The sequence below is a fragment of the Kineococcus xinjiangensis genome, assembly GCF_002934625.1.
GTDB classification, from domain to species: domain Bacteria; phylum Actinomycetota; class Actinomycetes; order Actinomycetales; family Kineococcaceae; genus Kineococcus_A; species Kineococcus_A xinjiangensis.
This window is the reverse complement of record NZ_PTJD01000015.1, coordinates 1-55,671: the sequence shown is the minus strand read 5'-3', so window position 1 is coordinate 55,671 and position 55,671 is coordinate 1. Positions and strand designations below refer to the sequence as shown.

Sequence of the window (55,671 nt, the reverse complement as noted above, 5' to 3'; positions counted from 1 at the left end):
ACCTTCGACCTGCTGCGCAGCAACGACCTCATCTGGAACTACGTGGTCAACAACTGGCTGATGGGGGAGGAGCCGAAGGCCTTCGACCTCCTGGCCTGGAACGCCGACTCCACCCGGATGCCGGCGGGCATGCACTCCTTCTACCTGCGCTCCTGCTACCTGGAGAACCAGCTCGCCCGGGGCGTGATGGAGCTGGACGGGAAGGAGCTGGACCTGGGGGCGGTGACGGAGGACCTGTACTTCGTCGCCGCGGAGCAGGACCACATCGCGCCGTGGAAGTCCGTCTACAAGGGCGCCCTGCTGCCCAAGGGCGACGTGCGGTTCGTGCTGACGAACTCCGGCCACATCGCCGGGGTCGTGAACCCGCCGAACCCCAAGTCCCGGCACTGGGTCCTCGACGGCGCGGAGCTGCCCCGCGACCCTGACGTGTGGCGGTCGCAGGCGGTGGAGTCCCCCCGCAGCTGGTGGGAGGACTGGACCCCGTGGATCTCCGAGCGGTCGGGAGAGCTGCGGGAGCCGCCGCCCATGGGCAGCGAGCGCTACCCGGCGCTGGAGCCGGCCCCGGGGACCTACGTGCACGAGCGCTGAGGGACGGGCGGGTGCTTCCACCCGCCCGTCGTGGGAACGGGGCGTCCGGGTCCTCCCGGGCGCCCCGTTCCGCTCGGGGGCGCCGCCGAACGGTCAGGCGGGGCGGCCGAGGCCGGTCGTCAGGGGCTCTGCGCGAGGAAGCTGCGGTAGACGCCGAGCAGGGCCTGACGCTGCTCGGGTGTGAGCGCCGGATCGGCGAGGATCGCGTCCTCGGTGCCGGGGACGGGAGCCTGCGCCCGGCCGGGCTCGGCCGGCTGCTCGTCCCGCTCGCCCGCCTGCTCCGGCGCGCCCTGGCCGCCGAACCCGGCGGCCGCGAGGAGCTGGTCGGTGGGGACGCCGAGGGCCTGGGCGATCGACCCCAGCACGCGGACGGAGGGCTGGTGCAACCCCCGCTCGACCTGGCTGAGGTAGGCGTTGGACACCTTCGTCATCGTCGACAGCTCCCGCAGGGAGAGGTCGGCGAGCTGCCGCTGGGCGCGGATGAACGAGCCGAGGGCGGCGCCCTGCGCCTTCCAGGCGCCGTTCACGTCCATGACAGCCAACGATAACCGCGCCCCGCGGTTGGGGGTGCGGGCCCGGGGGCGGTCGCGCGCTCAGGCCGCGGCGACCACCCGGTTGCGGCCCGCGGCCTTGGCTGCGTACAGCGCGTGGTCGGCGACGGCGATCAGGGCGTCGGCGTCCGCGGCGTGCTGCGGGGAGGTGGCGACCCCCGCCGAGAACGTCACCGTGATGACCGCGCCCGGCTCGTCGCGGCGCCGCCTCCCGTCCTCGGGGGAGCGCGGTCCCGGCAGGGACTGGCCCGGCAGCGCGGTGACGGGCACCGCGAGGGCGGCGCAGCGCAGCCGCAGCTCCTCGGCGCGGCGCACCGCCTCGGCGTCGTCGGTGCCGGGGAGCAGGATGACGAACTCCTCCCCGCCGTAGCGGGCGACGGTGTCGCGGGGCCGGCAGCCCCGCTGGAGGGCGGTGGCCACCGCCCGCAGGACCGCGTCGCCACCCCGGTGGCCGTGGGTGTCGTTCACGGACTTGAAGTGGTCGACGTCGATCAGGACGACGCTGACGGGCTCCTCGCCCCCCGCACGTGCCAGGGCCTCCTCGAGGGCCTCCATGAGGTGGCGGCGGTTGTGCAGGCCGGTGAGCGCGTCCCGGGCGGCCTCCTCGGCCAGGCGCGCCTGCAGCGCCTCCGTCAGGGCGAGCTGCTCGACGAGGCGCGCGTTGGCCTCCTGGACGGCCCTGCGCTGCTCGACGAGCTCGCTGATGTCACGGGCGACCACGACCCGCCCGAGCGGCCGGCCGTGGCGGTCGTGCAGCACGCTGATGCGGGAGTCGAGGTGCAGGCCGGGCAGGACCTCCACCTGGCGGTGGAGCGCGCCGTCCTCCAGCGGCTCCACCAGGGCGGGGGAGACCACCTCCGCAGCCGGGCGCCCGACGACCTCCCCGACGACGTCGGGCCGGTGCCGGGACAGCAGCGCGCGAGCGGCGGGGTTGTGGTCGATGACGGTGCCGCCGGAGTCGATGACCAGCACGGCGTCCTGGATGCTGTTGACGACCTCCTCGCGGGCCACCGGCACCAGCTTCAGCAAGCCGTGGCGGAGGAGCGCGCGGGCGTTGACGAGCCCGGTGAGGGTGAAGAGGACCGGGGTGTAGTCGACCGGTCCTCCGCCTTGCGGCAGGACGACGGCCGTGACGTTGCCGAGCAGCGGGATGCAGGCGCCGAGGAGCAGGTGCGTCACCTGGTGGCGGAAGACCCCCTGTGCCCGCCGCCGGGTGGTGACCAGGCGCTGCACGGCCCACCCGAACAGGGCGTAGCAGTAGGCGCTGTGGACCCAGAACAGGGGACCGAGGGTCAGCTGCATGACCGAGTCGGACCCGGAGAAGGTCACGCTGGAGAACATCAGGTGGTGCCAGGGGTTCGTGAGCAGCGCTGCAAGCAGCAGCGTCGGCGCCGCGGCCAGCCGGAGCGCGACCCGGCGTCGCAGCCGCCAGTGGGGATCCGCCACGGCGCGGCTGAGGCACCACAGCGCCGTCGTCGTGAGGTAGATGCCCGCGAAGCCGAACCGGCCGGCGATGCGCTGCACGAGCGGGTCCACCCCGAGGTGGAGGAACGCGTCCGCACCCGACCAGAGGGCGGTCCCCAGCAGCGCCGCGGCGAGGGCGGCGGCCGCCGGGGTGTTGTGCCTGCGCCGCCAGGCGACGACGGCCGTCCCCGCGCACACCAGTGCGGAGATCGTGAAGACCACGGCGATGCCCATCTGCGCCGCTGCCTCCGTCCCTGCGGGTCCGCTCCTCCGCTGGATCATCGGTGCGGGAGGGCCCCGGCTGAAGCCCCGCCCGGGGCGAGGGCAGGAGATGGGATCGCGCTCCGCTTGACGTACCACGCACAGTGCTGCGTACTATTTCAAGCGCAGCACCCGCCGACCCCGCACCCACTTCCGACCGAGGAGATCGAGATGCCCACTCTGCAGGAGCAGTACTTCCAGGCCATGCAGCAGAGCCAGCAGGCCGTCCTCGACGCGTTCAGCACCTGGACGCGCACCGTGCAGGACGCCGCCGGCAGCATCGGCACGAACCCCGTGCAGGTCGACCCGGCCCAGGCCATCGACCAGTACTTCGACTTCGCCGCGAAGGTGCTCGACGTGCAGCGCACCCTGACCCGCGGCATCGTCGAGCGCACCACCAGCCTCACCGAGGACCTCGCCAACCGCGCGGCCGAGGCTGCCGGCGGCGAGGACAGCACGGGCCTCTGAGCCCCCACCCCGTCTCGGAGTCCGCACTGGTAGGGCCGCCGCAGCGCCTGCGCGCTGTGGCGGCCCCCGCGAGGAAACGGCACCACACATGACCCCGTCCAGCAGGTCCACAGCCCGTCGCTCCACAACCGGCTGGGACGCGACCTCCCCTGCGGCCGCCGTGGCCGCGATGTCCGCCTGGCAGCTCTCCTGCGTGCGAGCCACCACGGCGGCCACAGTCCTCTGCCTGCGCTGGTCCGCGGCCTCCATTCGCGCCGGCGCCTCCGTCCTGGGCGCGACGCGTCCGGCGCAGCCGGCCGGGGCCGCTCCTGAGGGGCCGCGGCCGCAGGCAGGACATGCGGGGGTCACGGCTCCCTCCGTCACCGACGTGCAGCCGGTCCTCCCGGTGCAGTCCGGCACTGCGTCGGAGCCGGAGGCCGCCCGGGAACTCGTGGCCCTGGCGGAGCCGGAGCCCGTGGCGGAGGTCGAGCCGGAGCCCGAGCCGGAGCCCGAGCCGGAGCCGGAGCCGGAGCCGGAGCCCGTGGCGGAGGTCGAGCCCGAGCCCGAGGAAGCGCCGGTGGCGCACTGGGACGAGTACAGCCTCCCCAGCATCCGCGCCAGGCTGCGGCACTACCAGTTGCCCCGGCTGCAGGCGCTCCTCGCCTACGAGCAGGCGCACGCCGCCCGCCCGGGGGTCGTGTCGATGCTCGAGAAGCGCATCGCCCTCCTGGAGGGGCGCGCCGACGCCGAGGACGACACCGACGCCGTCGAGGACAGCACTTCCTAGGACAGCGCTCCGGTGGACGAGACCGGGACCGGCGCACAGCACGACCGATCGCGGAGAACGGAGCGAGGGTGAACTACAGCGTTTCCAGAGCAGTCGTCACGGGTGGGGCCAGGGGCCTCGGTGCGGCCGTCGCAGAGCGCCTGGCGCGCGACGGCCTGAGCGTCGCCCTGCTGGACGTCAACGAGGAGGCGGCCCGCGAGACCGCCGCATCGATCGCGCAGTCGACGGGATCCACCGTCGTGGGGCTGCGCTGCGACGTCACCGACCGGGCGCAGGTCACGGAGGCGCTGTCGCACGCCGCGGACGCCCTCGGCGGTCTCGACACCCTCATCGGCAACGCCGGGATCACCCGGGACCGCATGTTCCACAAGCTCTCCGACGACGACTGGGACCAGGTCCTCGCCGTGAACCTCACCGGCGTCTTCGACTGCCTGCGTGCCGCCGCCCCGTGGCTGCGCACCGAGGGGCCCGGCCGCGTCGTCCTCATCTCCTCGATCGTGGCCAAGACGGGCAACCTCGGGCAGATGAACTACATCGCCGCCAAGGCCGGGGTCGTCGGCCTCGTGCGCAGCGCCGCGGTGGAGCTCGCCCGGTTCGGCACGACGGTCAACGGCATCCGGCCCGGTTTCATCGAGACGCCGATGACCGCCGCCATGCCGCAGGAGGCGCGCGACCGGCTGATGACCGACAACCTGCTGGGCCGCGCCGGGCAGCCGGAGGACATCGCCGGAGGCGTCGCGTTCCTCTGCAGCGACGACGCGGCGTTCGTGACGGGCCAGCTCCTGGACATCAACGGAGGCGCGGCCCTCTAGCGGCCGCCCGGGAACGGTGGCCGTGCACGCACGCCGGGAACTGCTCGAGATCGGCCACCACCGGGTGGCCGTGGACGTGACCGAGGGCGAATCGCCCCTGCTGCTGCTCAACGGCGTCGGCGGTGGCCGCGCGATGTGGGAGCCCCTGCGGGAGCAGCTGCCGCCGGGGATCGCCACCATCGCCTACGACGCCCCGGGCTGCGGTGCCAGCCCGCCGGCGAACGCCCCGCTGTCGATCCACGACCAGGCGAGGATCGCCGCCGGGGTCCTCGCCCGGCTCGGGGTCGCCCGCGCCGACGTGCTCGGCTTCTCCTTCGGGGGCATGGTCGCCCAGCAGCTGGCCCGGGACGTCCCCGGGGCGGTGCGGCGCCTCGTGCTCGTGGCGACCGGTGTCGGGGTGGGCTCCGTGCCCGGCAGCGCCCTCGCGTACGCACTGCTCACGCTGCCGCAGATGGCGGACCCGAACTGGATGCGCTCCGCCGCACCGCACCTCTTCGGGGGCCGGCTCGCGCGGCGCCCCGCCGACCTGGAGCGGTACGCCCGCCGCTACGCCCAGCCCGTGCACCCGGCCTCCTACGCCGGCCAGCTCCAGGCGGCCCTCCTGTGGTCCAGCCTGCCGTGGCTGTCCCGGCTCAGGGCCCCTGCGCTCGTCCTCACCGGCGGGGAGGACCCCCTCGTCCCCGTCTGCAACGCAACGCTGCTGGGGGCGCTGCTCCCGCAGGCGCGGGTGCACGTCGTCCGCGGGGCCGGGCACCTGCTGCTGCTGGAGGCCGCGGCGGAGGCGGCGGCGGCCATCGGCGGGTTCCTCGGTCCCGAGCGGGCGGGCAGCGCCCGGCGATAGCCTCGGCCATGGACGCACGGCGACTGGCGTGGCGGGCCTGCTACGAACTGCTGGCGGCCCGGGTGCGCCAGCCCGAGTGGACCTTCATGAACTACGGGTACGCCCCGCCCGAGCCGTCGCCCCTGCGGCTGGAACCGCGCGACGAGCCGGACCGTCTCTGCATCCAGCTCTACGAGCACGTGGTCGCAGGGGACGTGAGCGGCTGCGACGTCCTCGAGGTCGGCTCCGGGCGCGGCGGTGGCGCCTCCTACCTCAGCCGCTACCGGGGGCCCCGCTCTGTCGTCGGGCTCGACTTCTCGGCGCGGGCCGTCGCGTTGTGCGCCCGGCACCGCGCCGGTCCGGGGCTGTCCTTCGTCCACGGTGACGCGCTGGCCCTGCCGTTCCCCGACGGCAGCTTCGACGCCGTGGTGAACGTCGAGTCCTCCCACTGCTACAGCTCCGTGCCCGCCTTCCTCTCCGAGGTCCGCCGCGTGCTTCGTCCCGGCGGGAGCCTCTACTGGGCGGACCTGCGTCCCGCCGGGCGCGTCGCGGCGCTGCGCCGGGAACTGGCGGAGTCGGGTCTCGCGCTGCGCCGGGAGCTCGACGTCTCCGAGGAGGTGCTGCGGGCGATGCGCGCCGACAACGCCCGCAAGCTCGGCCTCATCGACGCCTGGATCCCGCGGCCGTTCCGCTCCGCGATCCGGCCCTTCGCCGGCGTCGAGGGGACGCAGAACTTCGTCGGCCTGCAGACGGGGACGACCCGCTACCTCAGCGCCTGGCTGGTGCGGGAGCCGGCTGCCGGGTGAGGCGGGAGCGGCCGGCCCCGGACGGCACCTGGGATCGGGCCGGCGCGATGCGCATGCTGTCACCGCGAGCGACCAGGACCGGGACGCTGCGCGACCGGAAACGCCGGTGGTGGGGGGTTGACCGGGTGGTAGAGCAAACGTAGGTTCAGAGGTGCCGGCTGCACCCGGAACCGGTCGCTCGGCGAACCCCGGTGCAGCCGCTCACCCGCGCCCGCCGGCGAACTTCCCGTCGCCGCCCGAGGAGAAGAGACCTGTCGATGCCCTCGACGTCCCGTGCCTTCCGCCTGCCCCTGGCCGCCTCCGTGCTGGCCGCGCTGCCCCTGTTCGTCGCGCCCGCTCCGGCGATGGCGGCCAGCCCCTACGAGCGCGGCCCGGCTCCGACGCGCGCTTCCGTCGAGGCCGTGCAGGGGCCCTTCGCCATCGCCCAGACCTCGGTCTCGCGCTACCGCGTCAGCGGGTTCGGCGGGGGGACCATCTACTACCCCACGACCACCTCGGCGGGAACCTTCGGCGCGGTGGCCATCTCCCCGGGGTTCACGGCGACGCAGTCCAGCGTCGCGTGGCTCGGTCCCCGGCTGGCCTCGCAGGGGTTCGTCGTCATCACCATCGACACGAACAGCCGCTACGACCAGCCCTCCTCCCGCGGCGACCAGTTGCGCGCGGCCCTGCGGTACCTCACGCAGTCCAGCAGCGTGCGCGGGCGCATCGACCCCACGCGGCTCGCCGTGATGGGCCACTCCATGGGCGGCGGCGGCGCGCTGGAGGCCGCGAAGGACGACCCCTCCCTGCAGGCCGTCATCCCGCTCACCCCGTGGAACACGGACAAGACGTGGCCCGAGGTCACCACCCCGACGTTCATCGTCGGAGCGGAGCGGGACAGCGTCGCTCCCGTCTCCCAGCACGCCGAGCCGTTCTACGGCAGCCTCACCGCGACCCCGGAGAAGGCCTACCTCGAACTGCGCGGGGCGAGCCACAGCGCACCGACCAGCGTGAACTCGACCAACACCACGGTCGCGAGGCAGAGCATCGCCTGGCTCAAGCGGTTCGTCGACGACGACACCCGCTACGACCAGTTCCTCTGCCCGCCGCCGGCGCCGGACAGCATCGTCCTGGAGTACCGCGCCACCTGCCCGCACTGACCCGGGCAGCGGTCCCGGCCCGGACGGAACGCCGGGCCGGGACCGCTCGCACCTGAACTCACCCCTTGACGCAGACGAGGGGCCGCAGGTGCTCGACCACCTCCACGAGGTCCTCCTGCGCGGCGATGACCGCCGCCAGGTCCTTGTAGGCGCCCGGTGCCTCGTCGAGGACCCCAGCGTCCTTGCGGCTCTCCACCCCGCGGGTCTGCTCCGCGAGGTCGGCGGTGGTGAACCGGCGCTTCGCCTCACCGCGGCTCATCCGCCGCCCGGCCCCGTGCGAGGCGCTCCAGTAGGAGCGGGGGTCGCCCTTGCCGCGCACCACGTAGCTGCCCACCCCCATGGAACCGGGGATCAGGCCCAGCGTGCCGGCACCCGCCCGGATCGCACCCTTGCGGGTGACGAGCAGCCGCTCGCCGTCCACGACCTCCTCCGTCACGTAGTTGTGGTGGATGGAGATGCGCTCGGAGAACACCACCGCCGGGAACGCCCGCCGCAGCACCCCCTCCAGCAGCGCGAGCATCACCTCCCGGGAGAGGGCGGCGTAGTCCTGCGCCCAGTCCAGGTCACGGCGGTAGGCGTCCATCTCCGGGGTCCCGGCGAGGAACACCGCCAAGTCGCGGTCGGGCAGGCCGACGTTGTGGCGCAGCACCTTCGCCGCGGCGATGTGCCGCTCCGCGATCTCCTTGCCGATGTTGCGGGACCCGCTGTGCAGGGTCAGCCACACCTGCCCCGACGTCGACGCGCACACCTCGATGAAGTGGTTGCCGCCGCCGAGGGTGCCGAGCTGGTGGTGGGCCCGGGTCTCGCGGTCCTGCACGCCGGGGTGCAGGTCGCCGAAGCGGCGCCACAGGCCGGTTCCCCGCTGCGCCAGGCGCAGCGGGCGCAGGTCCACGTCGCGCTCGTGCGCGCTGAAGCCCACGGGAACCGCCGCCTCGATCGCCGAGCGCAGCGGGGCGAGGTCGTCGGGGAGGTCCTCCACCGTCAGGCTGGTGCGCACCGCGGCCACCCCGCAGCCGATGTCCACGCCGACGGCGGACGGGCTGAGGGCGTCGCGCATGGCGATGACCGAGCCGACGGTGGCGCCCTTTCCCAGGTGCACGTCCGGCATGACGCGCACGCCGCGCACCCACGGCAGCCGGCTGATGCCGCGGAGCTGGTTCAGCGCCGCGTGCTCCACCTCGTGCTCGTGCGCCCACATGAGGGTCTCCGCCTGCGCGCCGCTCAGCGGGACGGGGAACTCGTTCACGGGGGACTCCTGGTCTCGTGCGGGCGCGCGGCAGCGGTCCTGCGGCGCGGGGAGGGCCGCCCGCGCGAGCGGCGGGCGGCCCTCGACGTTACGGGGCGGGCCGGCCGGTGGCGAGGCGTTTTCCCTGGTGGCTCAGGTGTCCGCGGCGGGGTGCAGCAGGCGGGCGCGAAGCCGGTGCAGCGGCGGCATGAGCCCGTAGACGACGATCGGCACCGCGACGGTGGTGAGCACGAAGGTGCGCGGGAGCGGCCCCAGGGTGCTGAGCCAGTTCCCGAGGACCAGGTTGAGGACGGTGAGGGTGGGGAAGACGGCGAGCCAGATCATCAGGGCCAGCTGGTGCCTGCTCGGCGGGCCGGCGGGGATGGTCCGGGTGGTCCCGGCGGGAGTTCGGATGCTCATGCCGGCCAGGCTGCAACGGCGCGGACCGCACGTCGACGAACGTTGCCGTTTCCGGGAATCGCCGCTGGGATGAGCGCCGTGGACGACACGTCGACGGCCGTCACCGCCGTGCTCCAGCAGGTCGGGGCCCGGCTCAAGCGGCTCCGCGCCGAACGCGGCACCACCCTCGTGGAGCTCGCGGAGGCCACCGGCATCTCCAAGAGCACCCTGTCGCGGCTCGAGACGGGGCAGCGCCGGCCGACGCTGGAACTGCTCCTCGCGCTGTCGCAGGCGTACCAGGTCCCGCTGGACGACCTCGTGGGCGCGCCCGACGTCGGAGACCCGCGCTTGCGGCTGAGGCCCGGTCACCTCAAGGGGCGGATGGTCGTCCCGCTGACCCGGCAGCGCGCCGCCATGCAGGCGTGGAAGATCGTCCTCCCGGCGGGGGAGGCCCGCCCGCACCCGCGGGCGCACGACGGCCGCGGGTGGATCTACGTCCTCTCCGGCCGCATGCGGCTCCTCGTCGGGGACGAGGACTGGGTGCTCGCCCCCGGCGACGTCGCCGACTTCGACGCCCGGGTGCCGCACTGGTTCGGCTCCGCCGGGAACGAGCCCGCGGAGGTCCTCAGCATCTTCGCGCGCCCCGGCGAGCGGATGAACGTGCGCACGGTGCGTCAGAACGCGTAGCGGATGGGCAGCCACGGCGCGTGCCGGGCCACGAGGTCGCGCACCGCCTGCACGGCGCGGCCCTTGTTCGCGCGGTCGTAGCGCACGTTCACCGCGCCGTTCTCCGAGCGTTTGCGCTCCTGCAGGTCCGGGCGCCACAGCACCCGCTCCGCGCGGGGGTGCCAGCCGAGGTTCACCTCGTGCAGGTCCTCGTTGTGGGTCAGCAGGATCACCTCGGCGGCGGCCTGGGCCTTCGCGGCCGGGGAGAGGACGTCGTCGATGTGGGTGAGCAGTTCCGCCCAGTCGTGCAGCCAGCCGCCGCGCAGGACGACGGGGGAGAGGTTCAGGTGCACCTCGTAGCCCGCCGCGACGAAGTCGTCCACGGCCGCGATGCGCTGCGGCACGGGCGTGGTGCGCAGGTCGAGCTGCTTCGCGTCCGCCGGGGGCATCACCGAGAACCGGATGCGGGTGCGGCCGCGGGGGTCGAGGTCGAGCAGGCCGCGGTTGACGTACTTCGTGGCGAACGACGCCTTCGCGCCCGGCTCCTCCCGGAACAGGGCGACCAGGTCGGCGACGTTGTCGCTGACGAGGGCGTCGACGGAGCAGTCGCTGTTCTCGCCGAGGTCGTACACCCACGCCGAGGGGTCGCACTGGTTCGGTTCCGGCTTCGGGCCCTGCCTGCGGATGTGGCGGGCGAGGTAGCCGGTGATGTCGTCGATGTTGGTGAACACGGTGACGGGGTTGGCGTAGCCCTTCCGCCGCGGCACGTAGCAGTAGGCGCACGCCATCGCGCAGCCGTTGGCGGTGGAGGGGGCGATGAAGTCCGCGGAGCGGCCGTTGGGGCGCGCGGCCAGGGACTTCTTCACCCCCAGCACGAGGTCCTCCGTCTTCACCCGGACCCAGCGCTCGACGTTGCCGGCGTTGCCGTGCAGGCCGGGGATGCCCCAGTGCGACTCCACCTCCACGACCTCCGCGCCGGGGAACCGCCCGCGCACCTGCTGCCCACGGGGGCTGGCGAGGGCGGCGGGCTCCGCCCACAGGCGGCGCACGTCGAGGAGGGGCCTGCCGGTCGCGGGAGCTGGCACGGCTCCTTGGTACCAGCCGGGTCCGACACCTGCGTGCCGTCCCGCCGGGCGCCTACCGAGCGCCTATCGAGAGGCGCGGGAAGCGCCCTCCGGCACGGGGGCGGAGCGCAGGTCGATCACCTGGCCGGGCCGGCCCCACAGGAACCCCTGCGCCGCCGGGCAGCCCGCCCGCGCCAGCAGTTCCGCCGTCTCCTGCGTCTCCACGCCCTCGGCCACCACGGGCAGCCCCATCTCCCGCGCCATCGCGATCACGGCGTGCACCACCGCCCGGCTGCGCGGCTCCGTCCCCATCGCCGCCACGAACCGGCGGTCGATCTTCACCTCGTCGATCGGCAGGGAGGTCAGCTGGGTCAGGGAGGAGTACCCGGTGCCGAAGTCGTCGACGGCCAGGCGCACCCCGAGGTCCCGGATGCTGTCCAGGTTGGCCACCAGGGACTCCCGCACCGTCAGCAGCTGCGTCTCCGTCAGCTCCAGCACGACGTGCTCCGCCGGGGTGCCGCTCTCGCGCAGCGCCTCGGTGATCGTGTCGAGGATGCCGTCGTCGCGCAGCTGCGAGGCGCTCACGTTCACGTGCACCGACACCTCCGGGCCGTGCACCGCGGCCAGCTGGGGCCACTGCCGCACCGCGTCCCGCAGCAGCAGCGCGCCGAGCTGCGGCATCAGACCGCAGTTCTCCGCCACCTCCAGCCACTCGCCCGGGAGCAGCAGCCCGCGGGAGGGGTGCTCCCAGCGCACGAGGGCCTCCGCCGCCAGCACCCGCCCCGAGGCGAGGTCCACGATCGGCTGGTAGTGCAGCACGAACTGTCCGGCGGCGACGGCGCGGCGCAGCTCCCCCTCCAGCTCCAGGCCCCGCCTGGCCCGGTCGAACAGGGACTCGGTGAAGAACTCGAACCGCCCCCGCCCCGCCGACTTCGCCTCGTACATGGCCGTGTCCGACTCCCGCAGGAGGTCGGCGGCCGTCGCGCCGGGGCGGGCCAGGGTGATGCCGGCGCTGATGCCGACCTCCACCTCTCGGCCCGCCACGGTCACCGGCCTGCGCACGGCGGCGAGCAGCCGGGCCGCCACGACCGAGACGTGCTCGGCGACGTCGATGTCGGGGCAGCACACGACGAACTCGTCACCGCCGATGCGGGCCACCGTGTCGTTCGGCCGGACCCCGGCCGTGAGCCGGACGGCGACGGTGCTCAGCACCTCGTCGCCCGCGGCGTGGCCGAGGGAGTCGTTGATCCGCTTGAAGTGGTCGAGGTCGAAGAAGATCAGGGCGAGCGTGCGGCCGGTGCGCGGCAGCGAGGCCAGACCCTGCTCCAGCCGCTCGGCGAGCAGGAGCCGGTTGGGCAGGCCGGTGAGCTGGTCGTGCAGCGCCTGGTGGACGAGGCGCGCCTCGAGGGCCTTCCGCTCGGTGATGTCGACGAGCTGGAGGTTGGCCAGCGGCTCCTCCGCGCGCCCGCCCTCGGTGGCGGGCAGGTCCAGCCGCGCGGCGGCCGCCCGGCAGAACCGCTCCTCGCCGTCGAGGGTGCGGTGGCGCAGTTCGCCGTCCCACGCGGTGGCGCGGCCCTCCGCGAGGTCGTCGAGGACCCGCTCGAACGCCGCGCGGTCCGCCGGGTCGAGGACGTCCAGCCAGGACCACCCCTGCAGCACGCGGCCCTCCTCGTCGCCCCACCACCTGCGCAGCGCCGGGTTGGCGTAGTGGACGCGGCCGCGGCGCCCCGGGTCCAGGTGGAGCAGGGCGTTGCCCACGACGGCGCTCTGCAGGGTCCGCTCCAGCGCGTCGCCGCGGCGCTGGGAGTCGCGCAGGGCCGCGTGCCGCTGGCGCACCTCGATGCTCAGCGCCAGCCCGACGAGGCCGGTCACGCCGATGAACGCCTGCACCACGGCCGTGCGCAGCGGCAGCGACTCGAGACCGGCGAACGGGCCCCGCCCGACCATGGTCGCGGCCACGGCGAACGCCGCGGTCAGCGCGCCGTGCGCGGCGGTCCAGGCGGGGCCGAGGCGCCAGCCGACCAGCACGATCGCCGGCAGGACGAGGAAGGCGAAGGCGTACTCCGGGCGCTGGCTGAACACGGCGGCGTGCACGGCGAGGGAGACGGCCAGGACCCCGGCCGCCTCCCGCAGGCGGGGCCCGGGCACCTGCTCCCCCCGGCGCCGCTCCTCCAGCCGGGCCCGCCACGCGAGGACCAGGCCCATCACGACGCCGCTGCTCGTCCCGTAGCGCAGGACCCACAGCACCGCCATCGATGCAGTGCGTGAGGCGTCGTCGAGGAGCGTCACCGCCACGCTCACCGGCGCGCTGGCGGCCGCCCCGGCGAGGGCGGCCACGCCGAGGACGACGAGCCCGCGGGTGTCGCGCAGCGCGTACGGGCTGCGCGGGCTCAGCCGCTGGAGGACGGCTGCCCCCACCACCGCGTTGACCGAGTTGGCCAGCATGAACGCCAGCGCCAGGGCGGGCGGGGCACCGGTGACGAGGTTCACCAGGAAGGCGGCCACGGCCAGCACCGGCAGCTCGACGCGGTAGCGGCGGCTGCGTGGGGCGAGGAGCAGCCACAGGATCCCCACCCCGGCCGCCGGCCACACGAACGCGAAGGGCGGCATCTCCAGGCGCGTGGCCCTGCCCACCAGCGCCGCGAGGACGAACGCGGCGGCCCAGGCGGCGGTGCGGGCCCTCGGGCCTGCCGCGGGAGTGGCCACGCAGTCCCTCCGTCCCCGAGCCCGTGGTCCGGGCCGGCCCGACCGGGTAGTCAGGCGATCACGCCGGGCTACCACAGTAAGCGGATCCGGCCCGGGGTGCGCGCGCACGGACCCCGCACCGCCAGGGGGGTGACCCCCGCCACGTTCCCTCAGGCCGGGCCCTCCCGATGCCGATGGGCAACGGTCAGACCGTCCGTCCGGCCCCTGGGGGAACGCTGTGCGAGCACCCGTCCCGCCGGACGACGCTGCGCGCGTCGCCGCACTGCAGCGCCTCGGGATCCTGGACCGGCCACCGGCCCCCGACCTCGAGGGCCTGACCCGGCTCGCCACCTACGTCACCGGCGCCCCCGTCGGGGTCGTCAACCTCATCGACACGGACCGGCAGTGGCAGGCCGCCGCCACGGGCATGGCCTGCGGCCAGTTCCCCCGCGACGACTCGATGTGCGCCCACGTCGTCGCCGCCGGTGTGCCCGTGCACGTCGCCGACGCCTCCCTCGACCCCCGCTTCGCCGACGGCCCGTTCGTCACCGGGGTCGTCGCCGACGTGCGGATGTACGCCAGCCTCCCGCTGCGCGACACCGACGGCTACGCCGTCGGAACCCTCTGCGTCGTGGACCCGGTCGCCCGCACCCTCGAGGCCGGGCAGTTCGCCGCCCTGCGCGACATCGCCGCGCAGGCCGAGGCGCTGCTGGAGCTGCGGCGCCAGCACGTCGAGCTCGTCGGGGTCCTCGCCGAGGTCGACCACTACGCCACCCACGACGCCCTCACCGGGCTCGTCAACCGCCGCCTGCTCGTGGACCGCCTGGAGCAGGCGCTCAACCGGGCCCAGCGCAGCGGCCGGCCGCCGACCGTGTTCTTCTGCGACCTCGACGGGTTCAAGGCCGTCAACGACGCCTTCGGCCACGACGCGGGGGACGAGGTGCTCGTGGCCGTGAGCCGCCGGCTGCGCTCCCTCGTCCGCCCCACCGACACCGTGGCCCGCCTCGGCGGCGACGAGTTCGTCGTCGTCTGCGAGGACCTCCCCGACGACATGGTCTTCGACGTCGCCGACCGCCTGCGCAGGACCGGGCCCGCCGACCTCGGCGCGCCGGCCGGCTGCCCGCCGCTGGGGATCAGCGTCGGCACGGTCACCGCAGCGCTGCCCTCCACGGCCGGTGACGTCCTGCGCCTGGCGGACCGCCTCATGTACGCCGACAAGGCCAGCCGCCGCTCCCGCTGAGCCGCTCCGGGGGCCCGCCGTCGATGCGGGCCCGTCGTGGTGGGTCCCGCGGTCGCCTCAGCCGGTCGGCTCCGCCGGCTCGCGGAGTTCCGCGACGAACACCGTCCGGCCGTTCCCCGCGGGACGGGCCTCCAGCAGCAGCTCCACGGCCACGGTGCTGCCGTCGCGGCGCAGGGCGGCCACGGGCACCGGAGTGCCGATGATCCGCGAGCGGCCCGTCGTCTGGTACCGCATGAAACCGGCGATGTGCGCCTCCCGCAGCTGCGGCGGGATGACCGCGATGAGGCGCTCGCCCGTGAGCTCCTCCGCCTGCCACCCCAGCAGCTCGGCCGCCGTCGGGCTCACCGCGATGATGCGGTTGGCGTCGTCGGCGGCGAGCACCGCGGCACGGGCGAAGCGGACCGCGCTGGCGTCCCACTCCGGCGTCGACCACTCCGCGCTGCCCTGATCGGCCTCCACGACCCTCGACCACGGCACCGGGCGCAGGCCCGCAGCCTGTCGCAGCACCTCGTCGCAGCACCAGTTCCGCAGCCGGAGGATCTCCGGCGGAGTGGGCGGTGCCAGCATCCGGCCCTGCGCCGCCAGCCGCACCGCCTCGTCGAGCACGGAGCGCAGCACGGCGAAGCCGGCAACCGCCCCGGAGGGCACGGACACGCCGACGTCGAGGGAGACCACCCCGGAGTCGCGCTGGGCGAAGACCTCCAGCGTGCCGTCGGCGAGCAGCGACATCGCCTCGCTCGCCACCCCCACCTCGTCCAGCTGTCCCGCGTCCGGGGAGCCGTCCTCCCGGAAGCAGCTCAGCAGCCGCTCGCGCAGCACCGCCTCCGCGTGCTGCTGCCACGCGCAGTAGAGGGCGACCGGCAACCGGTGCAGCCGGATGGCCATCCCCTCGGGGGCGGCCTCCGAGGGGGCAGGTGCCGGCCCGGGCGCCGGGTGGAACTCCTCCCGGCGTCCGCCGAGGGCGAACCACACGACCTTGCCGCTGTCCTGCAGGAGCGCACCGCAGTCGTCGGCCACCAGCTCCAGCAGGTCCAGCCCCCGCCCGGTGGTGGCCGTGGCGTCGTAGTCGCGGCGCGTGGGCAGGTGCGGGCTGCGGTCGGAGACCTCCACCAGCACCGCCCCGCTCCGCACGGTGATCGTCAAGCCGATGTCGGAGCGGGCGTGGATCACGGCGTTGGTGATGAGCTCGCTCACGAGCAGGGTGGCGGACTCCACCAGGTCGTCGTCGATCCCCGCCTCGGTCAGCGCCTCCGCGACGGCGCGGCGCGCGCGGGCGGCGCTGGCCGGCTCGGGGGCCAGCGCGAGGGCCCGGTGCACCAGCACCTGTCCTCCGGGCGCGGGAGCTTCACCGGGCATCGCACCGCCCCCCGCCGGCGATCTGACCGCGGGTGACGAGCACTCTCGAAGAGTAGTCGGCCCGGTCCCGCGCAGTCGCCCCCAGCGGGCCGGCGACGGGCAGGACCGCGGAAGGGCACCGTGGAACACTGGCGCGGTGCCCGACGACACCGACCTGGCCGAGGTCCGCCTGCTGCGGATCCCGCTCCGCCTGCGGGCCCGCTCGGCCCAGCACGGTGAGGAGCTGATGCGCGAGCTGGCCCTCATCCAGATCGGCGCGCAGCAGCACGCCCGCGAGCACGTCGAGGAGTCCGTGCCGCAGCGCCTGCTCGACCTCGCCGCCGAGGCCCAGACCACCTACGGGGCGTTCAGCGCCGCACCCGACGCCGAGATGGCCGCCGCCCTCGAACGCGGCGAGGAGGACCTGGACGTCACCTACCGGGTCCCCCGGCACGTCGGGCCGTTCGTCCGGCGGATGCGGGGCATCCTGGAGGAGGCCGACGAGTACTGCCGCCAGGGCGAGCACCTGCTCACCCTGGCGGCCCCCGCCGACGTCGCCGCCTACCGGCGGTGGCTGTTCGACCAGTTCGAGCGGCAGATCGCCGGCGAGGACCCGCAGCCGTGGCGGGGAGCGGAGTGAGCAGGGGCGACGGCCGGGTGCGGACCACCGCCGCGCCCCGTCCCGCAGGAGCACCCGGAGGGGCGAGGCCGTGAGCGAACCGCTGTCCCTGGACCCGATGGCGCAGGCCGTCTCCGCGGCCCGGCGCTACGTGCGCGACGCCCTGCGCGAGTTCGGCGCGGAGGAGCTGGAGGAGTCCGCTGAGCTCGGCATCTCCGAGCTCGTGACCAACGCGGTGCTGCACGGGCGCACCCCCATGACCATCGCCCTGCGCCGCACCGACGCGGGACGGATCCGGGTGGAGGTGGCCGACCGGTCCCCGGCGTCACCCCGGCAGCGGCGCTTCGACCTGTCCGCGACGACCGGGCGCGGGCTGCGGCTCGTGGAGTCCCTCTCCCACGACTGGGGCGTCGACGCGGTGCCCCCGGAGCAGGGCGGCGGCAAGTGCGTCTGGTTCGAGCCCCGGGAGTTCCTCACCTCCGACGGCTTCCCCGAGGCGCTGCACGCAGAGGTGGACCTCGACTCGCTGCTGTGATCGGCGGCGAGCCGACGCCGGGCCGCCCGGCCCGCCGCATCGGCTACCGTCAGCCCCCCCAGGGGGGCGACCCCGGCGAGGACGGCGGGGAGGTGGTCGGCGTGAGCGGGTCCTCCAGCGCCGGGACGCTGCCCGAGGACCCCCACCGCCGGCGGCTCCTCGAGCGCAGCACCCGCCAGGCGCAGGCCGCGGCCCGCCGCGCGGTGCTCCTGCTGGACACCGCCTCCGCGCTGTCGCAGGCCGTCACCCTCGAGCAGGTCCAGCGCGTCATCATGCAGCGCACCCCCGTGGTGCTGGGCTGCGACGGCACGATGGTCTGCCTGCTCGCGGAGCACCGCCTCGTCGTCTCCCACGTCAGCGGCTACCCCGCGGAGTTCCTCGAGGCCGTGCGCGACCCCGAGAAGCTCGCGGCCTGCCCCGTCGCCGACGCCGCAGCCACCGGCCGCGTCCACTTCGTGGAGAACCCCGCCCAGCTCCTGCGCCGGTTCCCCGGCGCGGAGTTCGTCCTGCACACGCAGCGCCGGTGCGCCTGGGCGTCCCTGCCGCTCGTCGTCTCCGGCCGGGTCATCGGCGGCTGGTCCGTCGCCTACTCCTCCGAACGCACCTTCGACGACGACGAGCGCCGGCTGATGCGGACCCTCGCCAGCCACTACGCCCAGGCGCTGGAGCGGGCCCGGCTGCACGAGATCGCCCACGGCGCCGCCGTCACCCTGCAGCGCGCCCTGCTGCCGCCGGAGGACTTCGGCCGCCTCGGGCTGCCCGTGGCCACGCACTACGTGCCCGCCGCCCAGGGCTACGAGGTGGGCGGTGACTTCTACAGCGCCCTGCGCCTGCCCAGCGGCAGCATCGCCGTGCTCATCGGCGACGTCGCCGGGCACAACCTCGCCGCGGCCGCCGTCATGGGGCAGGTCCGCAACGCCATGCAGGCCTACGCGCTGGAGGGGCACTCCCCGTCGGGGGTCGTGGAACGCGTCAACCGGCTGATGTGGGCGCTGGGCATCCCGCAGTTCGCGACGTGCGCCTACCTGGAGCTGCAGCCCGGCACGGGCGCCGTCACGGTGGTGCTGGCCGGGCACCCCGCCCCGGTGGTGCGCCCGCCCGGCGGAGAGGCGCACTCCCTCGACATCACCCCCGACCCGCCGCTGGGCGTGGAGGAGGAGCTGCGCTGCACGGAGCACACCCTGCTGCTGGCGCCGGGCACGCTGGTGCTGCTGTTCACCGACGGGCTCGTGGAGGCGCGCGACTCCGACGTCGAGGCGGGGATCCAGCGGCTGCACCGGGTCCTGCAGCGGCTGCCCCCGCTGCCGCAGCGCGTCGTCGAGCAGGTCGTGCCGCAGATGCTCGACGGCTGCGCGCAGGAGGACGACGTCGCGGTCCTGGCCCTGCGCATCCCGGCGCGCGAGGGGGCGGGCACCCGCGTCGCGCGGCGCTTCCCCTGCGACCCGGCCAGCGTCGGGGCGGCCCGGCAGTTCGTCACCGACGTGCTGCAGGCGTGGTCCGCGGACGCCGTCGCCGACGAGGCGGAGATCCTCACCAGCGAGATCGTCACGAACGCGGTCCTGCACACCACGGAAGGGGTGGAGGTCACCGTGGAGCAGCTCCCCGGCGCCCTGCGGGTCGAGGTCGCCGACGCCTCGGTGCGGATGCCGCAGCTGCGGGAGGCGGGGGAGGACGCGATGACCGGGCGCGGCCTCCACATCGTCGACGTGCTGGCGCGGCGCTGGGGCGTGGAGGCCACCGAGAGCGGCAAGCGCGTCTTCTTCGAGCTGGCGGTGGGCTGAGCCGGGGAACCGGCCAGCGCCCGGCCGTCCTAGGCTCGCAGCGTGGCCCGCTACTTCGACGTCCATCCGGTCGACCCGCAGCCGCGCGCCGTCGCGCAGGTCGTGGCGATGCTGCGCGACGACGCGCTGATCGCCTACCCGACGGACTCCGGCTACGCCCTCGGCTGCCGCGTCGGCAGCCCGGACGGCGCGGAGCGGATCCGCACGATCCGCGCCCTCGGGGAGAAGCACCACTTCACCCTCGTGTGCGCGGAGTTCGCCCAGCTCGGGGAGCTCGTGCACCTGGACAACGCGGCGTTCCGCGCGATCAAGTCGGCCACCCCGGGGCCGTACACCTTCATCCTCCCCGCCACGAAGGAGGTGCCGCGGCGGCTGGCGCACCCGAAGAAGAAGACCGTGGGGGTGCGCATCCCCGAGTTCCCGCTGGTGCGGGTGCTGCTGCGGGAGCTCGGGGAGCCGCTGCTGTCCAGCACGCTCCTCCTGCCCGGGCAGGAGGAGCCCATGACGGACGGCTGGACGGTGAAGGAGGAGCTCGACCACGTCGTCGACGCCGTTCTCGACGCGGGCGAGTGCGGAACGCGGCCCACGACGGTCGTGGACTGGTCCGAGGGCTACCCGGAGGTCGTCCGCGTCGGGGCCGGGGACACCGCCCGGTTCGAGTAGCCCCGCGGGCGCCCGCTCAGGACGGCGAGCCCAGGGGCGTGCTGTCCAGCGCGGCGATCAGCTCCGGCAGCGACTCGGCGACGTGCACGGCCCCGGCCTCCTGCAGCTCCTCGGGGGAGAAGCCGCCGGTGCGCACCGCCACCGAGGGCATGTCCGCCCGGCCGGCGGCCAGGGCGTCCCACGTGGAGTCGCCCACCGCGACGCCCGACGTGCCCCCCACCTTCCGCAGGGCGTTCAGCAGGAGGTCCGGCGACGGCTTCGTGGCGTCCGCGTCCGCCGACGTCGTCCACCCCGCGCACAGCTCCCGCGCGTCGAGCAGGTCGAGGAAGCGGTCGACGTGCTGGGGCTTGCCGGAGGAGGCCAGCACCACGGTGAAGCCCCGCTCGCCGAGGGTGCGCAGCAGCTCCCGGGCGCCCTCGAACGGCTCCACCTCGTCGATGAGCCGGTCGAACTCCTCCACCCACGCCTCCTGCGCGTCCTCCCCGTGCCGCTCGGCGAAGTCCTCGCCGACCAGCTCGGGGACGAGCTGGTCGCCCCCCATGCCGATGCTGCGGTGGATGCGCCAGACGGGCACCACGACGTCGAAGCGGCGGAAGGCGCGGAACCACGCCAGGGTGTGCTGGTAGTTGCTGTCCACGAGCGTTCCGTCGACGTCGATGATGGCGGTGTCGGCCACGAGATCCCCTCCGTGCTGGTCGTCCTCCGACCGCCCCTACCCGTTCCGGCGCCGCTGAAGCGTCCGGCCGGGCACCGGCGCGGGAGGCGTGGGCCGCCCGGGTGAGCGAGGTCCGTCCGCACCCGGGCGGGGCCGGTACGGTGGGAGGCGGTGCGCCGGGAAGACTGGTCGGCAGTCGTTCGACCGACCCCAGGAGACGCCGCTGTGAGCACGCACCCCCCCAAGTCCACCCTGTTCGGCCCGGGCTCGTACCCGGAGGCGCGCCGCATCTCCGACGTGCTGCGCAGCGAGACGGTGGGTGGGGCGCTGCTGCTCCTGGCGACCGTGCTGGCCCTCGTCTGGGCGAACTCCTCCGCCAGCGGCAGCTACGAGGCCCTGCGCGACGCCCGCTTCGGCCCGCACGCCCTGCACCTGGACCTCACGCTGGGCCAGTGGGCGGCCGACGGTCTCCTCGCGATCTTCTTCTTCGTCGCGGGGCTGGAGCTGAAGCGGGAGTTCGTCGCCGGTGACCTGCGGGATCCGCGCCGCGCCGCGCTGCCGGTCGCGGCGGCCGTGGGCGGCATGGCCGTCCCGGCGCTGGTCTACGTCCTCATCAACCTGGGCGGGGAGCCGGGCGTGCTGCGCGGCTGGGCGATCCCCACCGCCACGGACATCGCCTTCGCGCTGGCCGTCCTCGCCGTCATCAGCACCCACCTGCCGACGGGGCTGCGCACCTTCCTCCTGACGCTGGCCGTGGTGGACGACCTGCTGGCCATCACGATCATCGCGCTGTTCTACACGCGCGAGCTGGTGCCGGGGATGCTCCTGCTGGCGCTGCTGCCGCTGGGCCTGTTCGCGTTCCTGGTGCAGCGACGGGTGAGCAGCGTCTGGTTCCTGCTGCCGCTGGCGCTGGTCACCTGGTACCTGGTGCACGCCTCCGGGGTGCACGCCACGGTCGCCGGTGTCCTCCTCGGCTTCGCGGTGCCGGTGCTGCGGGGCAGGGAGGCCGGGGGCGAGGAGTCGGGGCCTGGGCTGGCGGAGCACTTCGAGCACGTGTGGCGGCCGGTCTCGGCCGGGGTGGCCGTCCCCGTGTTCGCGTTCTTCGCGGCGGGCGTGGGCGTCGGCGGGCTGGCGGGGCTGGGCAGTGCCCTGCGGGACCCGCTGACGATCGGCATCATCGCCGCGCTCGTGCTCGGCAAGAGCATCGGCATCACCGGGGCCACCTACCTCGTGCAGCGCTTCACCCACGCCGAGCTGGACGAGGGGCTGTCGTGGTGGGACGTCCTCGGCCTGGCGCTGCTCGGCGGGATCGGCTTCACGGTGTCCCTGCTCATCGGGGAGCTCGCCTTCGGGCCGGGCAGCGAGGAGGCCGAGCACGTCAAGGTCGGTGTCCTCGTCGGCTCCCTGCTGGCGGCCCTGCTGGCCACGGTGCTGCTGCGGATGCGCAACGGCGTGTACCGGCGCCTCGAGAAGCGGGAGCGGGCCGACACGGACGCGGACGGCATCCCCGACATCTACGAGCACCCCGACCAGGTGGGGCGCCCCGACCAGGTGGGGCGTCCCGACCAGGCGTAGGGGCTGCGCCGCGCCGGACGGGTCAGGCGGTGACGCGGACGTCGTCCCGCAGGTCGATCGTGCGACGGGGGACGCCCAGCAGCCCGGCGCGGCGCAGCCGCCACGTCGCGAACCCGAGCGCGAGCCCCGCGAGGATCCGGCCGCCGGGGACGACGGGCAGGGCCTCGGCGATCTCGTCGTAGGAGCTGCGCCACCCGTCGCCGTCCTGCTGCTGGAACACGCGGGCGGCGAGCCTGCCCATGTTCGCGGAGTACACCCGCAGGTCCTGCTCCAGGGGCTCGTGCCCGAACATCTGCCGCAAGGTGGTGGACAGACCCGCCACGTCCGCGTCGTGGGCGGCGCCGGTCACGGTCATCCCGGGCTCCGCTGCGCCGCCGGCGCGCCGGGCGTGGCCGTCGCGGGCGACGCTGCGCGCGAGGAAGGCGATCTGGTCCTCGGTGATCTCGTCGGCGCCGGTCCACGCCGTGAGCTTCACCGCGGCCACGAAGTTCAGCAGGGCGAGGTGCGCGGCGGCGGAGCGGTCCCAGAGCAGGAAGTCCGCGAAGTCCGCGTCACCGAGGCGGCCCTCGATGCGGGCGGCGAGGACGTTCGCGACCTTGCGCCGGGAGACGACGGTGCGACGGCTCATGCGGACCGGCTCCTCACGTGTCACGGGCGGTGCAGTCACATCGCAGGCGGGCGAGGTGGGTGCGTGCCGCGACGTGGCCCTCGGCAGCGTGACAGCACCGGGAGCGCGGGCGCGCACGGACGACCCCGAACGGCGTAGGCGGCTCGGTGTCGCTGCGCCGGCAGGACCGGGGCGCCCCGTGCTCCGCGGGGCCACGACCGGCCCGCCCACCGGGACCCTGGGTGCTGCCGGTTAGCCTCCGGGCGTGCACTGGGGCGAGGCGCTGGCGATCCTGGCCGCCGGGGTGTGGGCCGGCGCCATCAACACCGTCGTCGGCTCCGGGACGCTGGTGACCTTCCCCGTGCTCGTCGCCTTCGGCTACCCGCCGGTGACGGCCACCATGAGCAACGCCATCGGGCTGGTCTTCGGCGGCTTCAGCGGCGCCTGGGGCTACCGCCGGGAGCTGCGGGGGCAGGGCAGGCGGCTGCTGCGGCTGCTGCCCGCCTCGCTGCTGGGGGCGGTGACGGGGGCGTCGCTGCTGCTGCACCTGCCGGAGCGGGCGTTCGAGGCGATCGTCCCGGTCCTGCTGGTCCTCGCCCTCCTCCTCGTCGTCCTCCAGACGCGCCTGCAGCGGGTCGTCAGCGCACGGCGGGCGGCGCGCGGCCGCACCGGGGACCCCACGGGCTGGGGGGCGGTGGGCCTGCTGCTGGCCGTCTACGGCGCGGGCGTCTACGGCGGCTACTTCACCGCCGCGCAGGGCATCCTCCTGATGGGGATCATGGGGCCGCTCCTCGCGGACGGCCTGCAGCGGCTCAACGCCCTGAAGAACGTGCTGGCCCTGGCGGTCAACGTCGTGGCGGCGCTGATCTACGTGGTCGTCGCCCCGGAGCGCATCGCGTGGGCCGCGGTGGGCCTCGTCGCGGCGGGCTCCCTCGTGGGCGGGCAGCTCGGCGCCTCGGTGGGCCGGCGGCTGCCGCCCGCGGTGCTGCGCGCGGTCATCGTCGTGATGGGCTGCGTCGCCCTGTGGACGTTCCTCGCCGACTGACCGCCCGTCCCCGGCGTGCCCCGGCGCCTCCCCGGCACGGCCTCTGCCTGCGCTGCCGGGCGCCCGGCGGAACTCGTGGGCGTCCGGGTGCAACCGATGGGCGCTCCGGTGCGTCGTAGGGGTGTGGCGGCTGCTTCCGCGCCACCACGTCGCCGAGCAGGGCGCGACATGCCCCGGCGGGTGGGGCCGAGCACGCGGGGGCGATGCTCGGCCCCTCCGGGAGCGCACGGCCACCGCGGCGGGTCCACGTCCTGCGCTGAGCGCCGGGCCGGCCCCTCGGGCAGACTGGCGCCGAGGATCACCACCGGCGGAGGAGAGCGCATGAGCGAGCAGGTCGACGACATCCCCGACAACGACCCCGACGCCGCCGGCCTGAACACGCACGCCGGGCAGCCGAGCATCGAGGACGTCATCGCCGACAGCGAGACCGGCGACACCGGCACCCACGTCGGTGCGGACTCGGACGAGGAGCAGGGCGGCTCCTGAGCCCCGCCCACCTGGCATCCGACCGGCCGGCCGGATGCCGGGCGGGCGCAACCCGTTGGACGGGAGGCGGACGGGTCCAGCAGCGTGACCCGCATGGACCGCGCGCTGTGCGTCATCGCCCGATCGAGCGCCGTCGCGATGCGCCTGGCACCCGGCCGCGGAGACCGGCGGCTGTTCCTCTCCTACAGCGTCGAGGTGCCGCCGGCCGCGGAGTACGACGCGCTGGTCTTCTGGATGGCCGACGCCTACGCCGCGCGCCTGCACGTCGCCGGCCTCGCCCCGGCCCTGGTCGCCCCCGGCTGGGACTGGGTCAGCACGATCGACCCCGCCCTCACCGGGCGGGAGGTCGTCTCCACCACTCTGGACCGGCTCCCGTCGGGACGGATGTTCGTCAAGCCCGCCCTGCTCAAGCTCCTCGACTGCCCCGCCGGGATCTGGGACGCGCAGGAGTTCCGGCGTGCCGCGGAGGGCTCCGGCGCCACGGGGAGCATGCGGGTGCAGTACACGCGGGACGTCCTGCAGCTCGACCACGAGCACCGCTTCGTCGTCTGCGACGGGGAGGTCCTCACCGGCAGCCCCTACCGCGTCGCCGGCCGGGCGTGGAGTCCCGCGCTGGCGTCCGGCCGCTCCCCGGACGCCCTGGTCTTCGCCCGCCACGCCGTGCGGGCGCTGGGGTCGGACTGCCCGCCGGTCTGCTCGCTCGACGTGGCGGTGGACTGCCGCTCCGGGCGGTGGCTGGTCGTGGAGGCCAACCCGCTGTGGGCGTCCGGCCCCTACGACTGCGACCCGGTGCGCTTCGTCGACGCCGTCGAGGTCGCCGGCACCGCGGGCGCCGGGCGCTGGGCGTGGGCGCCGGAGGAGACCCAGGTGGCCCGTGCCCGCCGGGAGGAGCCGGTGGTGGCGGTCGCGCACGACGCCGCCACCGGCTACGTCGAGTTCCACGGCTGAGCGCGGGAGCGGAGCCCCCCCGCGGGCCGCCCCCGGTCATCCGCCGGCGATCCCGGTGACGACCCCGCCGACGGGGAGGGGGAGCCGGTAGGTGTCGCCCGCCTGCGTGACGTCCACCGCCAGGTCCCAGGGCAGGTCCGTGCGGACGGTGCCCACGGAGCCGCGCTCCGCCGCCGTGAGGGCGACGGGTGCTCCCTCCGCGGTGCGCACCTGCGCCGTCCTGCCCTCGGGGAGCGCGACGAGCAGCGTGGAACGGTCCCCGTCCTGCCAGACGGCGGCCAGTCCCAGCCCGGTCGGCCGCAGGCGCTCGCAGACGGCGTCGCCCTCCATGCAGCTCAGGTCGTACGAGAGGTAGTCGGACAGCCGCTCGAACGGCGCGCCCTGGCGCGACAGCCACAGCTGCGCCGCCCGGCCGCCGTACGCGGCCTCGTCCTCGCGGGCTTCCCTCGCCAGGAGCACGACGCGATCGCCATCCACCTGCGCGGAGACCAGCACGTCCCGATCCGCCACGTCGTGGCCGCTCGCCACCGACAGTTCGCGGACCAGCGGGGTCACCGGCTCGGCAGCCACCGTGCCGGCAGCGGGCGACGTCCCCCCGTCGGTGCGGGAGGCCGACCCGGAGGGCGCGGTGCTGCCGTCGGCGACCGCCGCGCCACGGCCGCCCCCGGTGCCGGGCAGGCCCGCGACGGCGACGGCGGCCCCGCCCAGGACGGCGACGGTCAGCGCGACGCCCGCCGCGAGCACCCCGGGACGACGCATCGCCCCAGCATCCTGGACCGGGCTCCGGGCGGCAACGACCCCGGTCCCGCCGGCGCGGATGCTCAGGAGGTCGTCGCGGCGGGACGGGGGAGCGGGAGGCCCGCGGCCGTGAACTGCTGGTGCAGCCAGAACCAGAACCGGCCGTAGTGGGCGTGCTGGGACAACCGCACCCGCCGCCCGCCCTCGGCCTCGCGCATGCGGCCGATCTCGTCGAGGGCCACGGTGGCCGGGCGCATCGACACCACCGGCAACCCGAGCGCGGCGGTGAGGGTGAGCGCGTCGTGCTGGAGGGTGTCGGGGTGGAACCGGTCGAACCACGCGCGCAGGTGCGCGGTGAGGGTCTGCGCCCACGGCAGGGCGCTGTCGGCCAGGGCGGTGGTGATGGGGTGGTCGGCGCCGAGGGCGAGCTCCGGGGTGAACGTCACGTCGCTCAGGACGAACTCCAGGTCCGCGACGTGGGCCAGGACGTGGCGGGCGGCGGCGACGTCGAGGCGGACGTTGTGCTCGGCCCGGTCGGGGTGGCGGTAGTCCAGGGCCGCGCCCATCTGCGTCACCCGCAGGGCGCCCACCAGGTCGGGGCGGCGCCGCTGCAGCGCCGCGAGGCTGGTGAGGGGTCCCATGCCGACCCACCGCGCGCGGCCGCCGCCGGCGCGCACGACGGCCCCCACCGCCGCCTCGACGGCGTCCTCGCCGGCGGGCAGGTCGGCGGGGGGCAGGACCAGGCCGTCGAGGGCGACGTAGCGGGTGGCGCCCAGGCAGGGGCCCCGCACGACCCCGACGTCGGCGCGGCCGAGCTGGTCCAGCAGCAGGCGGGCCAGCCGGGCCCGTTCCCCCTCCGGTGTCTCGTCGGCGGTGACGACCAGGGCGAGCAGCGGGTCCTGTGCGGCGGCGACCACGGCGACCGCGTCGTCGGGGTCACCGCCGACGTCGGTGTCGAGGATCAGCGGGGAGTCCAGCGGCAGCGCCGGCGGCACCTGCGCGACCTGCGACGGCATCCCGAGCCGCTCGCTCGCCGCGCGCAGCTCCTCCGCCTGCCGTGCCGCCTCGATCCACGGATCGCCGCTCATGACCCGAGACCGATGTGGTGGGCCTGCAGCCAGCGTCCGTCGTCCTGCTGCTCCATCACCGTGAGGTGATCCACGGTGGCGATCACCGGCAGGTGGGGAGCGAGGGCGTTGCGGACCTCCCGTTCCAGGTCGGGTAGCGCCTCCGGGGGAGCCGTGGCGACGGTGAGGTGGGGCACGGGGTCGGGGAACTGCCCTCCGTAGGGCGGGCACTGCGGGAACGCGGCCTGCAGCGTGCGCGCCAGGTGCCGCACGTCATCCTCCGGTTCCGGGTGCAGGTGCAGGACGCCGCTGGGGAAGGTGCCCAGCCGCTCGAAGGCCAGCGTCAGGGGTGCCAGGTCCCGGGCGAGGTCGCGCAGGCGGGCGAGCCCCTCGCCGTACGCGGGCGCCGGCAGCCACGGGTACAGGGCGGTCACGTGCACCGGCCCGCCCAGCGCCGCTGAGGGGACGGTCGTCAGCCGCCACCGGTCGACGAGAGGCGCGAGGGCGGGGACGGTGAGGACCAGCCCGGTCTCCCGGGCGGCACCCCGGTCCGCGGAGGAACTCATGCCGCAGCACGCTAGCCGCCGGGCGCCCCGACCCCGCCCGGGCGGTGGGACGATGGACCCACCATGACTGCCTCCGGTGCTCCCGCCTTCCTGCCCGACCTGCTCCCGGCGCCCGGACCGGACGCTGACCCCGACGCGGTCTACGAGGCGTTCGAGGAGTGGGTCACCGGCAACGGGATCTCGCTGTACCCGGCGCAGCAGGAGGCCCTGCTGGAGGTCGTCACCGGCTCCAACGTGATCCTGTCCACCCCCACCGGCTCGGGGAAGTCGCTCGTGGCGGCCGGTGCGCACGCCGCGGCGCTGGCCCGCGGGGAGCGCACCTTCTACACCGCCCCCCTCAAGGCGCTGGTGTCGGAGAAGTTCTTCGCCCTGGTGGAGACCTTCGGCGCCGAGCGCGTCGGCATGATGACCGGCGACGCCTCCGTCAACGCCGGCGCCCCGATCATCTGCTGCACCGCGGAGATCCTGGCGAACATCGCCCTGCGCTCGGGGACGTTGGCGGACGTCGGCCAGGTCGTGATGGACGAGTTCCACTTCTACGCCGAGCCGGACCGCGGCTGGGCGTGGCAGGTTCCCCTCATCGAGTTGCCGCAGGCCCAGTTCCTGCTCATGTCGGCGACCCTCGGGGACGTCACGTGGCTGCAGCGCGACCTCACCCGGCGCACCGGCCGGGAGACGGCCGTGGTGACCTCCGTCGAGCGGCCCGTGCCGCTGCACCACTACTACGTGACGACGCCGCTGCAGGAGACCATCGAGGACCTGCTCAAGACCGACCGGGCGCCCGTCTACGTGGTGCACCCGACGCAGGCGGCGGCGGTGGAGCAGGCCCAGGCCCTGACCAGCGCGAAGATCGCCACGCGGGAGCAGCGGGACGCGATCGCGGCGGCCATCGGCGGGTTCCGCTTCGCCGCCGGGTTCGGCAAGGTCCTCTCCCGCCTGCTGCGGATGGGCGTCGGCGTCCACCACGCCGGGATGCTGCCGAAGTACCGCCGCCTCGTGGAGACCCTCGCCCAGGCGGGCCTGCTGAAGGTCATCTGCGGCACCGACACCCTCGGCGTCGGCATCAACGTGCCGATCCGCACGGTCCTGTTCTCCGGCCTGACGAAGTTCGACGGCCGCCGCGTGCGCCACTACAAGGCGCGAGAGTTCCACCAGATCGCCGGGCGGGCCGGGCGGGCCGGCTTCGACACCGCCGGCACCGTCGTCGTGCAGGCCCCCGAGCACGAGGTGGAGAACGCGCGCCGGGTCGCCAAGGCCGGCGACGACGCGGCGAAGCTGAAGCGGGTGCAGCGCGTGAAGGCGGCCGAGGGTGTCGTCTCCTGGAGCCGCAGCACCCACGACAAGCTCGTCGACGCCTCGCCGGAGCAGCTCACGTCCCACTTCCGCGTCACCACGGCGATGCTCCTCAACGTGCTGCAGCGTCCCGGGGACCCCGTGGAGGCGATGCGGCACCTGCTGCGCGAGAACCACGAACCGCCGAAGCAGCAGGTCCGCCACGTCCGCCGGGCCGTGGCGCTGTTTCGCACCCTGCTCGCCGCGGGGGTCGTGGAGCGGTTGCCCGAGCCGCTTCCGGACGGTCGGCAGGTCCGCCTCGTCGCGGACCTGCAGCTCGACTTCGCCCTGAACCAGCCGCTGTCGCCGTTCGCCCTGGCGGTGCTGGAGACGTTGGACACCGCCTCGCCCACCTACGCCCTGGACGCGGTCTCCGTCATCGAGGCCACCCTCGACGACCCGCAGAAGGTCCTGTTCGCGCAGCAGTTCAAGGCGAAGGGCGAGGCGGTGGCCCGGATGAAGTCCGAGGGCCTGGAGTACGACGAGCGGATGGAGCTGCTGGAGGAGATCACCTGGCCGAAGCCCCTGGAGGAGGAGCTGACCGCCGCGTTCGAGGTGTTCCGGCAGACGCAGCCGTGGGTCGCCGACTACGAGCTGAAGCCGAAGTCGGTGGTCCGCGACATGTACGAGCGGGCGATGACGTTCACCGACTTCGTGGCGTTCTACCAGCTCGCCCGGTCGGAGGGCCTGGTGCTGCGCTACCTGGCCGACGCCTACAAGGCGCTGCGGCAGACGGTGCCCGAGGACGCCCGCACCGACGAGCTGACCGACCTCGTGGAGTGGCTCGGGGAGGTCGTGCGCCAGACCGACTCGAGCCTGCTCGCGGAGTGGGAGCGGCTGCGCGACCCCTCGGAGGACCCGGAGACGGCCACCGCGCCGCAGGAGGAGGAGGCCCCGCCGGTGACCGCCAACGAGCGGGCGTTCCGGGTGCTGGTGCGCAACGCGATGTTCCGCCGGGTGGAGCTGGCCGCCCGGCACAAGACCGGGGAGCTGGCGGCCCTCGACGAGGACGTGCCCGGCACGTGGGGGGTGCCGGAGTGGACGGCGGCCCTCGACGGCTACTTCGCCGAGCACCCGAGCATCGGCACGGGGCCCGACGCCCGCGGCCCGCAGCTGCTGCAGGTGGACCGCGGCGACCGCCCCGGGGGTGCGGGTTCGCCGCGGTGCTGGCACGTGCGGCAGGTGCTGGACGACCCGGCGGGCGACCGCGACTGGGGGATCACCGCGGAGGTGGACCTCGACGCGTCCGACGAGGCGGGGACGGCGGTGGTGCGGGTGACGGGGCTCGACCGGCTCTGAGCCCGGGGCGGCGGCGTTCGGGCTAGGCTCCGCGCTGTGACGGGGCGTAGTCAATCGAAGACCCAGCGTCGATCTCGGGGGGTGCGGGGCAGGCTCCTGACGTTCTGCCTCGCCGCGGCCCTCACCGGCCCCGTCCTGTCGGCCCCGGGGCTCCTCGCCCCCCGCGCGACGGCGGCCGCCCTCCCCGACGCGACCCTCCCCGGTGCCGCGATGCCGGCCCAGACGGGCGCGGCGCTGCTGCTGGACTCCTCCACCGAGGAGATCGCCCCCGGCGTCGTCCTGCAACGGCGCCGCAGCGTCGACCCCCTCGGCTTCCTCGACAGCGCCGTCCTGCGCCTGCGCCCGGACGGGCCCACCCGGGCGCGCCTGTTGCAGGACACCCTCAGCAACCCGCGCACCCCCGCCGACCTCGCGGGCCGCTCCGGCGCCGTGGCCGCCGTCAACGGCGACTTCTTCGACATCGACCGCACCGGCGCCCCGGACGGGCCCGTCGCGGTGGGCGGGGTGCTCAAGGCCGAGGACTGGCCGCAGGTGGCCGTCGGCTTCCCCGGCGTCGGTCCCGGCACCGTCGCCGACGTCCTCCTCCAGGGCAGCGTCACCGCCGCCGGCCGCACCTGGCCGCTCGCCTCCCTCAACCCCGGCGCCGTCCGGCCCGGCTCCCTCGCCCTCTACACCCCCGCCTGGGGGCCGGGGAACCGCGCGCTGGCCGCCACGAAGATCGCCGCCGGGCCCGCCACCGAGGTCGAGGTCGTCGGCGGGCGGGTCAGCGCCGTGCGCACCGGCGCCACCGCCCTCCCGGTCCCCGAGGGCGGCTCCGTCCTCGTCGCCACCGGCGCGGCCGCCGCCGACCTCGCCGCGCTCCCCGTCGGCACCCCCGTCCACATCGACCACTCCCTGCGCACCGGCGCGCTGCCGACCGGCCCGGGCAGCTTCGCCCTCGGCGCCCGCCTCGTCCTGCTCCGCGGCGGCGCCCTCGCCCCCGTCGACACCGCCGACCCCACCTGGGCGGCGCTGCGGGCCCGCAGCGCCGTCGGCTGGACGGCGAGCGGGGAGGTGCTGCTCCTCACCGTCGACGGCGGCACGCCCGCCTCCCGCGGCGCCACCGCCGTGGAGACGGCCCGGCTGCTGCAGGAGGCCGGGGCCGTCGAGGCGGTCATGCTCGACGGCGGCGGCTCCGCGCAGATGGTGGCCCGCCGCCCCGGCGACGCCGGCGTCTCGCCCGTCGGCGTGCCCTCCGACGGGGCGCAGCGGCCGGTGGCCAACGCCATCGGACTCGTCCCCGCGCCCGGCGGCGGGGTGCCCCACCGCTTCACCGTGGGCGCCGCAGCGGAGCTGCGCACCTTCGCGGGGATGTCGCGCACCGTCACGGCCACCGCCCTCGACGACAGCGGCGCGCCCGTCCCCGCGCCCCCCGTCCCGCCCGCCGGCTGGACCGTCGAGGACCCCGCCGTCGCGGCGAACGGCCCGGCCCAGCCGCAGCCGGCGCCAGCCACTGTCGTGCGGGGCCTGCGGCCCGGGACCACGACGCTGAGGGTGGGCGCGGGAGCCGTCACGGGCAGCGCCCCCCTCACCGTCCTCGGGCCCCTGTACCGCCTCGGCCTGCGCCCCGCAGCCTCCGCCGCCGGGGACGAGACGGTCGACCTGCCCGGCGCGGGGGCCGCCGTGGACGTCGTCGTGGTCGGCCGGGACGCCGAGGGCGCCGCCGCCGCCGTCGAGCCGTCCGACGTGCGCGTCGAGGCCGACCCGGGCGTCCTCCAGATCACTGCCCTGCCCGGCGGGTTCCGCCTCACCGCCAGCACCGGCGGCCCCGTCGTCGTCCCCGTCACCCTCAGCGCCGGGGGGCGCACCGCCCGGGTGCCCGTCGCGGTCGGACGGCAGGTCGTCGGCCTCGACCCGCTCACCGACCCCGCCCGGTGGAGCGCCACCGCCGTGCGCGGCACGGCCACCACCACCGGCGTCGACGTTCCCGACCTGCCCGGTGTGCCGCGCGCGCTCCGCCTCGCCTACGACTTCCGCAACCAGGCGGTGGGCACCTCGACCGCCTCCGCCGTGGCGGCCGCGCCCCTGCGGGCCCCCCGCGGCAGCAGGGGCCTGGCCCTGTGGGTGCGCGGCGACGGCTCCGGGGCCTGGCTGCGCGCGGCGATCCGCGTGCGGGGCGCCGCCGCGCCGTTCACGTTCGCCGCGCGGGTGGACTGGACCGGGTGGCGGCGCGTGGAGGGCGAGCTGCCCCCCGGCGCGGACGACGTCACCGTGGACCGCCTCTACCTCGTGCAGACCGACGCCGCCCGGCGCGGCGCGGGCGCGGTGGAGTTCGCGCTGCTCGACGCGCTGGCGGTGCCGGGGGCGGTGCCCGCGGCCGACGGCGGACCGCTCGACCCCGCCGCGATGCCCGTCTCCGCGACGTCCGCCACCGCGCCCGGCGAGGCGGTGGCCGTGGTCCCCGGGACGCGGCTGCGCGCCGCCGACGGGGAGTCCTCACCCGCCGCCGAGGCCCTCGTGCGGGCACTGCGGGAGGCCACCGGAGCGGGCGCCCGGCACGTCCTCCTCCTCGGCAGCGTGGTCGGCCCCGCCGCCACCGAGGCCGACGTCACCTTCGCCCGCTCCCTGATCGAGCGCACCCTGCCGCCCGGCCTGCCGTGGTCGTGGCTGCCCGGGGACGGGGAGGTGGGGAGCTCCGCCGCGGCCGGGCTCGCCGCCGGTGCCGCGCCCGCCCCGCACCGCCGCGTCGACGTCGGCGGCACCCGCTACCTGCTGCTGGACTCCGCGGGCGGGTCGCTGCGCACCGCCGACTACGCCCAGCTGCCGTGGCTGCAGGCGGAGCTGGCGGCGGCGGGACGCGACCCCGGCGTCCGCGGGGTCGTGGTCCTCGCGGAGCGGGGGACGTCCGGGGCGGCCGGTGGTCTGGCCGACCCGGGGGAGCGGCGGCTGCTGGAGGACTGGCTGGCCCGGCACCGGGCGGCGACGGGCCAGCGGGTCGCCCTCGTCAGCGCGGACGGCGCCGCCGTGGGACGGCGGGAGGGCGTCGTGCACGTCGGCGTGCGCCCGCAGGGCTGGGCCTCGTGGACCCTGCTGCACCTGCGCCCGCAGCGGGCGGCGCCCCCGCCCACCGGGACGCGGGCGCTGCTGCTCGCCGCGACCGGCGGCGACGACGGCTGGCTGCGCGCCGAGGCCCGGCCGCTGCTGCGGAAGCTGCACCTCACCGGCCCCGCCGCACTGGCCCCCGGGGGGAGCGCGCCGCTGTCCCTGACCGGTGTCGACCTCGCGGGTCGCCCCGTCGAGCTGGCCGTCCCGCCCGGCGCGCGCTTCAGCGGCGAGGGCGTCTCCGTCGACACCGGCCGCAGGCGCGCCCCGCGAGCGGGCGCCGTCGTGGGGCTCGACGCGCCCACCCTGACGCTGCGGGGCCTGGAGCCCGGGACTGCGACCGTGCGCGTCCGGGCGGGGACGCTGGAGGCCGGCACCGAGGTGGTGGTGCGCTGACGCCGGGCCGCCCGCTGTTGGCCCGATCGGTGGGACCTGCTCGTGCCGGGCGGCTGCGCTGCCGATGCGCTGGTGTGACCGTGCTCCCGACGGCTCCCGCCGCCGGAGCCGTCCCCGCCACCGGGGCTGCCGCGCCGCCCGCCCGCCCGGTCCCGCCGCCCCCGACGGACGAGCGCTGGCGGCACGCCCTGGCGGAGGTGATCCGCGAGCCGCACCGGCTCACCCTGCACGCGCAGCCCCTCGCCGAGCTGAGCACCGGCCAGGTCGCCGGCTACGAGCTGCTGTCCCGCTTCGACGGCGCCATCGCCGCCAGCCCCGACCGCTGGTTCACCGCCGCCGAGCACTGGGGCGTCAACGCCCGCCTCCAGGGCCGGGTGCTGGCCGACGCCGTCTCCCGCCGCGCCGTGCTGCGGGAGGGGATGTTCCTCACCGTCAACGTCGAGCCGCACCTGCTCACCGACCCCCTCGTCGCCGGTCCGCTGCTGGACCACGCGGACCTGTCCTGCCTCGTCGTGGAGATCACCGAGCACACCCGCGCGAAGGACGTGGCCGCCTTCACCGCCCTCCTCGCGGAGCTGCGCGCGCGGGGAGCGCGGATCGCCATGGACGACGCCGGCACCGGTCACGCGGGCCTGAGCCGCCTGCTGCAGCTGCGCCCGGACATCGTCAAGCTCGACCGCGAGCTCATCAGCGGCATCGACACCGACCAGGTCAAGCGCGCCCTCGTCGAGGTCCTCGGCGACTTCGTGCGCCGGATGGACGGCTGGGTCCTCGCGGAGGGCATCGAGACGCCCGAGGAGCTGGAGGCCGTCGTCCGGCTCGGGGTGCCGTTCGGGCAGGGCTGGGCGCTGGCGCGGCCGGCGGCGCAGATGCTGCCCGCCCTCGACCCCCGTGTCGTGGCGCAGATCCGCGGCGGCGCCGCGCGGGCGCGGATGGACGACTCCGTCGCCGGTCTCGTCCGGCCCGTGCGCAGCGGCACCGACCCGGCCGCCTGCGACGTCCTCCTGGGTCCCGACGGCCTGCCGCAGCTCGTGCGCTGGGGCGGCACCGGCCCGGCGGACGCGCCCCGCTGGTCACCCGCCACGGTCGTCACGCCGTCCACGTCGCCGGCGGAGGTGGCGCGCATGGCGGCGGCCAGGCCCGTAGCCGACGTCCACGCCCCGGTGGTGTGCGTCGCCGGCCCCGGGCACGTCCTGGGCGTCGTGCGGACCGCCGACCTGCTGATCGCCCTCGCCGGGCCGGCGGCGTAGGGGCCCGGCCGCGACCGCGGAGGCGTCGCGCGCAAGGGCCGGGCCCGCGACCCCGGGTTCCGGTGCCCGCGTCGTGCAGGATCTGCCGATGGCCGTGCCGCAGCGCATCTCGTTCATCACCCTCGGGGCGCGGGACCTGCCGCGCCTGCGGGCGTTCTACGCAGCCTGGGGCTGGGAGGAACTGCCCGGAGGTGAGGAGGACTTCGCGCAGTACCAGGCGGGCGGGGTGCGCATGGCCCTGTACCCGGTGGAGCTGCTCGGCGGGGAGGCCGCCCCCGGCCAGGCGCCGCCCCCGCCCGGCGGGTGGAACGGCATCACCCTGGCCGTCAACGTGGGGACGGCCGCGGACGTCGACGCCGTGCACCGCGCGGCCCTGGCGGCGGGCGCCGTCCTCATCAGCGCACCGGTCCGGCGGGAGTGGGGCGGTCGCTCCGGCTACGTCGCCGACCCGGAGGGCAACCGGTGGGAGATCGCCTGGCTCCCCGGCCTCGTGCTGCCGCCGGAGTGACCGGGGTCCTCGCCGGGGGAACCGCCCTCACCGTTCCCCGCTGCGGCGCCGGTGGCGCAGCGCCGCGAGCCGGTGCGCGGTGGTGAGCAGCTCGCGGGTCGCGGCCGCCGACCGCTCCGCGGGGTCCACCACGCACACCCACCCGAGCCGGGCGTAGACCGGGTGCGGCAGGACCACGTCCCGATGCCGGTGGTCGACGCCGTCGGGCGGGGAAGCCTCCCGCGGGCCGTGACCGCAATGCGCCTCGAAGGCCTCCGCGCCGGCGTGGACGTTGACCCGGAAGGCTCCCGGCCGGTCGAGGCCCGAGGCGGGTTCGCCGGGGTAGTCCTTGGTGACGGCGGTGGCGAACGGCTGCCCGGCCCGGGGGACTCGCCCGTCGGGTGAGTAGTAGAGGAAGGTGTCCCCCAGGCGATCTCCGGGGTGCCGTCCCCCGGAGCCGGCTGCACGACGACGACGTCGCCGAGGGAGCGCGCGGGCGTCCTGCCGGTGGCGCAGCGCAGGGCATCGGGTCACCGCGTCCATACCCAACGGCACCTGCAGTCCGCGCTGGCGTACCGCGCCCTCGCGGCGGGCGTCGGGCCGGTGGAGGCCGCAGTGGTCCTGCGCGCCGTCCACGCGGGGCCGGTGGACCGGGTGCTGGGCATGCTGGACGCCGCGCACGGCGGACTCGACGCCGAGCGTCGCGGGCTCACCGCCGCCAGGGCGGCCGCCGCGTCGATCACCGGCGAGCCGATGTGCGACGTGCGGCCCGACGACGCGATGACCGTCTCGGAACTGGCCTCCGCGCTGGGAGTCCGGGCCTCGACGTTGCGGCACTGGGAGGCCGAGGGCCTGGTGGTGCCCGACCGCGACGAGCGCAACCACCGCCGGTACGCGCCACCGCACGTCCGCGACGCGCGGATCGTCCAGCAGTTGCGCCTCGCCGGGTACCGCGTCGACGCCCTCCGCGCGGTGCTGCCGCACCTGGCCCGCGGCAGCGACCTCGGTGCCGTCCTCGACGCGCGCGACCGGAGCATCACCTCCCGCTCCCTCGCCCTGCTGCTGGCCGCCACCCACCTCCACGCCCTCCTCGCATGACGGTTCTGTGACAGTGGGGCGGTCCCGGGTTCGCGGCCGCCCGGGGCGGGGCAGTGCGGGAGGGAACGCACACCCGTCCAGGAGGTTTCGCATGTCCGCTCCCACACCCACCGGCAGCCACCCCACTGCCGAGCAGTCCCGTCGCGGCGTGCCGTGGTTGTGGATCCTGCTCGGTGCCCTGCTGCTCGCGCTGGCCGTCTGGGCCATCGCCGCGGCCGTGAACGACGACGACGACGAGGCCACGGCACCCGTGGCGGTGAGCGAGTCGGCCGACCCGGTGGAGGAGCCGGACGTCGACGTGTCCCCGACGGAGACCGCCCCGGAGCCGTCCCCGTCCGCCGACACCCCCTCGGCTGACGCCCCCTCGGTCGACGCGCCCTCCGTCGACGGCTCCGCGGCTGCTGCCGGGGCCCTGCTCGTGGGCGGCACCGACGTGCTGTCCGGCGAGGCCTTCTCCGCCGACGCGCTGTCCACCGACGCCGACCTGACGGCGATGGCGGGGCAGACCGTGGACGCCCGCGAGGTCAAGGTGCTCGAGGTCGTCGCGGACGAGGCCTTCTACGTCGGCCCGGACGCCGGCCGTTCGGTCCTGGTGCGCCTCCCGGAGTTCGCGGCCGGGGAGTCCCCCTTCAAGGTCGAGGCCGGTGACACCGTGAACCTCAGCGGCACGCTGCGTCCGGTCGACCAGGCGCTGCTGGACGAGATGGGCGCCTACGACCCCGCCAAGCGGCTCGAGCCGGGCCAGGTCTACGTGCAGGCCGACAAGATCTCCGGGGTGCGCTGACCCCACGTCCGGCCGCCTCGCGGCCGGTTCCGGAAACCCCGGCACCAGGTGCCCCCTCCGCTGCGGCGGAGGGGGCACCTGCACATGACGAACCCGTGACGACAGGGTGGGAACAGGTTCCCCGAACGCCGAGTGGGTATCAGGAACGCACGGGGGCCGAGGCCGCCGGACGGGTCGGGGCACTGCCCCCTCGGGGGCGGAAGGGGAGGGCTACATGCTCAGTGAGGAGCAGCGACGCGAGCTCGCTGCCATCGAGGAGATGCTGACCATGGAGGACCCGGAGCTCGCTCGGGTCATGGGGAGTCACCGGTGCTCGCCGCGCTGGATCGTGCCACGCCTGCTCGGCGCCGTGGCCGGCCTGGCCCTGCTGGTGGCCGCGGTCGCCGGGGCGGGAACGGCCGTCTTCCTCGTGGGGGTCGTCTTCCTGGGGCTCTCCGCGACCCCGGCCCGTCACCTGCTGAAGCTGAGGGACCTGATGAGGGGCTCACGGGTGCGGACCCCCTGAAGCGCGCTCTCGCGCAGTGCATGACGCGGTGCACGACGCAGTGAACCACCGGGCCGGCGTCCGCGATGTCCGGAGGACGTGACGACCACGGAGGAACGATCGATGCACGATGCGAACACCGGCCCGGCCACGTCCGGGACGAAGCCCGCGACGAAGTCCGGAACCACGTCGGGAACGCGGTCGAGGAAGACCCCGGGGACCACGTCGAGGACGAAGCCGGGAACCCGGTCCGGACCCCAGCGTCCGCGGGAGGTCGTCTCGCGGGTCGAGGCCTTCCAGGAACTGGCCCGGGCGCGCGCCTGCGGTGAGATGGTCCTCATCCCCCGCATGCTCACCGGCAACGACCGGCGCATCCACGTCCGCCAGACCCTGCGCGAGGACCACCACACCCGGATCACGGATCACGAGGAGGACGCGGAGGCGAAGTTCGAGAAGCTCGCCGGGTCGCTGTTCTCCTTCTTCCGGGGCACCTGCCTGCTGTTCTACCGGGACATGGCCGGGGAGGACGCCTGGATGCCCACCGTCCTGGCCGCCGGGGACATCCACCCGGAGAACTTCGGGGTCGTCCCCAACGTGGACAACGTCCCCATCTTCGGCATCGACGACTACGACGAGGCGTACTACGCGCCGTTCACGTGGGACCTCAAGCGCGGCTCCGTCGGGTTCCTGATCGCCGCGCACGAGGTGGCCGGCTACGGCCGCTCCCGCCGGCGGCGGATCGTCGAGCACTTCGTCCGCGGCTACGTCGCCGCCATGAACCGCTACGCCAGCGAGGGCCTCGAGTGCCTCCGCCAGCTGCGGCAGGACAACTCCCCGCCCCTGGTGGCCGACCTCCTCGAAGGGGCCAGCTCAGGCGGCCGGGCCCGGTGGCTGGAGAAGAAGTACCTCGACGAGCACCGCCGCGGGTTCCGCGCCGACGACCGCCTGGTGCCGGTCAGCAGCCGCCGCCAGGAGTTCCAGGAGGTCATCGACCGCTTCGTGGAGTCCAACGACGTCGCCGTCCCGGACCGCGCCGCGGGGATGCGGGTGAAGGACGTGGCCGAGCGCAAGGGGCAGGGCACGGCCTCCCTGGGACTGACGCGCTACTACGTGCTCATCGAGGGGCCCTGCGCCGACGGCAGCGACGACATCCTGCTGGAGCTGAAGCAAGCGCGCCGCTCCGCCCTCGCCGGTCTCGTCCCCCCGTCGGACTTCGAGCACGACGGCCACGGCGAGCGGATCGCGCACGCGCACCGGGTCCACCTGGAGCACGGCGACGTGTTCAACGGCAGCGTCGAGCACGAGGGGCTCAGCTTCCTCGTGCGCGAGCGCTCCGCCTTCCGCGACGACATCGACCTCGACGACCTGTCGAAGTCGCAGTGGCTGGAGTACGCCGAGATCTGCGGCCGGGTCGTGGCCCACGCCCACGCCACCTCCGGCGGTGGCGGACAGGTCGACCACGACGTCGCCCCGGCGGTCGTCGCGGCGATCGGGCTGGAAGACCTGTTCGTCGACGACATCGTCCGCTTCGCGGAGGAGTCCGCGCAGCGGGTGCGCCGGGACCACCGCGACTTCCTCGCCGACCACGCGCTGGGCGCGTACCGGCGGGTCGACCACGTCTACCGTTGAGGTGCCGGGTGCCTCGCCGGCAGTGGTGCAGCACCGAGATCCCGAGGGAGCCGCGATGGCCACCGTCGTGTACCTGACCCTCCTGGCCCTCTTCCTCGCCGCCCTCGGCCGCAGCGCGATCCCGCGGCGCGAGCGGCTCCCCCTGCTCGAGCGGAGCGCTGCGGACCTGGTGGCCGACGTCGCCCGCGGAGCGCGCAGCCTCCTCCGCTGAGCAGTGCGGGCACCGCCCGGTGGTGGCAGCCTGGCCGGTGTGCAGACGCCGGACGCGAACCCCGAGCAGACCGAGCCGCAGCCGGACGCCGGCCGCTCCCCGGACCCCCACGACCTGGGCCGGTTCGTGGCGGCGCAGGACGCCGGGGGCACGTACCGGCGGGCGGTGGAGGAACTGCGGGCGGGCGGCAAGCGCAGCCACTGGATGTGGTTCGTCTTCCCGCAGGTGGCGGGGCTCGGGCGCAGCGAGACGGCGCAGCGCTACGCCCTGCCCGGGCTGGCGGCGGCCCGCGGCTACCTCGCCCACCCGGTGCTCGGCCCGCGGCTGCTGGAGTGCGCCCGGGTGCTCGCGGGCTCCGCCTCGCACGACCCGGTGCGGATCATGGGATCGACGACGGACGCGGTGAAGCTGCGCTCGTCGATGACGCTGTTCGCGCGCGCCGACCCCGACGAGCCGGTGTTCCGCGAGGTGCTGGAGAAGTTCTTCGACGGGGAGGACCCGGCGACGCTGGAGCGGATCTGAGCCGGGCCTGCCGCGCCGGCCGGTCCATGATCTGCGCATGGGACAGCAGGTTCTCCGCACCGCCCGCCTCGTGCTGGTGCCCCTCGCCGAGGAGCACCTGGAGTTCGAGGTGGAGCTGGACTCCGACCCCGAGGTGATGCGCTACCTGGGCAGCGGCCGGGCGCGCAGCCGGGCGGAGGTCGAGGAGCTGCACCGCGGCCGCCTCGCGCTGGCCGGCCGGGCGCCGGGGCTGGGGTTCTGGGTGGGCCTCGCCGGCGGGGAGCCGGTGGGGTGGTGGTTGCTGGAGCCGCCGGTGCGGCCGGACCAGGGGCCGGTGGAGGGGCAGGCCGAGCTCGGCTACCGGCTGCTGCGCCGGCACTGGCGGCGGGGCCTGGCCGGGGAGGGCGCGCGCGAGCTGTTGCGGCACGGGTTCGAGGACCTCGGCCTGCGTCGGGTCTTCGCCGAGACGATGGCGGTCAACGTCGCCTCCCGCGCCACGATGGCGGCCCTCGGCATGCGCCACGTCCGCACGTTCGCCCTGGACGTCGACGAGCCGATCCCCGGCGCGGAGCACGGCGGGGTCGAGCACGCCCTCACCCGGGAGGAGTGGGACGGGCGGGGGGTGCCGCCGGCCGCGCCCTGAGCCGCCCGGCACCGATCGCGCCGACGGTGGGGGAGGGCTATGGTTTCGCCATGCCGAACTCTCGGATTCGAGGCACCGAAGCACGAGTCCGTCCCCTGCTCGCCGCCCTCGTGGCCGGCGCGTCCGCCCTCGCCCTCGGCGGCTGCGGCGGCTCCGGCGCCGGGGCCGCCCCCGGCGACGACCGGCCCGTCGTGCTGACCACTTTCACCGTGCTGGCCGACATGACCCGCAACGTCGCGGGCGAGCACCTGCGCGTCGAGTCGATCACCAAGGCCGGAGCGGAGATCCACGGGTACGAGCCGACGCCGTCGGACGTCCGCCGCGCAGCCGAGGCGGACCTCGTCCTCGACAACGGGCTGGGGCTCGAGGCGTGGTTCGAGCAGTTCGTGGAGGAGGTCGAGGTCCCGCACGCGGTCGTCAGCGAGGGCGTCGAGGACCTGCCGATCACCGAGGACGCCTACGCCGGGCTCGCGAACCCGCACGCGTGGATGTCCCCGCTGAACGCCGAGATCTACGTCGCGAACATCGCCGAGGCCCTCAGCGAGCTGGACCCGGCCCACGCGGAGGACTACGCGCGCAACGCCGAGGCGTACACGGCCGAGCTGCGGCAGGTGCGCGACGAGCTCGTCGCCGAACTGGAGACCCTCCCGGAGAACCAGCGGGCGCTCGTCACCTGCGAGGGGGCCTTCTCCTACCTCGCCCGCGACGCCGGGCTGCAGGAGCAGTACCTCTGGGCCGTCAACGCCGAGCAGCAGGCCACCCCGCAGCAGGTCGCCGACGTGATCGAGTTCGTCGAGCGCAACGACGTGCCCGCGGTCTTCTGCGAGTCCACCGTCTCCGACGAGCCCATGCGGCAGGTGGCCGAGTCCACCGGCGCCCGGTTCGGCGGGACCCTCTACGTCGACTCGCTGTCGGAGGAGGGCGGGCCCGTGCCCACCTACCTCGACCTCCTCCGCCACGACGCGGAGACCATCGTCGAGGGCCTGAAGGGCAGCGCGTGAGCGCCCCCGCGATCGACGTCCGCGACGTCACCGTGCACTACGGCGACGTGGTCGCCCTCGACGGCGCGACGCTGCGGCTGGGGGCGGGCGCCGTCTGCGGGCTGATCGGCATGAACGGCTCCGGCAAGTCCACCCTCATGAAGTCGATCATGGGTCTCGTCCGGCCCGACGAGGGGCAGGTCCTCGTCGACGGGCGCCCGCCGTCGAAGGCCCGCCGCTCCGGGGCGATCAGCTACGTCCCCCAGAGCGAGGACGTCGACTGGGCCTTCCCGGTCAGCGTCCGCGACGTCGTGATGATGGGCCGCTACGGCCACCAGGGGTTCACCCGCCGCCCTCGCGCCGCGGACCGCGCAGCCGTCGCCGAGGCCCTCGACCGCGTCGAGCTGGCAGACCTCGCCGACCGGCAGATCGGCGCCCTCTCGGGTGGTCAGCGCAAACGTGCCTTCGTCGCGCGGGGCATCGCGCAGGGGGCGAGCATCCTCCTGCTGGACGAGCCCTTCGCCGGCGTCGACAAGCGCTCCGAGGCCACGATCTCCGCCCTCCTCGGCGAGCTCGCCGCGGAGGGCCGGACCGTGCTCGTCTCCACGCACGACCTGCACGCCCTGCCCGAGCTGTGCACCGAGGCGGTGCTGCTGCTGCGCCGGGTCCTCCTGCACTCCACGCCGGCCGAGGTCCTGGAGCCCGCCAACCTCGCGATGGCCTTCGGCCTCGACGTGCTCGGCCGCGGCCGGGCGACCGCCTGAGAGGGGCACCGTGCTCGAACTCCTGCTCGAACCCCTGAGCTACACCTTCATGGTGCGGGCCCTGCTCGTGACGACCACCGCGGCCGTCGTCTGCGGCGTCATCAGCTGCTGGCTGGTCCTCATCGGCTGGTCGCTGATGGGTGACGCCGTCTCCCACGCCGTCCTGCCGGGGGTCGTCCTGGCCTACATCGCCGGCGTGCCCTTCGCGATCGGCGCCTTCGTCTTCGGCCTGCTCGCCGTGGTGCTCATCGGCACCGTGCGCGACACCAGCCGGGTCAAGGAGGACGCGGCGATCGGGGTCGTGTTCACCACGCTCTTCGCCCTGGGCCTGGTGCTCATCTCCGTGACACCGAGCCAGACGGACCTCAACCACATCCTGTTCGGCAACGTCCTGGGCGTCAGCCGCTCCGACGTCGTCCAGGTCCTCGTCATCGGCGCCATCGCCCTGACGCTCCTGCTGCTCAAGCGCCGCGACCTGATGCTGTACGCGTTCGACAAGACGCAGGCGCACGCCGTGGGGCTCTCGCCGCGCCGACTGGGGGCGCTGCTGCTGGGCCTGCTCGCGCTGACCACGGTGGTCGCGCTGCAGGCCGTCGGCGTCGTCCTCGTCGTGGCGATGCTCATCACCCCGGGGGCGACCGCCTACCTCCTCACCGACCGCTTCTCCCGCATGCTGATCCTCGCGCCCGCGCTGTCGGGCCTGTCCGCGGTCATGGGCATCTACGTCAGCTACTACGCCGACGCGTCCTCGGGCGGGATGGTCGTCCTGACCCAGGGCGCGCTGTTCGCGCTGGTGTACCTGCTGGCCCCCCGGCACGGGCTGCTGGCGGCGCGCGCGGGCAGGACCCTCCGCTCGCGCCAGAGGCGGGCCGCTCGTGCCTAGGCCCCGCACGACCCCAGCGCCCGACCTGACGTCCACCACCGAGGACTACCTGAAGGAGGTGTGGACCGCCCGGGAGTGGACGGACGAGCCCGTGACCACCTCGCTGCTGGCGCAGCGCATGGGGTTCTCCCGCTCGACGGTCTCCGAGGCCGTCCGCAAGCTCACCGACCAGGGCCTGCTCGCGCACGAGCGCTACGGCTCGATCGAGCTGACGGAGGAGGGGCGCGCCGCGGCCGTGGGGATGGTCCGCCGCCACCGCCTCATCGAGACCTTCCTCGTGGAGTACCTCGGCTACGGCTGGGACGAGGTGCACGACGAGGCCGAGGTGTTCGAGCACGCCGTCAGCGACAAGTTCGTCGAGCGCCTCGCGCAGCGCCTGGGCGACCCGGACCGCGACCCCCACGGCGACCCGATCCCGCGGCGGGACGGCACGTTCCCCGACCTGCCCGCGACCCGGCTCGACGCCGCGGGCGTGGGGCGCCCCCTGCAGGTGGCGCGGGTCTCGGACAGCGCCCCGGACCTGCTGCGCTACCTCGGGGAGGTCGGCATCACCCTGGACGTGGTGCTGACGGTCCTCGCCCGGCAGGAGTTCGCGGGCACCCTCCTCGTCGAGGCGGCGGGCCGGCGCTTCGACCTCGGCCTGCCCGCCGCGGCGTCGATCTGGGTGGTCGAGCCGGGCGCGGCCTGACGCAGCCGCTGCCCGTGGCAGGAGGGCCGTCACCGTGGAACCCGCCTGGGACGAGGTCGCCGGGGTCGTGCCGCTGCCCTCGGGCCGGCTGGTCCGCGGCCGGGGGCTGCGCCGGCCGCCGCCCCCGGGGCCGCAGCCGGAGTTCGGCCTCTACCTGCTGGGTTCGCCCCCGCCCGAGCTCCCCTGGCCGTCGAGGTGGCTGCGCTGGCGCGACTTCGGCCTGCCCCGCGACCGGCGGGACGCCCGCGAGGCGCTGCGGGAGGCGTGGGAGCGCTCGGCGGCCCAGCGGGTGGAGGTCGCCTGCGGGGGCGGGGTGGGCCGCACCGGCACGGCGCTGGCCTGCCTGGCCGTCCTCGACGGCGTTCCACCCGGGGAGGCGGTCGCGTTCGTCCGCGCTCGCTACCACCGGCGCGCGGTGGAGACGCCCTGGCAGCGCCGCTGGGTGGAGGAGTTCCGCGCGCCGTAGCCGCGCCGGAGCACCCGACGCCCTGGACCGGGTCCCGGCGCAGGGCGCGCAGGGCGTGCAGGCCGGTGGCGCGACCGCTCAGGGCGACAGCCGCTTGGAGAACACCGTGGTCGACGCCGTCCCCCCGTCCGCGAGCAGGGCGTAGTCCCCGATCACGCCCGCCCGCGTCCAGCCCAGGTGCGCGTACAGGTCCTCCGCGCTGCTGCCCGTCTCGGTGTCCAGCACCAGCAGCCAGCGCCCGCGGCGCAGCGCCTCCGCCTCCAGCGCGGCCAGCAGGGCCCGCGCCAGGCCGAGGCCGCGGGCGTCGCGGTGCACCAGCAGCTTCGCCACCTCCGCGCGGTGGGCGCCGTTGGTCTGGGCGGCGGGCAGCAGTCGCACCGTGCCGCGGACCCGGCCGCCCACCACGGCCACCCACGTGAGGGCGTCGTCCCCGGCGAGCGCCGCGCGCCACCACGCCCGTGCCTGCGCCGGCGTCGGGGGAACGGGGAAGCCCACGCTGGCGCCGCCGGCGACGCAGTCGACGAGGACCTCCGCCAGTTCCCCCTCGACCCGCGCCGGCACCGGGGTCGTGAGCAGGTGCACCCCGTCGGTCAGGGGCGCGGCCGGCGTGGTCCACTCCCGCTGCAGCACCGCGAACACCAGTTCCTCGCCCCACCAGCCCTTGAACCGCTCGTGCTCGCGCAGGTGCGCCTCCTGCCGCATCCCGAGGCGGCGCATGAGGTCCGCGGAGGCGGTGTTCGCCCCGTCGCACCGGCCGTGGACCCGGTGCATCCCGAACTGCGAGAACGCGGCGTCGAGGACAGCGGTGGCGGCCTCCGCGGCGTAGCCGCGCCCGGACCGCGCCGGGTCCAGGAAGAAGCCGATCTCGCCCTGCCCGTCGGCGGCGCTCAGCAGGCGCAGCAGCACCTCGCCGACGTACTCCCCGCCGTCCCGCACCTCGACCGCGTAGGAGAGCGCGTCGCCGTCCGCGGCGAGCCGGGTGCGCGTCAGCCGCAGCGCGTGGAACTCCTCCGCCTGCGCCCGCGGCAGCACCGGCCACGGCAGGTACCGCACCACGTCCGGGTCGGCCATCAGCGCGGCGAAGGGGTCCAGGTCGCTGCCGCGGTACGGCCGCAGGAGCAGCCGCTCGGTGGACAGGGGGACCATCTCTGCCGGCACGGGCCCAGCATCCCAGTGCGCTCCGGTGCCCGGTGTCGCCGCGGGAACCTCCGCACGCCAGCATGGGTCCGTGGCAGATGAGGAGCGGAGCCGCCGCAGCCGGTGGCTCGCCGAGACGGGCGGCGCCCGCGGTGCCGAGTACGCGGCGCGCATCGAGGCGCACGAGGCGGGTGGCGGCGGCCACGGCGAGGCGGACTTCGTGCACGCGCTCCTGCCGGGGCCCTCGCGCATCGTCGACGCCGGTTGCGGGGAGGGGCGGGTGGCGCGGGCGCTGCGCCGCCTCGGCCACCGCGTCGTCGGTGTCGACTCCGACGCGTCCATGATCGCGGAGGCCCGCCGCCGGGAGCCGGGGGCGGTGTGGGTGGAGTCGGACCTGCTCGAGGTGACGGGGGAGCGGCTGCGCGACGCCCTCGGGGGCGAGGTGGACGCCGTGGTCGCGGCGGGCAACGTCCTGGTCTACGTCGCGCCCGGGACGGAGGGGGACGTGGTGGCGCGCTGCGCGGGGTGGCTGCGCCCGGGTGGCCTCCTCGTCGCGGGTTTCGCCGCCGACCGCCACCTGACCCCCGGCGACTACGCGGCCACCTGCGCCGCCGCGGCGCTGGAACCCGTGGCCGAGCACGGCGGCTGGGACGGCGAGCCCCCCTCCCCACGGCGCCCGGACGGCCGCGCCCCGTACACGGTGCAGGTGCACCGCCGTCCCGCCGCGGGGACGGCGCACCCGGCGTAGGGCGCGTCCCGCCGATCGGGGCAGCGCGTCGAGCCGACCGCGATCGCGCCCGCGGGGCGTCGGACGCCGGACGTCCGGGGGGCGAGGTCAGGAGCTGTGGCGCGTCGAGTGGTGCAGCGGACCGCTCAGCCAGGCTTCGGCGTCCCGGTGGCTGCGGAGCCGGACGACGGTGAGGTCGGGGTGCTGCCGGAGCAGGTGGGTCACCCGCGTCGCGGTCTTGTGGTGGGTGAGCCAGGCCCAGCGCACGATGTGGTCCGGGTCGGTGAAGAACGTCCACAGCGACGGCTCGATGTTGCCGTTCCAGAGCTGCTGACGGCGCAGTCGGCGCACGAGGGTGCGCCGGACGACCTGGCGCATGACGCGGTGCCTGGGCAGGTCGAGCCAGACGACGAGGTCGGCGCGCTCGGCCAGGTGTGCGCGGACCGAGCCGTACTGCCACTCCGTCACCCACGCCGGCCCGGCGCTGAAGTGGTGCACGTCGCGCTCGAAGGAGGGCCGCGGCGTCCACGCCGGACCGTGGAAGAGAGCGTCGATCTCCACGTGCCGCACGTGGAGCGCGGCGGCGATGCGGACTGCCAGGCTCGTCTTGCCCGAGCCGGAGGTTCCGGCGACGAGCACCCGCCGGGGACGGTGCGGCAGGGGATCGGCGGGTCCCGACAACGGCATGGTCGCCACGCTAGCCAGCCACGAGGAAGACCTGCGGCGGCGGATCACCGGCTGCCCGTGCGTCCGGCCACCGGTGGTCGAGGACGTCCGGCGGCCGTCAGGATCGGGCGCGATCTACGTCACGTGCGGACGTCCGCTGGGTGCTGGGCATTCCCCACGCTTCGCGCGGGAGGCCCCACCTTCGAGGGCCGCATCACCCACTGACCGCCCTGGCGGTCACACCGAAGATCGGACAGTCCCGAATCGACCGGTTCTGCGACGTCTGGTGGGCGGGCGGCAGAGCGAGGCGGCTTCGGCGGGTGGTCTATGTCGGCTCTTCGTGGCGGAGGACGGGGCGTGGGTGGATGGTGTGGTGTCTGCTCCAGTCCGCGGCCCAGGTGGGGATCTCGTCGGCGGGCATGGGGCGGGCGATGTGGTACCCCTGCAGGAGGTCACAACCGGCCGCGCCGGCTGCCCGCAGAAGGGCAGGGGTCTCCACTCCCTCGGCGACGGTCTGGATGCCGAGAGCGCGGGCCAGGCCGACGCTGGCGGTCACCGCGGCGCCGGCCCGCCGGTCGTCGAGCATGGGCAGGACGAACGACTTGTCGACCTTGATCTGGTCGACGGGGAGTTCGCAGAGGTAGGTGAAGGTGGAGTGGCCGGTGCCGAAGTCGTCGATGGCCACGCGCACGCCGAGGTCGTGCAGCTGTTCCAGGACCTGGCGGGCGGCGCTGCGTTCGGTCAGCAGCGACTCCTCGGTGAGCTCGATGAGCAGTGCGCGGGCGGGCAGGCCGTGCAGGGCGAGGAGGGTGTGCAGGCGCTCGGGCAGTGCGGGGGTGATCTCGGCGGCGGTCAGGTTGATCGAGGCTTCCAGGTGCAGCCCGGCGCCGCGCCAGAACTGCAGGTGCCGGCAGGTCTGCTGGAGGACGTGCTCGCTGAGCTGGGGCATCAGGCCGGCTTCTTCCACCAGCGGCAGGAAGCTCGCCGGTGCCACGACCTGGCCGTCGCGGCGGCGCCAGCGGATGAGCGCCTCCACGCCGGTCACCGCCAGGGTGGTGGCGTCGATCTGCGGTTGGTAGTGCACCAGCAGCTCCCCGGCGGTGACGGCTGCGCGCAGTTCGGCCAGCTCGTGGAGGCGGTGGCGGGCTGCGGCGTCCTGGGTGGGGGTGTAGATGTGGTGGCCGCTGCGGGTGCGCTTGGCGCGGTACATGGCGATGTCGGCGGCCTGCAGCAGTTCGTCGAGGTCGCGGCCGTGGTCGGGGTGGACCGCGATGCCGATGCTGGCCTGCACCTGCAGCACCGACGTCCCGATCGCGATGGGGTCGGCCATGGCGGTGCGGATGCGGGCCGCGACGTGCGTGGCGTCGGTGGCGTCGGTGTCGGTGGTGAGGAGGGCGAACTCGTCACCACCGAGGCGGGCGATGAGTTCTCCCTGGCGCAGGACGTGGCGCAGCCGGGCCGCGACGATGGCCAGGAGCTGATCGCCGACGGCGTGGCCGAGGGCGTCGTTGACCTCCTTGAAGCGGTCCAGGTCCAGCAGCAGCAGCGCGGCGGGCCGTTCACCGGAGGCGAGGACGTGCTGGGCGTGCTCACGCAGTGCGCGCCGGTTGGGCAGGCCGCTGAGCTCATCGGTGCGCGCCTCGCGTCGTGAGGCCACCACGACGTGCTCCTGGCGCAGGCTGACCACCAGGCGCAGCAGCGCCAGCAGCACGGTGAGGGCGGCGGCGACCGCCGCTGCCAGCGGCACGGGACGCAGGAGGGCCAGGGTCAGCATCGCCAGGGCCAGCACGGCCACAGCCACCGGCACCACCGCAGCCGTCGGGGGCGCGGTGCGCACCGCCTGCTCCGCGGACAGCGCCCCACCGGAGGCCAGGGCGTAGAAGACGTAGGCCCACACCCACCAGGAGTTCTCCACCCCCTCGTAGCCGATGGTGCCGCTGATGATCTCGATCATCCACATCGCGTCGGCGGCGAACACGAGCAGCAGCCCGATGCTCAGCAGCCACCACGAGCGGCTCGGCCGCCAGCCCAGCATCGCCACCGCCCCGACGGCGAGGAACACCAGCACCGCATCCATCAGCGGGTAGACCAGGTTGAAGAAGACCTGCAGCGGCTCACCCACCGTCGTGGCGCCGGGATGACCCAGGACGAGCCACAGAGTCAGGATCGCCACACCACCGGCCGCGGTGGCCCCGTCCAGCCACACCGCCGGCGTCAGCCTCGTCATGCGCTGGCGGACCAGCTCCCACAGCGCGATCACCGCGCACGGGTAGAACGCCAGCCACCCCACGTCGGAGATCGCCGGCACCGGCGGCACGATGTCCGGTTCGAAGCGCCAGGCGCTGATGAACGAGCCGCTGGACCAGCACATCATCCCCGCGGCCAGCCACCGCCACGCCCGCCGGCCCGGTCCCGCAGCGGCACCTGCCCGCAGCCAGCACAGCACCCCGGCCAAGAAGCGGGTTCCCGCCGAGGCGAAGCCCTCCCACAGCAGCGTCGACTCCCCCAGCCCGCGCCGCAGCCACGACATCGTGGGCATGGTGGACATGGTGAACGTCACCGCCCCGCACACCACCACCGCCAGCAACACCCGGTGCCGGACGGGCCAGTACTCCGGGGTGACCTGCCGCGCTCGACGCTCCACCCGCTCAGTGTGACCGGAAGGCCACGTCAGGTCATCCACCTGAGAGGCGGGCCCTCGCAGTGCCACCAGCACTGGAGCACCCGCTCACAGTCGACGGCGGTTTCAACCGGTCAACGCACCGAGGGAGTGTCGCTGCGTGGGTGGCGTCACAGGGAGGCCTCGAAGTCCACCTCGGCCAGGATCTGCACGCTGCCGCCGTGATCGCGTGCCACTCGCGGCTGCGGCGATCGTCGGGGCAGCGCGATCACGCGCCCCGCTGAGACCGGAACGGCACCAGACCGGCGTCGGCGCTGGTCTCAACGGCTGATGTCGGCGCCGTCGTCGTCCACGATGCCGGTGCCGCAGGGCACGGTGGTCATCGTGGTCATCGTGGACATCGAGGTCGCCGACGCGGGCGGCGACGGCTGCGGCCGGGCGGTCGCCCTTCTCGACGGCGCCCTGTGGGGCCGTATGACGGGTGCTCCCCTGCGCGCCGGGCGGGGTTGACGGTGTCTGCGCGCAGCTCCCAGAGCCTGCGCTACGTCAGGCCCCGGGAAGTGCCCGGCTACGCCGAAGCGCGGGCACAGGGGCGGACACCGCAGGTGCCGCTCCTGCCGCCACCTCTCCTACCGGGGCTGACGGCGCACAGCATGTTCCTGCGTGCGCTGCTCAAGGGCGCCATCGCCTTCCCCCTGACCTTGGTGGGCGTCCACCTGATCGCCGAGTCGCAGTCGCCCGGTGACGGCTTGCCCTGGTGGGTGCTGCTGATTGATTTGGTGCCTTTCGTCCTGGCGTGGCGGTGGGGGGTTGCCGTGGGCAGGCGCAACATCGAGGAGCTCCAGCACGGCTACACCACGCACGTGCTGACGTTCGGTCAGTTCCACATCGGTGGCGGCAGCCACGTGCGCGACACCGACGCCGGCCCGCCCTGGGACTACAGCGGCACCTGGGTCCTGCACCGGGACGGGCGGGTGAAGTCCGCCCCGCAGCCCGGCCACGACCCTCCAGGGCTCTATCCCTCACCTGCGCGGCCGGACGCCTACGAGCTGTGGACCGGCGCCTCCTGGACGGGCTACTACCCGACCTGAGGACGGCTCGGCTCGTCGCGGACCGCGCATGATCGCGCCCGTGCGGCGGCAGGGGGGGCGTCCTTCCCGACAGCGGCTCGGGAGGAAGTCACCGGTCAGTCCGTCGACGCGATGGCGTCCCTGATCGATCGCGCGTCCCTGTCGAGGAGCGATCTCTCGCGGTCCAGCGGCTCGGGCTTGATGGTCCAGCCGTCTCCGGCGTAGCGGGGGATGACGTGGAGGTGGAAGTGGAACACCGTCTGGAAGGCGGCTTCGCCGTCGCAGAGGAGGACGTTGATCCCCTCGCAGCGCAGGTCTGAGCGCCGCAGGGCACGCGCCATCTCGTGGCCGACCGACCAGACGTGAGCGCTGGTGGCTCCATCGAGGCCTTCGAGGCCCACCGCGTGCTTGCGCGGCACGACGAGGAGATGGCCGGGTGTGACGGGGGACAGGTCCATGAGGGCCACGACGGTCTCGTCTTCGTACACCACGCTGGCCTCGGCCTGTCCGGCCACGATGGCGCAGAAGATGCACTCCTGCGCCGCCGACGTCGCGTCCTGTGTCATGTGCGCAACAGTTCCAGTTCGACCAGCGGGAGTGGGGGCAGTCCCGTTCTCAGCGCCTGCGGGGTGATGGCACGGTCGGTGGCCGATTCCCGGAGAGGGGTGCACGCGGGAGTGAGTCCTGACTACTGTGCGTGCATGGGCGCATGGTGGAGGCGGGCGGGGGCGGCTGTCCTGACGGGGGTCTGTGCCGCCACGGTCGGGGCTGTGGCAGCGCACGCTGATCGCCGGGTCGGTGGTGACATCGGCGTGCGCTACGACTCCTTGGGCGGCAGTGGTGGCTTCCTCGGCGCACCGCTGACCGGGGAGGTCCGCACCCCGAACGGGCGCGGGGCCTACGTCGTCTTCCAGGGCGGGTCGATCTACTGGTCCCCGGCCACCGGCGCGCAGGAGGTGCACGGCGCGATCCGCAACGCCTACGGCTGGGCCGGGTGGGAGGGCGGCTACCTCGGGTTCCCGCGCACCAACGAGGTCCGCACGCCGGACGGGCGCGGGGCGTACAACGTGTTCGAGGGCGGGTCCATCTACTGGTCGCCGCAGGCCGGCCCGAACGCCCACGTCGTGCGCGGAGCGATCCGGGACGCGTGGGGCCAGTACTCCTGGGAGGGCGGCCCGTTCGGCTACCCCACCTCGAGCGAGTTCGACATCCCCGGCGGTAAGCGCAGCAACTTCCAGCGCGGCTGGATCGAGTGGCGTCCGTCCGGCATGCGCATGTTCGCCGAATCCGGGGTCCCGGGGTGCGGATCCCCGCACCGGGGAGCCAGCCCCGAAGAGGCGGTCACCTGTTTCATGCGCGCATGGGAGATGGGTCGGGGCGACGTGATGGCGAACTACACCTCCAACGCCATCGTCACCGAGCAGCTGAAGATCCGGGAGGTCAACTCGGGCGTGGGCCCGTACACCGTCGAAGGATGTGGGCGCGCCACCTCCGGGTTCCCGAGGACGTCAGCGGGGATCCACTGCGTCGTCCAGTTCCCGGCCCCTCCCGGCGAGGTCCACGGGGGCGTGATGACCCTGGGGATCGGCCTGTACGACCGCGGGGCCTGGATCGAAGAGCTGGAGTCGATCGGCTGACCAGGTAGGCGCCGCTGCGGCAGGGCTCCCGGCTGCTCTCTCGAGCCTGGCGCCCCGCGCCTTCGTCGAGCACGGCACCGCCCACCTCAAGACCCACTGACGCGGCCTCGCCCACGTCAGCCTCTGCCCGTGGCGCATCTTCGCGACGGCCACCACGCACCTGCTTGCGGCTCGCAGACGAAGGACGTCAAGCGCCGACGGCGTTCGTCTCGAGGCATGCCCTGCGGATCCCGGCAAGCACCAGACCGCCCATGACTGCGCCCGCACCGCGAGGCGTGCGGGCATGGTGGGTGGGGAGCGCGGTCATGCCGACTCGACCAGGCAGACCGGTGAATCACTCGCTCGTGCAGCCGCCGCCCGCTTCCCTGGAGCCAGGGCCTTTGAATCGGGCCATCTCTTCGCCATCGGCGTGCACGATCGTGAGCCCATCCGGCACGACGGTGGTGTAGATGTCGCCGACCATCACGTCGGCTTCCTCGATGACGGCGCCGCTCTGGAAGAACTCCAGGTGGATCTGGTCGCCGGTGTCCCGGGTGTCCGTGATGCCCGGGCACACACTGATGCGCACGCCCTCCGCTCCGGCAGGGTCGCCACTGCACCCGCTCACGGTGATGACGGCCACCGCGGACAGGGCAAGCAGCGCGCCGACCCTGCCCAGAGGGGATTGCGGGGACGTCCGGACAGCTCGCGGTGTGCGCACGCCGCCAGCATCGACGCTCACAACCTCGAGCAGGTGCGTTTCGGGTCATCCGACACTTGCCCGAGGTCGGGATCTGCACACCAACGCGGCCACGACTGGTTCATGATCGAACCGTCCTGCGCGGTCTCGTACCGGTCGTCGGCAACCACTTCCGATCGCATCCCGAGGGCGTCCACGTCGGGCGTTCGTGAGGGTGGGGGAGGGTGAGTGGGGTCGAGCGGTGGCAGGGGCCGAGTCGCAGCGTGCGCGTCAGCGGATCGCGACCACCTTGGTGTCGAAGGGGGACCCGGGGCCGGCCTCGCCGTCGAACGCGTCGGGGCGCCCGACCTCGATCTCGTACTCTCCCGCGGGTAGCGGGATGGTCACCGAGAACTCCGCGAACACCCCGTTCGCGCCGGCCTGCACCGATCCACGCGCCACGTCGTGGCCGGCCCAGTCGGTGACCCTGTAGAGCAGCATGCCTTCGGGAGCGGAGCCGACGCCTTCCACGACGACCTGACGGGGAGTGGCGGTGTTGGTGGAGGTGATCCACGCGGGCGCCTGCACGTCGACCTGCGGGGCGCGGGACACCGTTTCGGGCACCGCGTGCCCGAACAGCACCGGCCGGGCCTCGCCGGCCTCGCGGATCTCCACGGGCAGGTCTTCGCCGGCGGCGGCGGTGACCGTGTGGACGAGCTGTTGCACGGCCCAGGCGGCGTCCGCGGCGTCCTTGGATCCCGGCGCGACGCCGGCGGGCAGGTCGACCACGAGGCGGTCACCGACCCGGCTGACGTTCGATGGTCCGGTTCCCGCGTACCACGCGTTCTGGTAGTCGAAGTCGCTCGGGAAGCCACCGAGCAGAGCGGCGAGGGCCCGGTCGGCGTCGTCGCCCTCGCCATCAGCGGCGACGAACTCGCGGAAGAGCCACGCGGGAACACTCTCACCGGCCTGCCAGTACACCGGCACCGTCGCTGAGCCCGACGGCAGAGCCACCGCGCCTGCCATCGCGGCCGGTCGCGTCGCCCGAGCTGTCCGGGCCGACGCACTGCGGGAGGCGGTAGGTGCTCTCGGCGTCTGCGACACCGGCGCAGAGGCGTCGGCCGGGTCGGCGCGGACGCTCCGGGGGTCCCCGGAGCACTGCTGGTGGCGCACCCGGTCCCCAGCACCGAGACGGCGATCACCAGCGTCGCGTGGTGCCTGATCGTTCCCTTGGTGTTCCTCATGGAAGTGACACGGGCGGAGAGGATCATCGGTTGACCTGCAGCCCGAGAGACCAGAGCGACGCCCTCAACTTGAACCACGGGCGGATAAGCCGCTGCGGCTCTTCCTGCAGGCCGACTCCCACGACCTGGGGTGGAACGAGCCGACGATGAACTGGCTCGCGGAGAACCTGCGTGTGGCGGCCGCCCTAGCTGTGCTGAGCACGGACGTTTGTGACACGCCGGGGTCGCGCGGTCCGTGACACAGGGAAGACCTCCGAAGGCAGTGTGGAGCGGCTGAAGGCGACCACACCAGTCGAGCGCTTCCACCGGACCTTGGCCACCGAGTGGGCATACGGCCGGCCCTGCACCTCCGAGTCGCAGCGGCGGGCGGCCTTGCCGAAGTGGCTGCACCTCTACAACCATTCCCCCGCGAGCGGGAGGTGGCCCCTCCGCCACCACACCGCACTCGGCGGGCTACCGCCCGCCTCCCGCGTCACCAACCTCAGTGGTCAGAACAACTAGTGGGGCGTTGCGCCGCCACCCATGCAGGATCCGCGAGACCGCGGGGAACGCGATGAGGGGGCGACGGCCCGGTTGGGGCGTCCCCCCCTCATCTGCTCTCACCCCGCGCTAGGGGCGGGTCAGGCCGGGTTGCCCGAGCCCTTGTAGAAGCTCTTGGACTTGTTGCGAACTGCAGCGTAGTAGATCTCCGAAACGCCGTGGCACTCCGCCCTGGTCACCGCGTTGTTGCGGTAGGCGGCGTTGCAAGCCTGCTTCAGGTTGTACCTGAGCTGCCTGTCAACGGAGAGTCGGCTCGACCGCTGACCGTAACCGTAACCCTTGTCGTGGATGTCACAGGCGCGTCGGAAGTCCGCCGAGAACCAGCGATCCGGGACATGCTTGTAGACGCCGCTGCCAGCACCGCATCCATTGCTCGTCGGGTAGGTATCCGGTCCCGCCATGGCCGGCGTCGCCACCAGACCGAGGGAACCGGTCGCGATGAGAGCTGCCGCGGCCACGTTGCGGACGCGCTTGAGCGAAATTCGCACTACTGATCTCCTGCCACATCTCATGATCCGCACGACGACGATGAAGTGCGCGCAGCCCTGGAATCCGGGCGGCTGACAGCGACCGTAGATGACCCGTGAGGCGCGATGCAAACTCCAGGCAACTATTACTGCGTGCAACTTTCCCTTACTAGCCCTTGTCAGTGGCGCCACGCTGCTCCTGGCGAAGACTCGCTGGGCCCAGGGGTTCCCGGTGCGCACTGAATGCCGGAGGATCAGCGTGTCGGAGCGCCAACGGCACGCTGGTGCCCGAGGAGGGACGTCGTGCAGAGGTCGGTGGCAGAGAAGATGGGCGTGCGGGAGGGGGCGCGGGCCT

Annotated in this window: 57 protein-coding genes and 2 pseudogenes (1 of these 59 only partly in view); 38 read left to right on the top strand and 21 right to left on the bottom strand. The window is 74.7% G+C overall.

Annotated features, from left to right (window positions below; genetic code table 11):
• Positions 1-588 carry the final stretch of a PHA/PHB synthase family protein gene (locus CLV92_RS17600; RefSeq protein WP_211291240.1) on the top strand. Its footprint begins 1,194 nt before the window's first position, so the window shows 588 of its 1,782 coding nt (coding positions 1,195-1,782); its start codon lies beyond the left edge, outside the window; its stop codon occupies positions 586-588.
• 119 nt (positions 589-707) lie between these two features.
• Here the strand turns inward: CLV92_RS17600 and CLV92_RS17595 are convergent, their stop codons facing one another.
• Positions 708-1,121, bottom strand: a complete 414-nt coding sequence (locus CLV92_RS17595; protein WP_104434909.1) for a helix-turn-helix domain-containing protein — start codon at positions 1,119-1,121, stop codon at positions 708-710.
• Positions 1,122-1,181: 60 nt separating this feature from the next.
• The gene (locus CLV92_RS17590) at positions 1,182-2,837 is read right to left on the bottom strand and encodes a histidine kinase N-terminal 7TM domain-containing diguanylate cyclase (protein ID WP_158257313.1); all 1,656 of its coding nucleotides are present in this window, start codon (positions 2,835-2,837) and stop codon (positions 1,182-1,184) included.
• Positions 2,838-3,035: 198 nt separating this feature from the next.
• Here CLV92_RS17590 and CLV92_RS17585 point away from each other — a divergent pair, with 198 nt between their 5' ends.
• The 6 genes from CLV92_RS17585 to CLV92_RS17560 all read left to right on the top strand — a co-directional run bounded on the left by CLV92_RS17585 (position 3,036) and on the right by CLV92_RS17560 (position 7,675).
• Positions 3,036-3,332 (top strand): hypothetical protein, encoded by a 297-nt coding sequence (locus tag CLV92_RS17585; protein WP_104434905.1) that lies wholly within the window; start codon positions 3,036-3,038, stop codon positions 3,330-3,332.
• A gap of 367 nt (positions 3,333-3,699) precedes the next feature.
• Complete coding sequence (locus CLV92_RS22070; protein ID WP_211291239.1) at positions 3,700-4,098, top strand: DUF8129 domain-containing protein; 399 nt, start codon at positions 3,700-3,702, stop codon at positions 4,096-4,098.
• A gap of 68 nt (positions 4,099-4,166) precedes the next feature.
• Positions 4,167-4,910, top strand: coding sequence for an SDR family oxidoreductase (locus CLV92_RS17575; protein ID WP_104434903.1), 744 nt, complete (start codon positions 4,167-4,169; stop codon positions 4,908-4,910).
• A 22-nt stretch (positions 4,911-4,932) separates the two neighbouring features.
• Positions 4,933-5,751 carry an alpha/beta fold hydrolase gene (locus CLV92_RS17570; RefSeq protein WP_146099625.1) on the top strand — a complete coding sequence of 273 codons (819 nt, stop codon included), beginning with the start codon at positions 4,933-4,935 and terminating at the stop codon, positions 5,749-5,751.
• 8 nt (positions 5,752-5,759) lie between these two features.
• On the top strand, positions 5,760-6,536 hold the full coding sequence (locus CLV92_RS17565; protein WP_104434899.1) for a class I SAM-dependent methyltransferase: 777 nt from the start codon (positions 5,760-5,762) through the stop codon (positions 6,534-6,536).
• A 257-nt stretch (positions 6,537-6,793) separates the two neighbouring features.
• Complete coding sequence (locus tag CLV92_RS17560) at positions 6,794-7,675, top strand: alpha/beta hydrolase family protein (RefSeq protein ID WP_146099624.1); 882 nt, start codon at positions 6,794-6,796, stop codon at positions 7,673-7,675.
• Positions 7,676-7,733: 58 nt separating this feature from the next.
• On the opposite strand, the gene CLV92_RS17555 is transcribed toward CLV92_RS17560, so the two are convergent.
• Both CLV92_RS17555 and CLV92_RS17550 read right to left on the bottom strand, forming a co-directional pair.
• Entirely contained in the window at positions 7,734-8,873 is a 1,140-nt protein-coding gene (locus CLV92_RS17555; protein WP_211291251.1) for an RtcB family protein, read from the bottom strand.
• Positions 8,874-9,053: 180 nt separating this feature from the next.
• Positions 9,054-9,320: a putative antibiotic biosynthesis monooxygenase gene (locus CLV92_RS17550; RefSeq protein WP_104434893.1), complete on the bottom strand. Its 267-nt coding sequence runs from the start codon at positions 9,318-9,320 to the stop codon at positions 9,054-9,056.
• 69 nt (positions 9,321-9,389) lie between these two features.
• Here CLV92_RS17550 and CLV92_RS17545 point away from each other — a divergent pair, with 69 nt between their 5' ends.
• Positions 9,390-9,986: a helix-turn-helix domain-containing protein gene (locus CLV92_RS17545; protein ID WP_104434891.1), complete on the top strand. Its 597-nt coding sequence runs from the start codon at positions 9,390-9,392 to the stop codon at positions 9,984-9,986.
• On the opposite strand, the gene CLV92_RS17540 is transcribed toward CLV92_RS17545, so the two are convergent.
• Both CLV92_RS17540 and CLV92_RS17535 read right to left on the bottom strand, forming a co-directional pair.
• On the bottom strand, positions 9,974-11,050 hold the full coding sequence (locus tag CLV92_RS17540; RefSeq protein ID WP_104434889.1) for a spore photoproduct lyase family protein: 1,077 nt from the start codon (positions 11,048-11,050) through the stop codon (positions 9,974-9,976). The two genes, CLV92_RS17545 and CLV92_RS17540, sit on opposite strands and share 13 nt — an antisense overlap.
• A 63-nt stretch (positions 11,051-11,113) precedes the next feature.
• A complete protein-coding gene (locus CLV92_RS17535) occupies positions 11,114-13,735 on the bottom strand; it encodes a bifunctional diguanylate cyclase/phosphodiesterase (RefSeq protein WP_158257312.1) in 2,622 nt (873 codons plus the stop codon).
• A gap of 217 nt (positions 13,736-13,952) precedes the next feature.
• Between CLV92_RS17535 and CLV92_RS21115 the strand changes: the two genes are divergently transcribed.
• Entirely contained in the window at positions 13,953-14,954 is a 1,002-nt protein-coding gene (locus CLV92_RS21115; RefSeq protein WP_146099623.1) for a GGDEF domain-containing protein, read from the top strand.
• 57 nt (positions 14,955-15,011) lie between these two features.
• Here CLV92_RS21115 and CLV92_RS17520 read toward each other — a convergent pair whose 3' ends face one another.
• Positions 15,012-16,277 carry an ATP-binding protein gene (locus CLV92_RS17520; protein WP_158257311.1) on the bottom strand — a complete coding sequence of 422 codons (1,266 nt, stop codon included), beginning with the start codon at positions 16,275-16,277 and terminating at the stop codon, positions 15,012-15,014.
• A gap of 169 nt (positions 16,278-16,446) precedes the next feature.
• On the opposite strand from CLV92_RS17520, the gene CLV92_RS17515 reads away from it, so the two are divergent.
• The 4 genes from CLV92_RS17515 (at position 16,447) to CLV92_RS17500 (ending at position 19,887) form a co-directional block, all read left to right on the top strand.
• Positions 16,447-16,929: a hypothetical protein gene (locus CLV92_RS17515; protein WP_158257310.1), complete on the top strand. Its 483-nt coding sequence runs from the start codon at positions 16,447-16,449 to the stop codon at positions 16,927-16,929.
• A gap of 70 nt (positions 16,930-16,999) precedes the next feature.
• Entirely contained in the window at positions 17,000-17,443 is a 444-nt protein-coding gene (locus tag CLV92_RS17510) for an ATP-binding protein (protein WP_104434879.1), read from the top strand.
• A gap of 101 nt (positions 17,444-17,544) precedes the next feature.
• Complete coding sequence (locus tag CLV92_RS17505) at positions 17,545-19,224, top strand: ATP-binding SpoIIE family protein phosphatase (protein WP_146099622.1); 1,680 nt, start codon at positions 17,545-17,547, stop codon at positions 19,222-19,224.
• 42 nt (positions 19,225-19,266) lie between these two features.
• Positions 19,267-19,887, top strand: coding sequence for an L-threonylcarbamoyladenylate synthase (locus CLV92_RS17500; protein WP_104434875.1), 621 nt, complete (start codon positions 19,267-19,269; stop codon positions 19,885-19,887).
• A gap of 16 nt (positions 19,888-19,903) precedes the next feature.
• Here the strand turns inward: CLV92_RS17500 and CLV92_RS17495 are convergent, their stop codons facing one another.
• Positions 19,904-20,563, bottom strand: a complete 660-nt coding sequence (locus tag CLV92_RS17495) for an HAD family hydrolase (protein WP_104434873.1) — start codon at positions 20,561-20,563, stop codon at positions 19,904-19,906.
• 204 nt (positions 20,564-20,767) lie between these two features.
• Between CLV92_RS17495 and nhaA the strand changes: the two genes are divergently transcribed.
• The gene (gene nhaA, locus CLV92_RS17490) at positions 20,768-22,117 is read left to right on the top strand and encodes a Na+/H+ antiporter NhaA (RefSeq protein ID WP_104434871.1); all 1,350 of its coding nucleotides are present in this window, start codon (positions 20,768-20,770) and stop codon (positions 22,115-22,117) included.
• A 22-nt stretch (positions 22,118-22,139) separates the two neighbouring features.
• Here nhaA and CLV92_RS17485 read toward each other — a convergent pair whose 3' ends face one another.
• Positions 22,140-22,745, bottom strand: coding sequence for a hypothetical protein (locus CLV92_RS17485; protein WP_104434869.1), 606 nt, complete (start codon positions 22,743-22,745; stop codon positions 22,140-22,142).
• Positions 22,746-22,989: 244 nt separating this feature from the next.
• Here CLV92_RS17485 and CLV92_RS17480 point away from each other — a divergent pair, with 244 nt between their 5' ends.
• The 3 genes from CLV92_RS17480 to CLV92_RS17475 all read left to right on the top strand — a co-directional run bounded on the left by CLV92_RS17480 (position 22,990) and on the right by CLV92_RS17475 (position 25,203).
• Positions 22,990-23,769, top strand: a complete 780-nt coding sequence (locus tag CLV92_RS17480) for a sulfite exporter TauE/SafE family protein (protein WP_104434867.1) — start codon at positions 22,990-22,992, stop codon at positions 23,767-23,769.
• Positions 23,770-24,090: 321 nt separating this feature from the next.
• Complete coding sequence (locus CLV92_RS21620; protein ID WP_158257309.1) at positions 24,091-24,255, top strand: hypothetical protein; 165 nt, start codon at positions 24,091-24,093, stop codon at positions 24,253-24,255.
• Between the two features lie 93 nt (positions 24,256-24,348).
• Positions 24,349-25,203 carry an ATP-grasp domain-containing protein gene (locus CLV92_RS17475; RefSeq protein ID WP_146099621.1) on the top strand — a complete coding sequence of 285 codons (855 nt, stop codon included), beginning with the start codon at positions 24,349-24,351 and terminating at the stop codon, positions 25,201-25,203.
• Between the two features lie 36 nt (positions 25,204-25,239).
• Here the strand turns inward: CLV92_RS17475 and CLV92_RS17470 are convergent, their stop codons facing one another.
• The 3 genes from CLV92_RS17470 to CLV92_RS17460 all read right to left on the bottom strand — a co-directional run bounded on the left by CLV92_RS17470 (position 25,240) and on the right by CLV92_RS17460 (position 27,574).
• Positions 25,240-25,962: a hypothetical protein gene (locus CLV92_RS17470; protein ID WP_146099620.1), complete on the bottom strand. Its 723-nt coding sequence runs from the start codon at positions 25,960-25,962 to the stop codon at positions 25,240-25,242.
• 62 nt (positions 25,963-26,024) lie between these two features.
• Positions 26,025-27,029 (bottom strand): nucleoside hydrolase, encoded by a 1,005-nt coding sequence (locus CLV92_RS17465; protein WP_104434861.1) that lies wholly within the window; start codon positions 27,027-27,029, stop codon positions 26,025-26,027.
• Positions 27,026-27,574, bottom strand: coding sequence for a 2'-5' RNA ligase family protein (locus tag CLV92_RS17460; RefSeq protein WP_104434859.1), 549 nt, complete (start codon positions 27,572-27,574; stop codon positions 27,026-27,028). Before CLV92_RS17460 ends, CLV92_RS17465 begins: the two co-directional genes overlap by 4 nt.
• A gap of 63 nt (positions 27,575-27,637) precedes the next feature.
• Here CLV92_RS17460 and CLV92_RS17455 point away from each other — a divergent pair, with 63 nt between their 5' ends.
• The 4 genes from CLV92_RS17455 (at position 27,638) to CLV92_RS17440 (ending at position 35,440) form a co-directional block, all read left to right on the top strand.
• Positions 27,638-30,205, top strand: a complete 2,568-nt coding sequence (locus tag CLV92_RS17455) for a DEAD/DEAH box helicase (protein WP_104434857.1) — start codon at positions 27,638-27,640, stop codon at positions 30,203-30,205.
• Between the two features lie 81 nt (positions 30,206-30,286).
• On the top strand, positions 30,287-33,682 hold the full coding sequence (locus CLV92_RS17450) for a phosphodiester glycosidase family protein (protein WP_104434855.1): 3,396 nt from the start codon (positions 30,287-30,289) through the stop codon (positions 33,680-33,682).
• A 74-nt stretch (positions 33,683-33,756) separates the two neighbouring features.
• On the top strand, positions 33,757-34,932 hold the full coding sequence (locus CLV92_RS17445; protein ID WP_158257308.1) for an EAL domain-containing protein: 1,176 nt from the start codon (positions 33,757-33,759) through the stop codon (positions 34,930-34,932).
• An 88-nt stretch (positions 34,933-35,020) separates the two neighbouring features.
• Entirely contained in the window at positions 35,021-35,440 is a 420-nt protein-coding gene (locus CLV92_RS17440) for a VOC family protein (RefSeq protein ID WP_211291237.1), read from the top strand.
• Positions 35,441-35,467: 27 nt separating this feature from the next.
• Here the strand turns inward: CLV92_RS17440 and CLV92_RS22610 are convergent, their stop codons facing one another.
• Positions 35,468-35,962 carry a DUF6194 family protein gene (locus CLV92_RS22610; RefSeq protein ID WP_245886932.1) on the bottom strand — a complete coding sequence of 165 codons (495 nt, stop codon included), beginning with the start codon at positions 35,960-35,962 and terminating at the stop codon, positions 35,468-35,470.
• Here CLV92_RS22610 and CLV92_RS17430 point away from each other — a divergent pair.
• The 12 genes from CLV92_RS17430 (at position 35,861) to CLV92_RS17380 (ending at position 44,550) form a co-directional block, all read left to right on the top strand.
• Positions 35,861-36,517, top strand: coding sequence for a MerR family transcriptional regulator (locus CLV92_RS17430; protein WP_211291235.1), 657 nt, complete (start codon positions 35,861-35,863; stop codon positions 36,515-36,517). The two genes, CLV92_RS22610 and CLV92_RS17430, sit on opposite strands and share 102 nt — an antisense overlap.
• A gap of 91 nt (positions 36,518-36,608) precedes the next feature.
• Positions 36,609-37,301, top strand: a complete 693-nt coding sequence (locus tag CLV92_RS17425) for a hypothetical protein (protein WP_104434851.1) — start codon at positions 36,609-36,611, stop codon at positions 37,299-37,301.
• Between the two features lie 214 nt (positions 37,302-37,515).
• A complete protein-coding gene (locus CLV92_RS17420; protein ID WP_104434849.1) occupies positions 37,516-37,806 on the top strand; it encodes a DUF3040 domain-containing protein in 291 nt (96 codons plus the stop codon).
• 102 nt (positions 37,807-37,908) lie between these two features.
• Positions 37,909-39,414: a DUF2252 domain-containing protein gene (locus CLV92_RS17415; RefSeq protein WP_104434847.1), complete on the top strand. Its 1,506-nt coding sequence runs from the start codon at positions 37,909-37,911 to the stop codon at positions 39,412-39,414.
• 55 nt (positions 39,415-39,469) lie between these two features.
• Positions 39,470-39,625, top strand: coding sequence for a hypothetical protein (locus tag CLV92_RS21615; protein ID WP_158257307.1), 156 nt, complete (start codon positions 39,470-39,472; stop codon positions 39,623-39,625).
• Positions 39,626-39,739: 114 nt separating this feature from the next.
• Positions 39,740-40,147, top strand: a complete 408-nt coding sequence (locus CLV92_RS17410; RefSeq protein ID WP_342762360.1) for a DUF1810 domain-containing protein — start codon at positions 39,740-39,742, stop codon at positions 40,145-40,147.
• Positions 40,148-40,184: 37 nt separating this feature from the next.
• Entirely contained in the window at positions 40,185-40,769 is a 585-nt protein-coding gene (locus tag CLV92_RS17405) for a GNAT family N-acetyltransferase (protein ID WP_104434845.1), read from the top strand.
• Positions 40,770-40,819: 50 nt separating this feature from the next.
• Positions 40,820-41,770, top strand: coding sequence for a metal ABC transporter substrate-binding protein (locus CLV92_RS17400; protein WP_104435007.1), 951 nt, complete (start codon positions 40,820-40,822; stop codon positions 41,768-41,770).
• Positions 41,767-42,513: a metal ABC transporter ATP-binding protein gene (locus tag CLV92_RS17395; RefSeq protein ID WP_104434843.1), complete on the top strand. Its 747-nt coding sequence runs from the start codon at positions 41,767-41,769 to the stop codon at positions 42,511-42,513. Before CLV92_RS17400 ends, CLV92_RS17395 begins: the two co-directional genes overlap by 4 nt.
• Positions 42,514-42,562: 49 nt before the next feature.
• Positions 42,563-43,396 carry an iron chelate uptake ABC transporter family permease subunit gene (locus CLV92_RS17390; protein WP_104435005.1) on the top strand — a complete coding sequence of 278 codons (834 nt, stop codon included), beginning with the start codon at positions 42,563-42,565 and terminating at the stop codon, positions 43,394-43,396.
• Positions 43,389-44,084, top strand: coding sequence for a metal-dependent transcriptional regulator (locus CLV92_RS17385; protein ID WP_104434841.1), 696 nt, complete (start codon positions 43,389-43,391; stop codon positions 44,082-44,084). Before CLV92_RS17390 ends, CLV92_RS17385 begins: the two co-directional genes overlap by 8 nt.
• Before the next feature lie 34 nt (positions 44,085-44,118).
• On the top strand, positions 44,119-44,550 hold the full coding sequence (locus tag CLV92_RS17380; RefSeq protein ID WP_104434839.1) for a protein-tyrosine phosphatase family protein: 432 nt from the start codon (positions 44,119-44,121) through the stop codon (positions 44,548-44,550).
• A 78-nt stretch (positions 44,551-44,628) separates the two neighbouring features.
• Here the strand turns inward: CLV92_RS17380 and CLV92_RS23130 are convergent, their stop codons facing one another.
• Entirely contained in the window at positions 44,629-45,144 is a 516-nt protein-coding gene (locus CLV92_RS23130; RefSeq protein WP_425433588.1) for a GNAT family N-acetyltransferase, read from the bottom strand.
• A gap of 114 nt (positions 45,145-45,258) precedes the next feature.
• A pseudogene (locus CLV92_RS23125) lies at positions 45,259-45,696 on the bottom strand (GNAT family N-acetyltransferase); the annotation flags it as partial.
• 82 nt (positions 45,697-45,778) lie between these two features.
• Between CLV92_RS23125 and CLV92_RS17370 the strand changes: the two are divergent.
• The gene (locus tag CLV92_RS17370) at positions 45,779-46,435 is read left to right on the top strand and encodes a class I SAM-dependent methyltransferase (protein ID WP_158257306.1); all 657 of its coding nucleotides are present in this window, start codon (positions 45,779-45,781) and stop codon (positions 46,433-46,435) included.
• 87 nt (positions 46,436-46,522) lie between these two features.
• On the opposite strand, the gene CLV92_RS17365 is transcribed toward CLV92_RS17370, so the two are convergent.
• Both CLV92_RS17365 and CLV92_RS17360 read right to left on the bottom strand, forming a co-directional pair.
• A complete protein-coding gene (locus CLV92_RS17365; RefSeq protein WP_104434999.1) occupies positions 46,523-47,101 on the bottom strand; it encodes a P-loop NTPase family protein in 579 nt (192 codons plus the stop codon).
• 304 nt (positions 47,102-47,405) lie between these two features.
• The gene (locus CLV92_RS17360) at positions 47,406-49,724 is read right to left on the bottom strand and encodes a putative bifunctional diguanylate cyclase/phosphodiesterase (RefSeq protein WP_104434837.1); all 2,319 of its coding nucleotides are present in this window, start codon (positions 49,722-49,724) and stop codon (positions 47,406-47,408) included.
• Between the two features lie 336 nt (positions 49,725-50,060).
• On the opposite strand from CLV92_RS17360, the gene CLV92_RS21610 reads away from it, so the two are divergent.
• Together CLV92_RS21610 and CLV92_RS17355 are read left to right on the top strand one after the other, a co-directional pair.
• Positions 50,061-50,210: a hypothetical protein gene (locus tag CLV92_RS21610; RefSeq protein ID WP_158257305.1), complete on the top strand. Its 150-nt coding sequence runs from the start codon at positions 50,061-50,063 to the stop codon at positions 50,208-50,210.
• A 143-nt stretch (positions 50,211-50,353) separates the two neighbouring features.
• Positions 50,354-50,791, top strand: a complete 438-nt coding sequence (locus tag CLV92_RS17355) for a hypothetical protein (RefSeq protein ID WP_146099617.1) — start codon at positions 50,354-50,356, stop codon at positions 50,789-50,791.
• Positions 50,792-50,886: 95 nt separating this feature from the next.
• On the opposite strand, the gene CLV92_RS17350 is transcribed toward CLV92_RS17355, so the two are convergent.
• Positions 50,887-51,336 (bottom strand): HIT family protein, encoded by a 450-nt coding sequence (locus CLV92_RS17350; protein WP_104434833.1) that lies wholly within the window; start codon positions 51,334-51,336, stop codon positions 50,887-50,889.
• A 204-nt stretch (positions 51,337-51,540) separates the two neighbouring features.
• Between CLV92_RS17350 and CLV92_RS17345 the strand changes: the two genes are divergently transcribed.
• The gene (locus CLV92_RS17345; protein ID WP_158257304.1) at positions 51,541-52,407 is read left to right on the top strand and encodes an LGFP repeat-containing protein; all 867 of its coding nucleotides are present in this window, start codon (positions 51,541-51,543) and stop codon (positions 52,405-52,407) included.
• A gap of 334 nt (positions 52,408-52,741) precedes the next feature.
• Here CLV92_RS17345 and CLV92_RS17340 read toward each other — a convergent pair whose 3' ends face one another.
• A complete protein-coding gene (locus CLV92_RS17340; protein WP_146099615.1) occupies positions 52,742-53,029 on the bottom strand; it encodes a hypothetical protein in 288 nt (95 codons plus the stop codon).
• 327 nt (positions 53,030-53,356) lie between these two features.
• Positions 53,357-54,079, bottom strand: a complete 723-nt coding sequence (locus CLV92_RS17335; protein WP_158257303.1) for a Gmad2 immunoglobulin-like domain-containing protein — start codon at positions 54,077-54,079, stop codon at positions 53,357-53,359.
• 521 nt (positions 54,080-54,600) lie between these two features.
• On the opposite strand from CLV92_RS17335, the pseudogene CLV92_RS17325 reads away from it, so the two are divergent.
• Positions 54,601-54,810, top strand: a pseudogene (locus CLV92_RS17325) (integrase core domain-containing protein); the annotation flags it as partial.
• 119 nt (positions 54,811-54,929) lie between these two features.
• Here CLV92_RS17325 and CLV92_RS17320 read toward each other — a convergent pair.
• A complete protein-coding gene (locus CLV92_RS17320; protein ID WP_158257302.1) occupies positions 54,930-55,337 on the bottom strand; it encodes a phospholipase A2 in 408 nt (135 codons plus the stop codon).
• Positions 55,338-55,671: the final 334 nt, after the last annotated feature.

What these genes read in the sequence shown, in the direction of transcription:
- CLV92_RS21615 (WP_158257307.1), top strand. Translation starts at nt 39,470, where the DNA reads ATGGCCACCGTCGTGTACCTGACCCTCCTGGCCCTCTTCCTCGCCGCC.
- CLV92_RS17590 (WP_158257313.1), bottom strand. Translation starts at nt 2,837, where the DNA reads ATGGGCATCGCCGTGGTCTTCACGATCTCCGCACTGGTGTGCGCGGGG.
- CLV92_RS17465 (WP_104434861.1), bottom strand. Translation starts at nt 27,029, where the DNA reads ATGAGCGGCGATCCGTGGATCGAGGCGGCACGGCAGGCGGAGGAGCTG.
- CLV92_RS17545 (WP_104434891.1), top strand. Translation starts at nt 9,390, where the DNA reads ATGAGCGCCGTGGACGACACGTCGACGGCCGTCACCGCCGTGCTCCAG.
- CLV92_RS17415 (WP_104434847.1), top strand. Translation starts at nt 37,909, where the DNA reads ATGCACGATGCGAACACCGGCCCGGCCACGTCCGGGACGAAGCCCGCG.
- CLV92_RS17390 (WP_104435005.1), top strand. Translation starts at nt 42,563, where the DNA reads ATGGTGCGGGCCCTGCTCGTGACGACCACCGCGGCCGTCGTCTGCGGC.
- CLV92_RS17420 (WP_104434849.1), top strand. Translation starts at nt 37,516, where the DNA reads ATGCTCAGTGAGGAGCAGCGACGCGAGCTCGCTGCCATCGAGGAGATG.
- CLV92_RS17440 (WP_211291237.1), top strand. Translation starts at nt 35,021, where the DNA reads ATGGCCGTGCCGCAGCGCATCTCGTTCATCACCCTCGGGGCGCGGGAC.
- CLV92_RS17595 (WP_104434909.1), bottom strand. Translation starts at nt 1,121, where the DNA reads ATGGACGTGAACGGCGCCTGGAAGGCGCAGGGCGCCGCCCTCGGCTCG.
- CLV92_RS17365 (WP_104434999.1), bottom strand. Translation starts at nt 47,101, where the DNA reads ATGCCGTTGTCGGGACCCGCCGATCCCCTGCCGCACCGTCCCCGGCGG.
- CLV92_RS17560 (WP_146099624.1), top strand. Translation starts at nt 6,794, where the DNA reads ATGCCCTCGACGTCCCGTGCCTTCCGCCTGCCCCTGGCCGCCTCCGTG.
- CLV92_RS17400 (WP_104435007.1), top strand. Translation starts at nt 40,820, where the DNA reads ATGCCGAACTCTCGGATTCGAGGCACCGAAGCACGAGTCCGTCCCCTG.
- CLV92_RS17485 (WP_104434869.1), bottom strand. Translation starts at nt 22,745, where the DNA reads ATGAGCCGTCGCACCGTCGTCTCCCGGCGCAAGGTCGCGAACGTCCTC.
- CLV92_RS17350 (WP_104434833.1), bottom strand. Translation starts at nt 51,336, where the DNA reads ATGACACAGGACGCGACGTCGGCGGCGCAGGAGTGCATCTTCTGCGCC.
- CLV92_RS17550 (WP_104434893.1), bottom strand. Translation starts at nt 9,320, where the DNA reads ATGAGCATCCGAACTCCCGCCGGGACCACCCGGACCATCCCCGCCGGC.
- CLV92_RS17460 (WP_104434859.1), bottom strand. Translation starts at nt 27,574, where the DNA reads ATGAGTTCCTCCGCGGACCGGGGTGCCGCCCGGGAGACCGGGCTGGTC.
- CLV92_RS17470 (WP_146099620.1), bottom strand. Translation starts at nt 25,962, where the DNA reads ATGCGTCGTCCCGGGGTGCTCGCGGCGGGCGTCGCGCTGACCGTCGCC.
- CLV92_RS17355 (WP_146099617.1), top strand. Translation starts at nt 50,354, where the DNA reads ATGTTCCTGCGTGCGCTGCTCAAGGGCGCCATCGCCTTCCCCCTGACC.
- CLV92_RS17475 (WP_146099621.1), top strand. Translation starts at nt 24,349, where the DNA reads ATGGACCGCGCGCTGTGCGTCATCGCCCGATCGAGCGCCGTCGCGATG.
- CLV92_RS22610 (WP_245886932.1), bottom strand. Translation starts at nt 35,962, where the DNA reads ATGGACGCGGTGACCCGATGCCCTGCGCTGCGCCACCGGCAGGACGCC.
- CLV92_RS17555 (WP_211291251.1), bottom strand. Translation starts at nt 8,873, where the DNA reads ATGTGGGCGCACGAGCACGAGGTGGAGCACGCGGCGCTGAACCAGCTC.
- CLV92_RS17585 (WP_104434905.1), top strand. Translation starts at nt 3,036, where the DNA reads ATGCCCACTCTGCAGGAGCAGTACTTCCAGGCCATGCAGCAGAGCCAG.
- CLV92_RS17455 (WP_104434857.1), top strand. Translation starts at nt 27,638, where the DNA reads ATGACTGCCTCCGGTGCTCCCGCCTTCCTGCCCGACCTGCTCCCGGCG.
- CLV92_RS17425 (WP_104434851.1), top strand. Translation starts at nt 36,609, where the DNA reads ATGTCCGCTCCCACACCCACCGGCAGCCACCCCACTGCCGAGCAGTCC.
- CLV92_RS21620 (WP_158257309.1), top strand. Translation starts at nt 24,091, where the DNA reads ATGAGCGAGCAGGTCGACGACATCCCCGACAACGACCCCGACGCCGCC.
- CLV92_RS17405 (WP_104434845.1), top strand. Translation starts at nt 40,185, where the DNA reads ATGGGACAGCAGGTTCTCCGCACCGCCCGCCTCGTGCTGGTGCCCCTC.
- CLV92_RS17565 (WP_104434899.1), top strand. Translation starts at nt 5,760, where the DNA reads ATGGACGCACGGCGACTGGCGTGGCGGGCCTGCTACGAACTGCTGGCG.